This window comes from Candidatus Symbiopectobacterium sp. 'North America' (genome assembly GCF_015762685.1).
Classification (GTDB): domain Bacteria; phylum Pseudomonadota; class Gammaproteobacteria; order Enterobacterales; family Enterobacteriaceae; genus Symbiopectobacterium.
The window spans coordinates 57,672-115,342 of sequence record NZ_PEHF01000031.1; the positions used below are offsets into that span (position 1 = coordinate 57,672).

A 57,671-nucleotide genomic window follows, 5' to 3' on the forward strand; every position below is an offset into this window, starting at 1 on the left:
AACCCCTGCGGGTAAGGCTGGATGCGCGATTAATGTAGCGTTGGTTTTTTCTTCTCCGGTGCGGTCTGTACCGGGCGTGTATATTCACTGTGGCAGAGAATGGCGGAAACTCTGACGTATTCGATGATTTCTTCCAGCGATTGCGCCAGCTTTTCCTGATCTTCATCTTCATCTTCATCTTCGTCATAGCCGAGCTGGGCAATATTGCGCAAATCGTCGATGGCTTCTTTCAGTTCGCCCTGCGCCTTGTTCAGACGCGGCTGAACGACGCCCAGCCCGAGCAGAAAGTGATTGACCCATCCGGCCAGCGCGTCGGCACGATCAAACACGCTTACCGCCGTGTTGTCGTCATCCGGTAGCAGCAGTTGGAATTCAAATTCACTCTTTTCCAGAGCTTCTTTGGTGACCTGATACAGCGTTTGCAGCGGCTGAGAAACCAGGTGAGAGAACGCCAGACCATCGTTTGTCAGCTCGTGTAACAGCGTTTTCCAACTGTCATCGGTGTTGCCCCCGCACAGGATACCGCTGATAAGCCCGTGCATTTCCGCTGCCGTCACTGCAACTTGTTGCTGTGTCAGGAGCGCGTCTAGGGTTTCATAGCCGGGATACGTGGTTTCTATGGACATGTGCTTTGTTCATCGTTGGCGGGTTGGTATCGTGTTATGCTACCACCAAGCTCGGCTGCTATGCCAGAAAGGGCTTGTTTCTTCTATGTTGAGTTATTATAGTGGCGCCCGCGTGAAGGGGCTGTCGCCAGTCCGTGATATGAATTTTTTCTGCGGCGCAGAAAACGAAATGAGGCAGGAAAGGGGCATGTCTGCACAACCAGTAGATATTCAAATCTTTGGCCGTTCGTTAAGAGTCAATTGTCCGCCGGAACAACAGGAAGCGTTGAATCAGGCTGCGGAAGATCTTAACCAGCGATTGCAGGATCTCAAAGTGCGCACACGCGTGACCAACACGGAACAATTGGTGTTTATCGCTGCACTTAACGTGTGCCATGAATTGGCGCAAGAACGCTTGAAGACGCGTGATTATGCGGCAAATATGGAGCAGCGCATCCGCATGTTGCAGCAGACCATCGAGCAGGCATTGCTGGAGCAAGGGCGCATAACCGAGCGTCAGGGCACGCCTTTCGAGTGAGTCGAAAGGGGCTAGCGCCTTGCCCCGCGTTTTGGTTTTTTAAATTGATTTTTGTTAGTTGCCCGATGTTTTTCGCTATAAAGCGTGATAGAGTTATTCACGAGTAAAAAATAAAATTTCTCTGAGGTGTTTGTCTGCGGGTCAGTCCCCTGAGCCGATATTTAAAACCAACAGAATGTAACGCTCCGCAGCCGGTGAGCATGCTCGGTTCGTCCGAGAAGCCTTAAGGTTGCGACCGTATGTTCACCTTGAACCAAGGGTTCAAGGGTTACCACCTGCGGCGGCATCTCGGAGATCCCTTCTCTCCCTTCTCTCCTTTCTTTTCCCTGTTATTGCCTATGACTTCTGCGTCCATGCACGTTTCGCCACAGCAACAGCGTCAGGCCATGAGGGATTGCGTGCGTCAGTTGCGCCGAGCGCTCACGCAGGAACAACAAACCCGGTTTGCCCAGCAGATTGCCGAACGTGCGTTGGAACAACCCGAAGTGCAGCAGGCACAGCGTATTGCGCTGTTTTTGTCGTTTGACGGTGAGCTGGATACCCAGCCGTTGATTGCCCGTCTGTGGCAGCAGGGAAAGGCGGTGTATCTGCCGGTACTGCACTCGTTTTCGCCGGGGCATTTGCTGTTTTTACACTACGACGCGCAGACACTGCTGGTGAAGAATCGCCTGAAGATCTTTGAACCCCGTCTGGATGTGCGCCGCGTGCTGCCGCTAATCCAACTCGATGTACTGTTTACGCCGTTAGTGGCGTTCGATGCGCAGGGACAACGCCTGGGCATGGGTGGTGGGTTTTATGACCGGACCTTACAGCGCTGGCAACAGCGAGGGCCATACCCGATTGGCTTGGCCCATGACTGCCAGCAGGTCGATGCCATCCCGAACGAAGCGTGGGACATCCCGTTGCCCGCCATTCTAACCCCCTCTCGCCGCTGGCAGTGGTAATCCGTCGTTGATTACAGCGTCAGCGTATCCGGCCCGCCAGAGGTACGGTGTGACAGCATTTGCTGTACCAGTTCCACGCAGCGCAGGAAGCGCGAATCATAATCTGATTCGGTCACGTGTACGTAAGGGACGTTATTCTTCACCAGCATGGTTTTGAGCAGCGTTTGGAACGCGCTGCGTGCGGTACTGCTACCCAGGCTACGTAAACCATCCGCGACCCACGGCGTATTGTTTTCCAGCAGGATCACCAGATCAAACCGGTATTCGTCAATCAACGCCTGGACAAAGGGGTGTTCGCGCCCTTCATACTGCTTGCAGAATGCCTGGGTGGTGATGAAATCGGTATCGATAAAGGCCACTTTATTGGCGTATTTTACCGCAAAATCAATATATTGAGCTTGCCCTAACGCGATTTTATCGTAGTCAGAATATTGCAGCGCCATCTCGTCGCCACCCAGATGGGAAAAGACATAATCCCGGCCAAACTCCCAGGCGCTGGTGGTGTTGAAGATATTGGCGAGCTTGTTGACCAGCGTCGATTTACCGCTGGATTCGCCGCCGAGAATGGCAACGGTACGCACGAAAAAAGGCTTCACTTCGGTGGGAATATAATCCCAATAGCGGAACGGATCGTGACGGATCTGTGCGCCGATGATGTTCATAAATGAGCGTTCCGGGTCAACCAATATCGCGTCGATGCCTAACTGTTCCCGATACTGCGGGGCATCTTTGGCTTCGCTGGTATAGACAAAGTTGGGTTCAATTGCCTTCTCTTGCATAAAGGCCTTGATACCGCGACTCCATACATCCCAGCCGTGCGGGTAAGGCTCCATGCCTTCTTCGTTAAAGGCATGAATGCGGATATTCTTCTGATATTTAAAAGTTTGTAGCAGCCAACGCAGACGATCGCTGACGGTGGGTTGCTGCGACATGGCGCTGTGCTCAAACAGCAGGCGGTCGCGTGATTCGTCGTAACCCAGGATCACATGCAATTCATCAACCTGACTACAGGCGCGCTGGATCAGGTAGATATGACCGGTATGCAGAGGATAAAACTTGCCGAACACCACCCCGATGGTTTTGTTGTGGCGGGGAAATTCCAGTTCCAGAAAACGGTGTAGCGCTTCCAGCTTTTGAGCGCTGGGGTTTTTGATCTTGGCATTCAGCAATTGGCTGAGATAGCCCTTGGTCATGCCGGTTGCGTCGGCAACCTGCTGAAGGGTACACCCTTTCTTGCGGATGGCGGGTTTCAGGTAATCAAAAGATGACATTGTCAGGCACTCTTGGTTTAGCATGCTAAACCAAGATACCACAAGCATTCTCAAACTGCGCGCATGTTCCCGCAGGTTAGACGTTAAAGATCGTCGAGGATCTCCAGCGCGTCAGTCAGCTTTTTCACGCCAAACACCTGCATGTTGGCGGACGGGCGTTTTGGCGCATTGGCATGGGGGACGATGGCTCGCTTGAAGCCGTGCTTGGCCGCTTCGGAAATACGTTCCTGACCGCTGGGCACTGGTCTTATCTCGCCTGATAGCCCCACTTCGCCGAACACCACCAGATCCTGCGGCAACGGCCTGTCGCGCAGGCTGGAGACCAACGATAGCAGCAGTGCCAGATCGGCGCTGGTTTCGGTGACTTTTACACCACCAACCACGTTCACGAACACATCCTGATCCGCCATTTGCAGTCCGCCGTGGCGGTGTAACACGGCGAGCAGGAGCGCCAGTCGGTTCTGTTCCAGACCGACGGCGACGCGGCGAGGGTTGGCCATCATCGAGTGATCGACCAGCGCCTGAATCTCCACCAGCAGCGGACGTGTGCCCTCCCACACCACCATAACGGAGCTGCCGGACATCACTTCATCACCCCGGCTGAGAAAAATGGCGGAGGGGTTGCTGACTTCGCGCAATCCCAGCTCAGTCATGGCGAACACCCCCAATTCGTTGACGGCACCGAAACGGTTTTTGTGGCTGCGCAGGGTGCGAAAACGGGAATCTGCATCACCGTCGAGCAACACGGAGCAATCAATGCAGTGCTCCAGCACCTTGGGACCAGCCAATGAACCATCTTTGGTGACGTGGCCCACCATCACGATAGCGACACCGCGCGTTTTGGCAAACCGGGTGAGATAGGCGGCGGTTTCCCGCACCTGTGCCACGCTGCCGGGTGAGGATTGGATATCGGCCAGATGCATCACCTGGATCGAGTCGATCACCATCAGCCTGGGCTGCTCCTGTTCAGCAATCAGGCAGATTTGCTCGATGCTGGTTTCGGACAGCATGCTGAGATGCTGGGTGGGCAGGCCCAAGCGGTGCGCACGCATCGCCACCTGCTGTAGCGACTCTTCCCCGGTGACGTACAGGGTTTTCATCTGTTCAGAGAGCTTGCACAAGGTTTGCAGGAGCAGGGTACTTTTTCCCGCGCCGGGGTTGCCCCCGATCAGAATGGCGCTGCCGGGCACCATGCCGCCGCCCAATACGCGATCGAACTCGCTAAAGCCGGTGGAAAAACGCGGTAGCGCTTCCAGGCTGATATCAGACAGCTTTTGTACCCGGCTGATTCCTTCATGGTCGCCCGCATAGCCGGTACGGCGATCGGTGCGAGACGTCGCGGCGGCGGCCAGCCGCACTTCGGTAATGGTGTTCCAGGCGTTACAGGCGCTGCATTGGCCCTGCCAGCGTGGGTAATCGGCACCACATTCGTTGCAAACGAAGGCGCGTTTAACGGCTTTTGCCACGGTTCACCTCACTGCTATTAGCGTTTTTCGTGCCGCAGGCTGCCGCTCAGTACGCACATGACGCCGGTTAAATCGGCGTGACGGATGCTGACGGGCGCCTGCTCATTCACTTTGGGTTTGGCATGATAGGCGATTCCGAGTCCGGATGCCTTGATCATCACCAGATCGTTGGCCCCGTCACCGATGGCAATGGTCTGCTCTTCGGGGATCTCCAACTTTTCCGCCAGTTGGCGCAGGATTTTGGCTTTGTATTTGGCATCAACGATTGGGCCTATCACTTCGCCGGTCAGTTTACCGTCGCGCAGACGCATTTCGTTAGCCACGGCTGCCACCAGGCCGAGTTTCTCTTTCAGATGATCGGCGAAATAGGTGAAGCCGCCGGACGCAATGGCGACGTGCCAGCCCGCAGTCTGCAACTGCTCTACCATGTAGGTCAGTCCCGGCATCAGCGGCAGATTTTTACGCACTTTTTGCAGGATATCAGCATCGGCTCCCTTCAGGGTGCCCACGCGCTCGCGCAGACTGGCGGAGAAATCCAGCTCACCGCGCATCGCCCGTTCGGTGATCGCCGCCACCTTCTCTCCGGTGCCGGCCAGTTTGGCGATTTCATCAATACACTCAATATGGATGGCGGTGGAATCCATGTCCATCACCAGTAAACCGGGCGCACGCAGGGTCGGGGTGTTGCACATCAGGGCCACATCCATCCCCAGTTCATGAGCCAGTTTGGTGGCGCGCTGCGTGAGCGAACCGGCCAAACGCACTACCTGATAATCTTCCACATTCCAGGTGCTGACGATCACCATCGCCGCACCGAGCTTGCGCTGGTAACGCGAAAGCAAGTTTTTATCCAGTACGTCGCCGTACAGCAGCCAGCCGGTGTCCCCCGCGCGGTAGTCGAGTGGCATCACTTCATCACCGCTGAGTGATAACGGCAGTCCCGGCCAACAGTTAATCTCGTTAGGGAGATCGCGGTAGGTCTGACTATTCGGCATGGGGCATCCTCTTCTGGCAAAAATAGCGCGTACTGACGCGGGTAAACATAACAGAACATCACTCAGAAAACAGGGCAACAAGCTATCCTATCGCTATCGCTTCTGGCAACATGAAAGTATGCAAATCGCTCAGGGATTCTCATTGTCCACACCCGGTTAAAATTCCGCTTACACCGCACCGCTATTGTGCTGATCTGCCTGGCGCTGCTGGTCGCATTGATGCAGGGGGCGTCCTATTTAAGCCTGAGTCATCAAATGGCGCGTTCCGAGCAAGTTTAAGACATTGCGCGCACGCTGGCGCGGCAGGTGGCGTTCAGCCTCACTCCGCTGATGGAAAGCAACGATGATAACAGCCAGAAAATCAGCACGATGCTGGCGCAGTTAACGCAAAATAGCCGCATTCTTGACGCGGCACTCTATCAGCAGGACGGTTCATTGATTGCCCGTACTGGAGAAGAAGTTGTGGTGCGCGATCGTCTGGCGCTGGATGGCAAGCGGATGGGGAGCTATTTCAACCACCAGATTGTGCAGCCTATCAACGGCAAGGATGGCCCGATCGGGTTTCTGCGCATGACGCTCGATACTCACGTGTTGGCGACCGAAGCCAAGCAGGTCGATAACACCACCAATATCTTACGCCTGATGATTCTGCTGGCGTTAGCGATCGGCATTATTCTGGCCCGCACGCTGTTGCAGCACCGCCGCAGCCGCTGGCAGCAGTCACCCTATCTGCTCACCGCCAACACGCCGGTGAAGGAAGATGACGAGAATACCTCATCGCCTGTGCCGGAAGAGAAAACGGACAAACCTGAGTCATAGCTATAGATCAGTAACGGTGGCGCGCGTTATGGCGTGCTGCCGTGCCACTTCCCGCCTTTTGGTTCCCCTTCCTGCCTTATTGGTATAATACATTTCTCATTAATTGCGTGTTTATCGTATACGTTACATTTATTTTTGTGATTTCAATCACGTAGGTGCAGTAGTCATTTTCCCTCATAAAAAAATTTTAATCTTCATCACAGTTTTGGCGCATTACGGGCGCTTAATTGGTATGACATATTTTTTTTGGTCATGTATGTAGAAAAGAAATGTCTGACTAATTTTGTTTTTTATTCAATGTTGACGGGGAAAATATGAATTTTATTATTGAGGCGCTGCCCATTATATGGGTGGCTCTGGGCGTCGTTTTGCTGTTAATTTTAAATATGAAATTTAAAATTAACGGGATGTTGGCACTGCTGCTCGCGGCGATGTTTGTCGGTGTGTGTGAATGGTTACCACTTGAGGCAATTGGTAAATCGATTGAAAACGGCGTCGGCAGTACGCTGGGGCATTTGGCATTAATTATTCTGTTTGGTGCCATTCTGGGTAAATTGATGGTGGATTCCGGTGCGGCGCAGCGGGTTTCATCAACGCTACTGAAAAGATTCGGGCCGCAGAAAGTCCAATGGGCTATTTTGGTTATCGGATTGATTTTCGGTCTGGCCATGTTCTATGAAGTGGCCTTCCTGATTTTAGCACCTTTGGTTATCAGTATTGCCCGAGAAGCAAAAATCCCTTTCCTGAAATTGGGTATCACCATGGTTGCCGCCGCAACCACGGCGCACAGCCTGTTTCCACCTCAGCTTGGCCCCACGGCGCTGGTGACCGCATTCCATGCGGATATGGGGATGGTTTATATTTACGGGATTATCGTTGCCGTTCCTACCGTAATTTGCTCGGGCATCCTGTTGCCTAAACTGCTGGGGAATTTGGATCGTCCTATTCCTGAGTTACTGGAATCGCAAAAGGTATTTTCTGATGATGAGATGCCAAGCTTTGCGATCAGCCTGTTTGCCTTTGACGTTAATCGCGGCAGAAGTATGTCCGACGTCATGAAATCCTATACCGTCGCCATTGAAAAAGTGGCGATGGTGGTGTTTATCATTGGTGCGGGTGGCGCGTTTAAACAAATTATCATGGACACCGGCGTCGGTGATTATATTGCGGATATGATGCGCCATTCATCGGTATCACCGCTGATCATGGCCTGGTTTATCACTGTGCTGCTGCGTCTTGCTACCGGTGCCGGCACCGTCTCCGCCATCACGGCGGCAGGGATTGTCGGCCCGATGATCACCATCTTTAACGTCAACCGGGCGCTGATGGTGCTCGCCACCGCTTCTGGGAGTAACACCCTGACTCACGTTAACGATGCCGCGTTCTGGTTGTTTAAAGAGTATTTTGGGTTGTCGATTAAAGATACTTTCAAAACCTGGGGGCTGTTGGAGCTGGCCAACTCAGTGGTGGGATTACTGATCGTACTGCTGCTTTCGCTGGTGGTGTAACCCGTTACCGCCCACCTCCTTTATTCCCGACCACCTCCGTCATTCCCGCGAAGGCGGGAATCCCTTACAGGCAGAACGCGTTCCTTCTGTACAAGATCCCCGGCCTTCGCCGAGGATGACAGATAGGATTGCCAGAGGTCCCCAGTTTGCGCCGAGGATGACTAAGGTGATGGGAATGATGGCGGTCGGGTATCACTTAACGTTTGCGCGCCACCATAAACAGGCGCGGGAACGCCAGCAAGCGTTTGCCGTCGGCGTGTGGCGGGTAGGCCGTTTCCAACTGTTGGTGATAGCTATCAAGGAAGGCGGCCTGTTCGGCATCGTCAAGCGGCGCAAGGAAAGGGCGCAGGCCGGTGGCGTGCAGCCAATCGACAATCGCCTGGGCGTCGTCCATCGGGTGATAGTAGGTGGTGCGCCACAGATCGACGTCGCAACCGGCATCCGACAGAAGATCGTAATAGGCGCTGCTGGTGAGCAGGCGCTGGCGTACACTGGGGTATCGCCAATCTTATCGCGCCAGCTTCCTTGTTCAGCCACCGCGCGCATCAGTCGGTGGCTGGGTTCGTCCAAATTATTCGGCATCTGTACTGCCAGCATGCCCCCTTGCGCCAACTGCCGTGCCAGGCGCGGAAACAATTGTGTGTGCTCCGGCACCCATTGTAACGAGGCGTTGGCATAAATCACATCCTGCGGCTGTGCGGGCTGCCGAGGTATCGACGCCTGTCACCGTCGCGTGCGGCCACGCTTGCGCTAACAGTTCAGTACTGTTGCCTGGTCCGCAGCCCAGATCGCTGACGGTGTTGGGATTCGGATGTGCAATGCGGGCAACCAACTCCTGTGCCGGGCGGGTGCGTTCGTTGGCATAGCGTAAATAGAGTGCGGGGTTCCAATCTTTCATCGTTGCTCCTGATGGGTAGCAGACGGGGCTGGGTGAAAACAGCATGCCAGATTTCTTTCTCTGGTGCTTGTGGGGATACGTTGCCTTTTATTTCCAGCGTATTGCGCGAATATGCGCCGATTGATTGTGTCTCTCCCACAAATCAGGGAAAATACCCGACTAATACGTTTTTTTCCCACTTTGCCTGACGCGAACATCCTGATGCCGATGCTCTCGCCGGGTGGTTAACATAAGAAACCTGAAAATCATGTCTCCAAGTGAATACGCCCGCGAAGTTGCGAAACGCAGAACGTTCGCCATTATCTCTCACCCCGATGCCGGTAAAACCACCATTACCGAGAAGGTATTGCTGTTCGGACAGGCCATTCAGACCGCCGGAACGGTGAAGGGGCGCGGCTCGAGCCAGCACGCTAAGTCAGACTGGATGGAGATGGAAAAGCAGCGTGGTATCTCCATCACCACTTCTGTGATGCAGTTTCCGTATCGGGAGGCGCTGGTCAATCTGCTGGATACCCCGGGGCACGAAGACTTCTCTGAAGATACCTACCGCACATTGACGGCAGTGGACTGCTGCCTGATAGTGATCGATGCGGCAAAAGGGGTAGAAGATCGTACCCGCAAACTGATGGAGGTGACGCGTCTTCGTGATACGCCAGTCCTTACGTTCATGAACAAGCTTGACCGTGATATCCGCGATCCGATGGAGGTGCTGGATGAGGTCGAGAATGAGCTGAAGATCGACTGTGCGCCGATCACCTGGCCGATCGGCTGCGGCAAGCTGTTCAAGGGAGTTTACCATCTGTACAAGGATGAAACCTATCTCTATCAGAGCGGTAAGGGCCACACGATTCAGGAAGTGCGTATCGTCAAAGGATTGAATAACCCGGATCTGGATAAGGCCGTCGGTGAAGATCTGGCGGCAAAGCTGCGTGAAGAGCTGGAACTGTTGCAGGGTGCTTCTCATGAGTTTGAGCTGGAGGCTTTCCTGTCTGGTGCTTTGACGCCGGTGTTCTTTGGTACCGCGCTGGGCAACTTCGGTGTCGATCATATGCTGGATGGACTGGTTGCCTGGGCTCCTGCACCGATGCCGCGCAATACCGACACCCGTACCGTTACCGCGCAGGAAGAAAAATTCACCGGTTTCGTGTTCAAGATTCAGGCGAACATGGACCCGAAACACCGCGACCGCGTCGCCTTTATGCGCGTGGTGTCCGGCAAGTATGAAAAGAGCATGAAGCTGCGTCAGGTGCGTACCGGCAAGGATGTGGTCATTTCCGATGCGCTGACCTTTATGGCGGGTGACCGTTCCCATGTGGAAGAGGCATTCCCCGGCGATATCATCGGGTTACACAACCACGGCACCATCCAGATTGGTGATACCTTTACCCAAGGTGAAGAGATGAAATTCACCGGTATCCCGAACTTTGCGCCGGAACTGTTCCGCCGTATCCGCCTACGCGATCCGTTAAAGCAGAAGCAACTGCTCAAAGGGTTGGTGCAACTCTCGGAAGAGGGCGCGGTGCAGGTGTTCCGTCCGCTGGCTAACAACGATTTGATTGTTGGGGCCGTCGGGGTGTTGCAGTTTGATGTGGTGGTGGCGCGCCTGAAGTCAGAGTACAACGTTGAAGCCATCTATGAATCGGTTAACGTTTCCACTGCACATTGGGTGGAGTGTGCCGATGCAAAGAAATTTGAAGAGTTTAAGCGCAAGAACGAATTGCATCTGGCGCTCGATGGCGGTGACAACCTGGCTTATGTGGCTCCGACCATGGTGAATCTGAATTTGACGCAGGAACGCTACCCAGACGTCACCTTCTTCAAAACCCGCGAGCACTGATTTTCGGCGACTGCGGCTTCGTCGGTTAAAAAACCGGCGTTTAAAAGGATTCGGGCACATTGTCCGGCTTTTTAAACGCTGATTTATTTTATGTTTATTTATCAAATAGTTAATCTGATTTTATTTGATTTCCTCTCACCCTTTTTCCCCACGGACAAATCCGAAATGCCACCGGAAAGGGACTTTTCCTCCCTATTCCGCTAGGAATCGTCGTTCCATGCACTATAGTTAATATCGCGTTAACAATTAGTGAGTTTCACTGCTGGTGATAAATCAAGTAGTGCGTTATATCGACTACGGGATATTTGGTAACGTTAAACGCTTGTTTTTTGCTGCGTTGCATTGAGTGCCAACACCAGCGTGATTGATGTCCGCGTGGACCCTAGCAAAAGGAAATAATCGATGAAAAACATCCTTAACGCAAAAACGATGATGGCTGTTGTACTGGGTACTCTGCTGACGGCGGGGAACGCACTGGCAGAAGATACGCTGGGGCAGAAAGTGCAGCAGGCGGCGACAACGACGGGCGCAAAAATTGACAGTTCTCTCCAGAAAGCCTCTGGGTATATGGATGACAGCACCATTACCGCCAAGATGAAGAGCGCTCTGATGGATGACAAAGCCATCGAGAGCGGGGACATCTCCGTCTCCACCACCAAAGGCGTGGTTACGTTGACCGGTTTTGTTCCTAGTCAGGCGGTGGCAGCACAAGCCGTCGCGGTGGCGACCAAGACCGAAAGCGTGCAGTCGGTGAGTGACAAACTACAAATCAAGGATAACGCCACCCAGTCATTGGGTTCTTATACCGATGATGCGGTCATCACCAGCAGCATCAAGGCCAAGCTGCTGGCTGATAAAATCGTGCCGTCGCGCCACGTGAAAGTGGAAACCCAGGAAGGGGTGGTGCAACTGAGCGGTAACGTGAAAAACACCGCGCAGTCAGCGCGTGCAGAGAGTATCGCCAAGGCGGTATCCGGTGTGAAAAGCGTTAAAAACGATTTGACCGTCACCCATTAACGGGCCTGCGCCCTTTAATGCTCACGTATTCGGCGGAGGGTAATCTCCGCCATCCTCAAGCCAATTAGCACTTGGTGTCGTAAGAATAAAACACAGGTGGAAACGCAGCGGTATGCGTAATTAACCTCAGGACGAGCGCCACTCATCCTCATTAAGGTAAGGAGAGCGTATGTTTCGTTGGGGCATTATTTTTCTGGTGATTGCGCTGATTGCCGCGGCGCTGGGATTCGGTGGACTGGCAGGGACCGCAGCGGGTGCGGCCAAAATTGTCTTTATTGTCGGGATCATCCTGTTTCTGGTCAGTCTGTTCGCGGGACGTAAGCGACCCTAGCTATCTGCACCCACAATCGCCATTTATCTGAAATTTTAGTCTGCGCACGGGGTGTTAACGAAAATCGATCTGAACCATAATAAGATTGTCATCGTCACCCCGCATACTGTTTGCGATGCTTGCTGAACGTTGGTGTGATTACGGTGTGGTTTGTTCGGGAGGTTCGTGATGAATAGCGATATCATGGTAGGTCGATGGAAGCAGTTGAGAGGGAACTTCTGGGCGCTGTGGGCCGAGTGGTTTGACAGCGATTGTGCCTGGCTGGAAAGTAACAATGATTATCTTGCTGGCATCTTGCAGGAAGATTACGGCCTGCAAGAGGGCGATGAACTGTCTGATGCTACTGTGCAGGCGGAAAAAGGTTCGGCAACGCTGCACTGATTTAACTATGTACTGAATTTACGTCGCGCTTGTTTAACGTTGCGCTAAGGCCGCGTTATACTAAGGCACGGATCATTTCCTCAGGCCGTTTTCCTTTATAGATACCCATTGTCACTTTGATTTTCCGCCGTTGAGCGAAAATGAAGTGGCAAGCATTGCGCTCGCCGCAACGGCAGGAGTAACGCATATCCTGGTACCTGCGGTTGAGTCCCGTTATTTTGCGCGCATCATTGCTCTTTCTCACACTCACTCAGCGCTCTTTGCTGCGCTTGGCCTGCATCCACTCTATGTTGCTCATCATCAGGATAGCGATGTGGATCTGCTTGAACAGCAACTACGTCAACGAGATGACAGGCTGATCGCGGTAGGAGAAATCGGGCTGGATCTGTATATGGCCGAGCCCCGTTTCGAATGCCAATGCGAACTTTTGCAAGCGCAGCTGGCGTTGGCGAAGCGCTACGACTTGCCAGTGATGCTGGACTTCAGACGTACTCACGACCGTTTGGCGCAACTGTTGCGCCGTATCGATGTGCCGCGCAAAGGCGTGGTGCACGGATTTGCCGGCAGCGAGCAACAGGCGCTGGCCTTTATCAAATTGGGTTACTGCATTGGTGTCGGTGGCACCATCACCTATCCACGCGCCAATAAAACCCGTCAGGCGATTTCTCACCTTCCTCTCTATAGCCTGTTGCTGGAAACCGATGCGCCCGATATGCCGCTCAATGGTTTTCAGGGACAACCCAATCGCCCGGAGCGCGCGGCCAATGTGTTTCACACCCTGTGTGAGCTGCGTTCGGAGCCGCCTGAGGTGATAGCGGACGCGCTGTATCGCAACACCTGTCGCCTGTTTACCTTACCCGGCATTCACGCCAACGGCGGGGTTTCAAACACCATTTCTCAAAGCGAGAAATAGCAACGCCTTATCGCTACTCTCGTTAATAGTGCAAAAAATCGACGCTCTGTACCGTTATCGATCTTCTTCCCTGCTCTGCTACATCGCGCGATTGCTCGCAAACACGCTGCGCTCAAGGCCAATGGATAGCGATTTATTATTGCTCAATGCGCAACAACGGCAGCAGCGCGGCGGTTTCTCGTTTTGAGAAAGCAACTGTCTTAAATCAGTAACAAGCTGGTAATCCGGTTGGCGTCACTCTTGCAAAAACACCCTGAACCAGGATGAACGATGATCCTTGTATTCCTCCTTTTATTCATGGTGTGGAGAGTAACATGACGCGTTTACTTGCAAGACGGCTACAACAATATGTGTTCACGGCAGTGCTGATGGGAATGGCCGCCCAAAGTTACGCCGGGAAAGCCAATGATACGTTGGTCTATGCCTCTGACAGTGAGATAGAAAATGTCAGTCCCTATCACAATACCATGCGGGAAGGGGTGATTTTAGCCCATCTGGAGTGGAGCAACCTGGTTTACCGCGATCCGAAAACCGGTGAATACAAACCGGAACTGGCTACCGATTGGCAGTGGGAATCTCCGACTGCATTACTGATGCATTTACGCCAAGGGGTCAAATTTCACAATGGCGATAATTTCACGGCGGATGACGTCGTCTATACCTTCGAACGGACCGAATACAGACTCGGTGGTGCCGCAAAGCGTCAACTGGATTGCGCGTACCGAAAAGGTGGATGACTATACGGTCCGCCTGCATTTAGCCAAGCCTTTCCCGGCAGCGTTGGAGTATCTGTCCGGCCCGACACCTATCTTTCCGGCGAAGTATTTCCAGAGCGTGAAGCTGGCGGGCTTTAGCCGTGCGCCGATCGGCACTGGCCCGTATAAGGTGGTGCAGGTGATCCCCGGCCAGGTGGTCACCATGGAGAAAAACCCCGATTACTTCAAAGAAAGCCCCCTTGGTCAGTCCAAGATCGGCAAGCTGAATTTCGTGGTGATCCGCGACCCGGAAACCCGTCTGGCACAGTTGATGACCGGGCAGATGGATTGGATTTGGCGCGTGCCTTCCGATCAGACTGAGGCGTTGTCTTTCATGCCGAACCTCGCCGTGAAAAGCGGTGAAACCATGCGCGTCGGCTTTGTGGCGATGAGCATTCACAGCGATTCGCCCCTTTCAGGATGTGCGCGTGCGCCAGGCGGTGAATTACGCCATCGATCGCCAAAGCATGGTGACCAATCTGGTGAAAGGCGGCAGTAAGCCGGTTTACAACGCTTGCTTCCGTGAGCAGGTGGCCTGCGATGCCAGCAAGGTGATCAATTACCCGTTTGATCCGCAAAAAGCCAAACAGCTGTTGGCGGAAGCGGGTTATCCCAACGGGTTTGATACGGATATCTGGGCCTACCGTGAGCGCGATTACGCAGAAGCGATTATCGGCTATCTGCGTCAGGTTGGCATTCGTGCTCGATTGCATTACGTGCAGTTTCCGGTGATGGCGGACGCGTTGATTTTCGGCAAAGCGCCAATGGCGTTCAATACCTGGGGCTCGTTCTCGATTAACGACGCCACCGCGTTCACCACGCCGTACTTTGGTGGCAAGGGGAATGACATCTGGAAGGATCCCGAGGTGACCAATACCTTGCTGAAGGCCGATGAAACCATCAATACCCAGGTGCCACCGCGTTGGGGCGTATCTCGTCTCAGTCCTATATTGCGCCGTTGTTCTCATACTCAACCCACTATGCCTTTACCTCCGATCTGAATTTTCAGGATTGGCCGGATGAACTGCCGCGCTTTGCCCTGTCCAGTTGGAAGTAATGCCTGCTAAGGGAGAAGCGCAGCTTCTCCCGCGTTGTGACCAAGAAGGAGCCGCATTATGGCGAAGTACGTTTTTCATCGGCTGCTGGTGGCGCTGGTGAGTTTCTCTCTGTTGCACCTTTCCGGCGATCTGGCAGCAGCGATTGCCGGACCTGAAGCCACGGCAGAGGTGATTGCGCAGATTCGCGTTCGATACGGGTTGGATCAGCCACTTGTCACGCAGTTTGGTCATTGGCTCTGGGCTGCGCTGCATCTAGATTTCGGGCGTTCTTTCTATTTTGAACACACCGTGATGGAGCTGGTCGGGCAGCGTATGCCGGTCACCCTGAAATTGGGGGCGGTTTCTTTGCTGCTGCCGCTGCTGGTGGCGATTCCGCTCGGCGTATTCGCGGCTGTGTTCCGTGATTCCTGGGTCGATCGCAGTGCCGTTATGACGGCGGTGCTCGGGCAGGCAATGCCCAATTTTTGGTTTGCGCTGCTGCTGATCCTGATTTTTGCCGTGGGGCTAAAGTGGCTGCCGGTCGCTGGCAACGCTACCTGGCAACACTTTGTTCTGCCCGCCATTGCGCTGGGCTACTACGCCATGCCCTCCCTGATGCGGCTTACCCGCTCCGGTATGCTGGACGTGTTGAACGCTGACTATATCCGCACCGCGCGCGCCAAGGGACTGAGTGGTTTTCACGTCATCGTCAAACACAGTTTGAGCAATGCCATTATTCCCGTGGTCGCGCTGGCGATGGTGGAACTGGGCTTTATGTTGGGCGGCTCGGTGGTGATTGAATCGGTGTTTGCATTGCAAGGCTTAGGGCAATTGGCGTGGGATTCCATCTCCCGCAATGACTTCCCGGTGGTGCAGGCCATCGTACTGATTATCGCGGTGTTCTATATCGTTCTCACCTTTCTGGCGGATGTGCTCAATGCGGCGCTCGATCCGCGCTTACGGGCGCGCTAGGAGTGAGCAACATGAAAGCATCTGAAAAGACATCCGCATTGTGGCTAGGACTTTTTTCGCGAGGTGGCACTGTGACAGTAACGCAAACTGAGGCTGGACAAAAGGGGTTATTACCGCAACCGGGCCCGTGGCAACGCGCTATGCGGCGCATCCTGGGCCATCACAGCATGACGCTGGGCGTGGTGATTCTGGGCATTGTGGTGGTGCTGGCACTGTTGGCACCGTGGATAAGTCCTCACGACCCTTATGCTCAGGATGTCAGCCGACGCCTGATCCCGCCGGTCTGGTATGAGAAGGGCAGTTGGGAGCATATCCTGGGCACCGATAAGCTGGGGCGCGACTACTTAAGTCGCCTGCTGTTTGGTGCGCGGGTCTCATTACTTATTGGGCTGGCTGCCGCCGCACTGGCGGGCATTATTGGCATCACACTGGGTGTGATCTCTGGTTACTTCGGCGGGCGTGTGGACGCGGTGGTGAGTTATCTGCTGACGGTACGCCTCTCGATGCCGGTGATTTTGGTGGCGCTGGAGATGGCATCGCTGGTGGCTGATGGCCTGCGTGATATCACCGCTGTAGACGGGCATAACTGAGGAGGTTGCCATGAGTCAGGATAGCTTGTTGGATGTCAAAGACCTGCGCGTCGATCTTCCCACGGTGCGGGGCACCTTGCACGCGGTGCGCGGTATTGATTTCTCGGTGCGTAAAGGCGAGATGCTGTGTCTGGTGGGCGAGTCTGGGTGCGGTAAATCCATGACGTCGCTGGCGCTGATGGGGCTACTGCCGCGTAAGGCGGTGCGCAGTGCGACGCACCTGCGCTTTAAAGGGCAAGATCTGCAAACGCTGAACAACAAACAGATGGCGGCGATCCGCGGCGATCAGATCGCCATGATCTTTCAAGAACCGATGACGTCGCTGAATCCCTCCTACACGCTGGGCGAACAGCTATGCGAGACGCTGCACGCGCACCGTAAGGTGACGCCAACCCAGGCAAGAGCGCGCGCTCTATTTAATGGAACGGGTCGGTATCCCGCAGGCTGGGGATCGTCTGCGGCAGTATCCGCATCAACTGTCGGGAGGATTGCGCCAACGTATCATGATTGCCATGGCGCTGATGTGTGAGCCGGAGCTGATCATCGCGGATGAGCCGACCACGGCGCTGGATGTGACCATTCAGGCGCAGATCCTGCGCATGTTGCGCGAATTGCAACAGGAACTGGGTACCGCGGTGATTTTCATCACCCACGATCTTGGCGTGGTTGCACTCATCGCCGATCGCGTGGCGGTGATGTATGCCGGCCAGATTGTTGAGACCGCGCCGGTGAAAGAACTGTTTGGGCACCCGCAACATCCCTATACCAAAGGGCTGATGTCATGCATCCCGATACGAGGAAAGACCGTTACGGGCCAATTGCTACAGGCGATCCCCGGCGTCGTGCCGAGTCTTATTGGTGCGCAGCAGGGGTGTGCGTTCCGCAATCGTTGCCCCAGCGCGCAGGCCTGTTGCAGTGAAAACCCGCCTTATGTTGCGGTGACGCCGCAGCAGCACGTGCGCTGTGTGCAGGCACAAGCCTGGGAGGATGTGGCATGAGCGAAACGGTAACAGCATTTGGCGCAGTACAACCTGCCCCCTACATTCCCGGCAATGACGATCTGGCGTTAGAGCTTTGCGCGCTAAGCCGCGAATTTCGCCTTAATCGCGGCATGTTTGTGCGGCCCGGTATCTTTACCGCCGTCAATAACGTCTCTTTACGCGTGCGGCGCGGCGAAACCCTTGGGCTGGTGGGCGAATCCGGCTGCGGTAAAAGTACGCTGGCAAAGATGCTGCTGGGGCTGTTGCCACCAACCTCGGGCAACGTCCTGATTGAAGGGCGTGAAATCGATGCGGGCGATCGCAAAGCGCTGGCGACCCGCATTCAACCGATTTTTCAGGACCCTTACTCCTCACTGAACCCACGTCGCACGGTGGCCGATATCGTTGAAGTCGCGCTGCGTCTGCATAACATCGGTACCCCGGAAACCCGCAAACAGCGGGTGCAGGAGATGTTGGACTAGGTCGGGATGCCAACCCGAACCCACGGGCAGTATCCCGGCCAGCTTTCCGGCGGTCAGCGGCAGCGCGTCGCCATCGCTCGCGCGCTGATCATGCGCCCAGCAATTCTTATCTGCGATGAGCCAACCTCGGCTCTGGATGTGTCGGTTCAGGCGCAAATCCTCAATCTGTTGATGACGCTCAAGCAGGAACTCGGTCTGACTTATCTGTTTATCAGCCATAACCTGGCGGTGGTGGAGCATCTGGTGGATCACGTCGCCGTGATGCGCAAAGTCGTCATTGTCGAGCAGGGGACGCGCGAGCAGATTTTCGAAACGCCGAGACCCCCCTACACCCAGGCACTGCTCGCGTCGGTGTTGACGCCGGAGCCGGGGCTCGGTATTCCCGAGATTTCCTCTTATTACAGTGGATTATGACCCGAAAACGGCAAAATGAAGAAGGATGCAGGCAGATGACGCGTGAAGAATTGATGCAAGCGGCGAGCGACTATATGGAATCGGGTGCGTTTTTGGAAACGCTGGCGCGACGGGTAAGCTACCCAACGGAAAGCCTGGTCGCAGAGCGAGCGCCCCAGATAATGGCCTACCTGACGGAAGAGATGGTTCCTTCGCTTCAGGCATTAGGCTTTGAGTGCCGCATTGTGGATAACCCGGTCGCGGGAAAATGGCCTTTTCTGCTGGCGCGCCGTATTGAACTCGAAGCGCCCTTTACGTTATTGACGTATGGCCATGGTGATGTGGTGTTGGGCGATGAAGCTAACTGGTTGGAAGGGGTCGATCCCTGGAAAGTCACGCCGGATGGCGATTGCTGGTATGGACGCGGTACGGCGGATAATAAGGGCCAGCACACCATCAATCTGGCTGCCTTGATGCTGGTGCTGAAAGCGAAGCAAGGGCGGCTCGGCTACAACCTGAAGCTCATTCTGGAAATGGGGGAGGAAACCGGCTCCCCCGGGCTGGAAGCACTGTGTGCACGCTACAGTGACTGGTTGGCGGCGGATTTGTTTATCGCTTCTGACGGCCCGCGCATGGTGGCCGAGCGCCCGACGCTGTTTCTGGGCTCGCGCGGGGTGTTTAACGTTGAGCTTCAGGTCAAGCTGCGTGAAAGCGCGCACCACTCTGGTAACTGGGGCGGACTGTTGGCAAACCCCGGCATTCGTCTGGCCCATGCGTTAAGCAGCATTGTGGATGCGCGTGGACGCATTCTGGTGCCGGGATTACGCCCGGCAGTATTGCCTGAGCAGGTGCGTTATCTGCTACGCGATATCGCTTTGGGGGCGGGGCCCAACGATCCGGCCATCGATCCTGACTGAAACGAGCCGGGCCTGACGGCGGCAGAGAAGCTCTACAGTTGGAATACCTTTGACGTGCTGGCCTTTACCACCGGCAATCCTGATAAACCGGCCCATGCCATTCCGCCAGTGGCGCGGGTGCACTGCCATATGCGTTACGTACCCGGCAGCGATGTGGATAATTTTCCGCGTTATTTGCGTGAACATCTGGATGCGCACGGGTTTGAAGATGTCACGATGGTTACTCCCGATCACTGCTTTACCGCGACGCGCCTCGATCCCAGCGATCCCTGGGTAGCGTGGGGCGAAGCCTCTATTGCCCGCAGTACCGGGAAAAAAGCCGCCATCCTGCCTAACTTCTGCGGCGGCCTGCCAAATGCCTGTTTTTCTGAAACCTTAGGACTGCCGACGCTGTGGGTACCGCACTCTTACCCGGCCTGTAGCCAACACGCGCCTAATGAGCACTTGCTGCAATCGGTCGCGCAGGAGGCGTTGCAACTGATGGCCGGTATCGGTATGTTGTGGGATCTGGCAGAGCAGGGGGCGGCAGTGTGTCGCCAGCGAGAGCAGCACGCGGCTACCGCCATCGTTGCTTGATCCTGTCGCCAACAGGATCTTTCGCCTCAGTACTCGCGCGTACCGATTTTCCGGTGCGCGCGTTGTCGTTTTTCAGCGCAAGGGGGAGCCATGCACAATACCGAAATCCGTTACTTTATGGCCGTGGTGAGTACCGGTTCGCTGAGCGCCGCCAGCCAGCAACTTTTTGTAGCGGTTTCCGCGATTAGCCGCCATATCCAACGGTTGGAAAAACGTCTGGGCATGCCGCTGTTTGAGCGCAGCGCGCGCGGTATGGTGCTCAATGATGCCGGGCAAATTCTGGCAAACCATGTCAGACGCAGCATGGCGGATATGAAGCTGGCGATCGCTGAACTGGAAGGCCTCAAGTCTCGGCAGCAAACCCCGATTCGCGTGGTGTGTACCGATGGCCTGGCGTTGAATCTGGTGCCGCTGCTGCTGGCGCGTTTTCGCCAGTTACACCCTGAAGTTAATTTCCACCTGATTGTTAGCAGCGGCCAGCAGGTGCCGGAGTGGGTGCGGCACGGTGAAGGGGATGTGGCGATTAAGTTTAGCCTGGCAGCGGAGCCGGGGGGTGACGTCATCGCCTCGTTTCCCGCACCGGTTACCGCATTTATGCATCGAGATCACCCGCTGGCGACGCGCGATTTCGCCTTGTCCGATCTGAATGCCTATCCGTTGGTGTTGCCGGATCAAACTGCCACCATCCGGCAACTGTTCGATCTGTGCTGCCGAATGAATAGCGTGTTTATCGAACCGGTGTTTACCAGCAACCAATTTTCTGCGGTATTTGGCTATCTGCGTAACGATCGCCATGCGATCGGTATCTGTAGCCATTTTTCGGTGATGGGGCACATGCTCCACGACGAGCTTCATATCCGCTGCGTTAACGTCGAACCCTTAGGGCAACGCATGCTGCAAATTCAGGCCGAGATCGGGCGCCCTCGAACTGCGCTGCTGGCACGTTTTTTTCAGTTTCTCAAGCAAACGCTGACGGAAATGGACAGCCAATTGCGGCAGCGCTATGGGATGCCTGAACATTAAAAATTCTTGTTAATTTTATTTCTTTATTTTTTCTTTTTGTGATTTTTTTTATTCTTTATAATGTTTTTTGGTGTTGTTTGTGGTCGAAAATTGGATTAATAACGCAATTTAAATTCATCTTTAATTTGTTAGTCTTTTTTTACGGCGTGAGGATATTTCCGAAGAAATAGCCATCTCCCGTTTCCCTAATGCCACTTTATTTTAGAGCTTGATGATGAATCTGGAGAAATTTCCCCGCTATCCGCTGACCTTCGATCCCTCTCCCATCACGCCATTGAAGCGATTGAGCGAACATCTGGGCGGTGATGTCGAACTTTATGCCAAGCGCGAAGACTGCAACAGCGGTCTGGCGTTTGGTGGCAATAAAACCCGCAAGCTGGAATACCTGATCCCAGAAGCGTTGGAGCAAGGGTGCGACACGCTGGTCTCGATTGGTGGTATTCAGTCAAACCAAACGCGTCAGGTTACTGCCGTGGCGGCGCACCTCGGCATGAAATGCGTGCTGGTTCAAGAGAACTGGGTGAATTATGCGGATGCCGTTTACGATCGGGTCGGCAATATCGAGCTCTCGCGCATTATGGGGGCGGATGTACGCCTTGATGCCGCTGGATTCGACATCGGCATTCGTCAAAGCTGGCAGCAAGCGATGGAAGAAGCGGCCCAAAACGGCGGAAAATCGTTCCCGATCCCGGCTGGTTGCTCTGAGCATCCATTGGGTGGGTTAGGCTTTGTCGGCTTTGCTGAAGAAGTGCGTCAGCAGGAAAAAGAGCTGGGCTTTACTTTCGATTATATCGTGGTCTGTTCCGTCACCGGCAGCACCCAGGCAGGGATGGTGGTTGGCTTTGCCGCCGATGGATGCTCTCGTCGCGTTATCGGCATCGATGCTTCTGCCAAACCAGAACAAACCAAGGCGCAGATTCTGCGTATTGCGCAAAACACGGCGAACCTGGTGGAACTGGGTCGCGAGATCACTGAAGAAGACGTGGTGCTGGATACCCGCTACGGTGGACCGGAGTATGGTTTACCCAATGAAGGTACGCTGGAAGCGATTCGTCTGTGCGCCTGCACTGAAGGGGTATTGACCGATTCGGTTTATGAAGGAAAATCCATGCACGGTATGATCGACATGGTGCGTCGCGGAGAGTTTCCTAAAGGTTTCAAAGTGCTGTATGCCCATTTGGGTGGTGCCCCGGCACTGAGCGCTTACAGCTATATTTTCCGTAATGGCTGATAGTGCTTTATCGATAGCTGGCCCGTTCGGGCCAGCGTTATCAAAAAGGTAACTGCGTGGTTGAGAGCACCTGGCGTAATCCCATAAAGGAACGTATCTGCCGTACTCCGGGCAGAAATAACAACTGCTCAGCATGTAACTTATTAAAACTTTGATTATCTTTGGTGCGGAGCATCATCATGTAATCGAATTCCCCCGTCACCACATGACATTCCATGCATCCACTGATGTTTTGTGCCGCCAGTTCAAAATCAGCAAACGACTGGGGCGTCGAACGGTCCAACACCACGCCGATAATCACCACCATGCCTGCATTCAACGCTTCCGGGTTGAGTAGGGCGACCGTGCCTTTTATCAGTCCTGCCTGCTTTAAACGCTCTACCCGCCGTAGGCAGGCTGGCGCACTGAGATTGACTTTTTCTGCCAGCGCCACGTTGGAAAGCGAAGCATCCTTTTGCAGCAGTTGCAGGATGGTGTAATCGAACTTATCGAGGTCAGCGGACTTTTCTTCTGCGGTGGTTGGCGATAATGTTTTTGTTTTCATTATGTTGCCTTTTATTCGTCACGTATAATATAGAATGCATAACATAAAATTGCGTGTTGTCCCCGATATCGTTCAGCTAAAACCATCGATTATCATCAGTGTTGTTGAAAATGAACGATATACCCTCGCCTCAAACAATATTATTAACACATCGTATTCCCCAATAAACATAAGAAAAAACGATGTGCCTAGCGCCCTAGGGCGGATGCTCAATAAGGTGTGGAAAAAGAGCGTGATAGAAATTCCAGATGTGGAGGGGAAAGCATGTCAGAAAGTGTTCAAATGTGACAAAAAATGCGTATTTATCGGGTGGTCGCCTTATAATCCGCCTTTGACATTTTTCGGGCAGTCTGGTCCGAGATGAATAGTCTATCCTTGATTTTCAACAACGCATAAAAAGGAACTTCTTATGCAACTCATTATGAGTCTTATTGGCATGGCTGTGTTGGTGCTGGTCGCCGTTTTGCTTTCCAGCAACCGCAAAGCTATTCGTCTGCGCACAGTGTTGGGTGCTTTCCTGCTCCAGATTGGTATTAGTGCATTGGTACTTTATGTTCCCCTTGGCAGCAAACTACTGGCAGGGATGACTGAAGGGGTTGCCCTGATTATTGGTTACGGCATTGAAGGCGTATCGTTTATTTTTGGTGGCCTGGCTTCCGATAAAATGTATGAGCTGTTTGGCGGCGGTGGCTTTGTGTTCGCACTGCGGGTGCTGCCGATCATTGTCTTTTTCTCCTCGTTGATTGCCGTGTTGTATTACATCGGGGTGATGCAATGGGTTATTCGCCTGCTAGGCGGAGCGTTGCAAAAGCTGCTAAAAACGTCACGCACCGAATCGCTCTCAGCGACGGCAAATATCTTCGTCGGGCAGACTGAGGCACCGCTGGTAGTGCGTCCCTATATTGCCACCATGACGCGTTCGCAGCTGTTTGCAGTAATGTGCGGCGGGCTGGCGTCTATTGCTGGAGCGGTAATGGCAGGCTATGCGCAGATGGGGGTGCCGTTGGAGTATCTGATTGCCGCCTCCTTTATGGCCGCGCCGGGAGGATTGCTGTTTGCCAAACTGATCGTGCCGGAAACAGAAAAAACACACGATCATGAAACCCACTCCGGTTTTGTGAGCGCTGATGATCAACCGGCCAACGTGATTGATGCTGCGGCCAGTGGCGCGGCTTCAGGGTTGCAACTGGCGCTGAATGTGGGTGCGATGCTGCTGGCGTTTGTGGCGCTGATTGCCTTACTTAATGGCATCTTGGGGGGGAATTGGCGGATGGTTTGATTATCCACAGCTCTCTATGGAACTGATTTTGGGCTGGTTGTTCGCGCCGGTGGCTTTCCTGATCGGGATACCGTGGCAGGAATCGACGGTGGCAGGGGCCTTTATCGGCCAAAAACTGATTCTCAATGAGTTTGTTGCTTATCTGAATTTTAGTCAGCATCTCAAAGCGGATGATGCCGTGGCAGCCCTGGGATTACAGGTGCTCTCAGATCAATCGAAAGCCATTATTTCGTTTGCCTTGTGCGGCTTTGCCAATCTGTCATCGATTGCGATTTTGATTGGTGGGCTCGGCAGCATGGCCCCAAACCGTCGTCAGGATATCGCGCGTTTTGGGTTGAAAGCGGTCGCGGCAGGAACGCTTTCAAACCTGATGAGTCCGACCATTGCTGGTTTCTTTCTGGCGCTTTAAAGCCTGACCCGCAGCAGGGGAGAGTGTACGTTAATGACCATATCGGCGTTTATCGGCAATATTGAATGGATGACGCTGCCTTTGCCCAATAGCGAGGCTGTGTATCCTGATTCTGCGCCTATTGTGCTTCAACCCAGAGGCTTACCACGATACGCTTTATCATCGTATTGATGTGCCTTTGTCTGCGGAACTAGCGCGCTCGGTGCCCAAGCGCCGCGCGGAATTTCTCGCGGAGCGTTATTTGGCGCGCCATGTGCTGGAAAAACTCGGTATAAACCAGTTTACCTTGCTGAGCGGCCAAGACCGCTCGCCGGTATGGCCTGAAAATCTCTGTGGCTCTTTGAGCCACAATAAAGACAGCGTGCTGTGCGCGATTCACCGCCGTAGTGACGTATTCAGCGGCGTGGGGGTGGATGTGGAAACGCTGATGAGTGACGATCGGGCGGCTTCGCTCTGGCCTGGTATCGTGGGTGATGAGGAGTGCCAATGGCTGCAAGGGGTGGATATGCCGTTTTGCCAGGCGCTGACGTTGAGCTTTTCTGCCAAGGAAAGCTTGTTTAAAGCTATCTATCCTTCGGTTCAGCATTATTTCGATTTTTTAGATGCGCAAATTACCGTGCTCAATCAGGCCCAACAGGTTTTCGAACTGCAATTGCAAACCACGCTAACTCCTGAATTTCCCACTGGCCGGAGCTTCAAGGGGGTATACTGGATGATGGCTGACAAAGTTACCACCTTCCTCTGTCTTGAGCCCTCGAAGGCTGTCTGACGAAAACTGTGATACGTAGGCGCGTATTCAAAGGAAATGGTAGTCGCCTGTTATTCTCGTGGGGATTGGCGTATCGGCATATTCAAGTGATATCTATCCCAGATATTTTTTTAACGCCATCACTTTGGTTTGCCGAAAATTCAGAAGTACATTGGTCAGTGATGACTTGGTCCGTACCATCTCTCCAAAACTGTAGAGATCAACGCTGTTCAATTGATCTGTCGCCTTACCTTTAAATTTTGCAATCTGATGATGAAAAATCAGAGGCTTTCATCATTGGTACGGAAGTGATCGATTTTTGTATATTCAGCGGTGAATGTAGTAATGTTGTCATAATCAACCTAAGGATTACTGAACGTTTATCCTAAACGTTGATTAATCTAATGCATTGAGTGGGTATTTAATTTTAAAAAATACGAATTTAAATTCGTAAAGAAAAATTCTTATAACTTAAGTGTAAAATTAATATTTCCTTCTTTTTGTTGTCACCATCAATGGTTTGTTTTTCAACAAATATGACCTTCTTAAAAATTTTTGCATCGCGACAATCAACCACATTCCCAGCGACCCTATTCTAGAAAATGTAGATTGGAAACTATTCGGGAAGGGTGCTTTGTGTTTTTTTGTTATACTCAAATGTTATATCGCCAAGATGCTTTGTTAAAGAAATAGACTTCTTGTCATTAAAATAAAAAATGAGGTTAGGTATTGTTGACGAAAACTCAAAAAAAATAGCCCGTGCTCATAAAATCAATTTTAGTCAATAGATATGTTGCATTTTCTTTGAATGATTTAACTTTAGAATGAAGATTGTCTACTAATAGTTGTAGTTCCGCACTATTTAGTTGTGATGCATTATCTTTAATTATTGCGATTTCTTGTTCGAGACTTTCTTTGTTCCGTTTGCTTTCTTGTTTTTCTTGCATATCATTTCTAAATTTGTTAAGCGGCGAATGTCATGGTTTTTTTCTATTTCCATATCCATTTCATTGAGCGATTCGATGACGTCAGATAATGTTTTTTCAGTATTATCAAAAAGATTTTTACCGCCCGTATATTGACGGGATTTATTTATATAAGCTTGTCGGCTCACTATGTTTTTACTGTTCGACTCTTCAACGATAGGAAAGGGTAAATAATAATCATTATTATTTATTTCTGTTGATACTATTGGCATGATTTTGTTTTCACGAACTAGCTTTGCATGTGGTGACAATGCCTGTAATTCAATTTTTTTGCTGTTTCTTTCATTCGAATCAGGAGTGATATTGGTTTCATTCGTAAATTTTATTGAAAGTATATCGCTAGATAACATAATTCCGGCAGTGCTTCTCGGTGATACAATGTAATTACCTGGTTCATAACCCGTGCCCATTTGCAGCCTGAGTTCAAGTGCTCTTGCCTCAATGGATAATTTTTTGGTATATTCGTTTTTTTGTTAATTGATATGTTGTTTTCTCTTTCCTCGAGAAAATGAATCAACTCACTTTTATTACTGGTTTTTTCGATAAAATTTGAAAGCTCATTTTTGTCTAGTTTCAACGTCAGATTTCTAATTTTATCCATTTGCGAAAATCAAATAATATTTGACTCTATAGGTAAAATGGTAAAGTAGTCAATGTCGGGTGTTTTCAGTAACGTTTTTTCAAGACCTTGTCCCATGCCGGCTAAGAGCGCGAGGAGTGCTGTTAATCTATTATCAAAAGAGCATGATATTTCGTTATCATCCATTTTTGCAAAACTGACATAATGTTTTTTTGACAGTGCTCCAACAAAACCAACAAAATAGCCTGGTGCAAGTGGGGCACCGCCTTTGGCTATACCACCAAAAAAAGATATATCATTAGATTTTATGAGAGACAGTTGATCGCCATTTTTGAGACTGTTTAATATATTCGGTATTGCTACGGTCATGTCTTTATTACTTACTACGCTGTCAGGTAGTTTTTCAATGAGTGACGTATAATTATTACCCATATTCATGATATTGCTAGAAATCTTTCCTATTTTTTCGGATGACCTGCACTGCATTGAAAATTTTTTTATCGTTGATGCCGTTGCGCGTATTCCTGGGTCTATAGCATTTGTCATTGCACCAAATGATTTTTGGTAATGTTTATCATGCCAATGGCATTTCGATTTTTGTAAGTTTATTCGGAAATTATCAATCGAGTTACTGAATAAAGGAATCCATTTACTACTAAAATTGCCCCAGCGTGTTGAGCTAAATGGCTGGCCTGAATCATAATATTCATGAGGATCGGAACTTAATGCAGAATAGAGATTTTGTGGCGGTTTGTGGGAGAAATGCTTTGCGCTAATTTTGGGTAGTTCTATTCTGTTTGGATTAAGGTAGATTATTCTCTTTTTTTTATTATGAAGGGTTTCCAGTTGAAGCATGTCCCTTGTTTTTTTAACCGAAAGTATATTGTAACCTTTGAGTGATTTTAATTTAACGAGAGCATCATATTCTCTGTAATTTACTGTGTTATTTTCTTTTTTGAATTCAGATAAATATAATGCATTGTTTTTGAACGTAAATGTTAATGTAATCCCATCTTTCCTCTCAAATTTCATTTCTTCAGGTATCCATTCTTCTTGTTCTGTTAAACGTAACGTGATGTTTGCGTTTGATTCTGATAAAGAGTATGTTTTACTATTCTTTTCTATATCAATAGTGTATTGCTTAGATGTGTCTTTTATTCTTCCTATCAATTTTCCGTCTTCACTTGTGTGCAATGCGTCAAATAAGTAATCATTATTATTTGTTATGTCGTGAGCACTGTAGCAGCAGTATTTTCTTGTTTTAATGTATTTGTTGTATAAACCAGATATCAACCCTTTAGGCAGGCTATTAATAAAAATAAGTCTGCCGTCCGCATCCAGCGTAATCCCCATATCCAAAACAAATTCTGTTTCGCAACTACCCAAATAAACATAGTCTTTGGCATTAATGGATGAGGTGTCTTTTATCATTGCCGGCACTAATTTTATATCGAGATTGACCTCTCTGGTTTAATCGTAATGCATTGATTTATAATATTATTTTAATTGGTTAATGCGCCGAAAATCTAGTGCAGAGTTACGAACACATGAAATATCAGAATGTGATGTAGTGAAAGTATTTGATCTTTTTCTCATTCCTTCACAAAAGTTATTGTTGACTTGGTCTGATAAGTTGTATTTTATCTCTGCAATCAATATGAGCGCCTCTACCGATTAAATAAGTGATTTTGATATAAAACATAATGTAATCGATAGGAGGATGGTTTATTTTTCAAGTATCGATTGTTTTTTGTATATTTTCATTTTTTGTAATAACGACATGGCATTGGAAAAGAAATTACATAACGATATTTAGCATAATCAGTCAGGATTATTTCTAATGGGAACTATAAGAAGTGAAGATGTCAGTCTCGCTATAAATGACGTCATTTACTTATGAGGTATTTCGTAAGTCCATTTTTTGAAGTCGATAGAAATAGTGTTGGGCTTGACTTGCTGAATGCGAATAATGCTTTTAAATCCCAAAGGATTTAAGTGTAATAGCATGTACATGCTTATCCGTATATTAGTCAAGTCACAAGCTCGGTTTCTCTGCTGATCGACGTGAGGTAGAAAGTGGAAATTCAGCGTATTGACGGTAGTGTAATAAATCGTAGGTGGTAATCGAAGGGGAACGGGCTTTGGCTGAGCGGATCTTGCTATCAGTTAACATGGGCGGGTCACTCCGTTCGTCGAACTGAATGACCCGTAATTTGACCCACTTTTTTCCGGATACATAGGGATAAGTAAGAATGCATCGAGAAAGATTTTTACGCCACTCTGCTTACATTACAGACACATAGGGATTTATAGGAACGTACAGGGAGGCATAAAAAAGGAGAAGTGGTGCCCGGACTCGGAATCGAACCAAGGACACGGGGATTTTCAATCCCTTGCTCTACCGACTGAGCTATCCGGGGAAAGGGGCGCATTAAACCGTATTGGCCGCTTGCCGTCAACGGGTTTGTGCAGGAAAAGCATCAAAACCACGTTGATTGCCGACTTTTCAGTCAGGATGACGCATTTCTCAGCGTTGCGGCCCCGGTTCTATCAGGTCAGTGCACCGTTTTTGCGGCATAGTGCAAAACGCAATACATCCTCCGCCAGACGGCGGGCGGTTGCAATGTCATCTGCGTGGTGTTTTACCATCAATCGACTCAGGCAACCTTCGAGGATCAATTCCATCTGCTGAGCGACCATTTCAGGATCGTCCGTTTCCAACTGCGCCAGCAGTTCTCGCGTGTAGTGGAGCGATGCCTGTTTTTGACGCTCTGCAATCTGATGGATGGGGTGATGGATATCAGGATAGAAACTGCATGCGGCAATAAACAAGCAGCCGGGATAGCGTTGGTTTTGCAACGCTTCATGCAATACCTGATAGCGTGCCAGCAGCTTTTCCTCAACGGAGAACGCTTCATCCAGTAACAGCTGGCGTCGCCAGGTATCCACCTGCTGACTATGATGCCGCAGGCAATCATAGAGGAGTGCTTCACGATCTGGCCAGAAGGCGGTCATGGCTTCGGCGGTGATGCTGTGCTTCTCAGCCAGGGTGTCTAACGTTAAGGCGGCAACGCCCTGTTGTTCCAGTAAGATCAGCGCGTTCTCAAGTACCTCGTCCCGCTGTAGTTGCATCATATCCCCCTTGATTCAGACTGGGGCCGCCACCGTCGCAGTGGCCTATTGCCCCAGTTTTTGCAAATGAGCCCGGAACGCCTCTGCATTCATAAAACCCGTAATGCGTGAGTCGGGAATCTCCCGGCCATTACTGTCAAAAAAGAGTATGGTTGGTAACCCCATAACCTGAAATTTTTTTAGCAATGCATTTTGCTGCTCGTTGTTGGCGGTCACATCCGCCTGAAGAAGTTGAAACCTGGCCAGCTCCTGTTTGACGTCCGTATCGCTGAAGGTGTACTTCTCAAACTCTTTGCAGGCTACACACCAGTCTGCATACAAATCCAGCATGGCAGGGCGCTGGCTGCTCGCCAGAGATTGGTTTACTTGCTCCAGATTATGCACCGGTGTAAAGAGTGAGCGGTGCTGGCTTGGCTTGATGACGGCATTAGCCACTCTTGCAGTGGACGAGCGGCGGTCACGGCACCAATCAAAAGCAGCAGTTGTATCAAACTCATACCGCGCCAATGGCTGCGCAAACCTAGCATGATCAGCCAACTCAGGAAGGAAATCACCAGCAGGCTCCACAGGCGTGCTCCCCAGATATCGCCTACAACGCGTTCCAGCAGAAAAATTGGCAAGGCCAGAATGACAAACCCAAAAGTGGTTTTGATGTGCTGCATCCAGGGGCCACTGCGGGGTAAAAAGCGATTGCCAAACAGGGTTACTGCGATAAGCGGCAAGCCCATGCCGAGCGCGTAGAGGTAAAGAATGCCGCCACCGGCGACGCTATTACCGCTTTGCGCAATATAGAGCAGGATGGCGCTGAGAGGGGCGGTGGTGCAAGGCGAGCAAATCAGCCCAGCCAATGCCCCCATGCAAAAGACTCCGCCAAGAGAGCCACTTTGTTGCCGATTGCTCCACTGTGCCAGACGGGTTTGTATGGCGGAGGGCATCTGTAGGTTATAGAGGCCAAACATCGACAGCCCGAGGGCGATAAACAGCAGTGACAAGCCGATCAACACAGCCGGATGCTGTAGCGCCGCCTGAAAGAGCAGCCCTGCTGCCGCGATGATTATGCCGAGCAGCGTGTAGGTCAGCGCCATGCCTTGCACATAGGTGAACGCCAGCAGCAGGGTACGGCGCGCGGATAATTGCTGTTTCCGGCCAAGAATCAGCCCGGAAATCAGTGGGTACATCGGGAGTACGCAGGGGGTGAAGGCAACACCGATACCGATTAACAACGCCCAAAGTGGAGAAAATGGCAACTGTGTTGGTGCTACAGGTACTGTGACGGTTGGCGCTGTATTGCTGGGCGTTGGCTGGCGGCCTGCGGTCACTGCACTTAATGGAATTTCCCGCGTCTCAGGTGGGTAGCAAAAACCCACATCGGCACAGCCCTGATAGGTAACACGCACTGTTGCACCCACTGTGCTCTGCGTAATAGGGACGGTTACTGTGAGGCTATCGCGAAAGATTGCCACTTCGCCAAAAAAATCGTCTTTGTGCGGCAGGCCGGTGGGTATGGATATGTCGCCGAGTACGGCTTGTTCGGGAGTAAGACTGATTTTGTCGCGATAGAGGTAATAGCCCGGTTGGATTTGCCAGCGTAGCGTCAGCGTCTCTTGCTGTTGCTGAAAATCGAAAGCAAATGCGCGATCTACCGTCAGAAAGCGGTTGTTTTGTACCGGAGATGACGGCGAAAACAGGGATGCGCCTGCCAGTTGAGGGCAGATCAGCGTGCTTAACAGTAGGATCAGCGTAAGGATGCGGTTAGCCATGTCAGGTAATCTTTGTCGCCATCCGTGATCGGAACCACCAGCAGTTCTGGCGTTTGATAAGGGTGTTGTTGTTTCAGGCGTTGCAGCAGCGCAAGTTGGTGCAAGGTATCGCTCTTGATCACCAGTTGCACTTCCTGTTGCTGCTCCAGCTTACCTTCCCAGACATAGAAAGAGTGCGCGCCAGGCAGTACTGTGACACAGGCTGCCAGCCCGGTATTGAGCACATCCGTCGCCAACTGTTGTGCTATGGGTTCGTCAGGTGCAGTACAAAGGACAACGATGGCGGTGCAGCTTGCAGGATTTTCCATGGTCACCCCAGTGAAAGAGGAACTGGGGGGGACTATACCCTGCTTTGGGGGCTGATGGGAATGGATGCCGGGCGGCGATGCGCCGCCCGGGGTGAATACCGGAGGGACGTTACAGCACCAGATTCCCCAGAATAAAGCCAAAGATGACGGATAGCGTAATCGCCAGAACGCCAGGCACCAGGAACGCGTGGTTGAAGATGTACTTGCCGATGCGGGTTGAACCGGTGTCATCCATTTCCACGGCGGCGAGCAGCGTAGGATAGGTGGGCAACACGAACAGCGCTGACACCGCGGCAAAAGACGACACGGCAGTGACTGGCGTTACGCCCAACAATAACGCCGCAGGCATCAGCGCTTTGGCTGTCGCCGCCTGTGAGTAGAGCAGTGTCGAGGCAAAAAACAAAATTACCACCAGCATCCACGGGTAATTCTGCAACAATGCGCCTGCCGTGCCCTGAATTTCACCGATGTGGGCTTTTACAAACGTATCGCCTAACCAAGCCACGCCCATTACGCAAATACAGGCGCTCATGCCGGATTTGAAGGTGCTGGCCGAGAGGATTTTGGCGGTATCCAGCTTACAGGTGATGCAGATCAGGGTGGCGACTGTCAGCATAAACACCACAATGGCTTCATTACGGGACAGTATGGGTTTGGCAATCAGCCCGACGGTGTCGCTGATGGCGGTGGCGTAAAGCATCACCGCGACAATACCCACTAAAAACAGCAGCACAGAGCGCCTGGCCCCCGTTTTTATCTCCAGCTGACTGACGCCGCGCAGCACGGTTTCACCCTTTGCCAACCGTGCTTGGTAAATCTCATCGTCTTTCAATTCCTTGCCCAGAAAATTGGTCACCACGGCGGTAAGCAACACCGCGCACAAGGTCGTAGGGATACAGATCCCGAGCAGCAGCAGATAGCTGACGCCTTTCGGTTCAAGAATGCTGGCAACGAAAACCACGGCAGCGGAAATCGGTGAGGCAGTGATGGCGATTTGCTACGCCACAACGGCAATCGATAATTGGCGAGAGGGGCGAATCCCTTGTTCTTTAGCCACTTCTGCAATTACCGGCAGCATCGAGAACGCGGTGTGCCCCGTTCCCGCCAACAGCGTCATAAAATAGGTGACGACTGGGGCCAAAAAGGTGACATATTTAGGCTGACGCCGTAGCAGTTTTTCTGCCAGACTCACCAGATAATCCATCCCTCCCGCGACCTGCATGCCGCGATGGCGGCGATGGCGGCGATGGCGGCGATCACCGCCATGATGATTTGAATCACGTCGAAGGGAATGGCCCCGGGTTTGATTTGAAATACCAGTTTCAGAACCAAGACGCCAAGACCGCCCGCAAAACCGATACCGATCCCACCGAGCCGTGCACCGAGGTAGATAGCCAACAAAACGATAACCAATTCAAAGGCAAACATAGTAATGCTCCTTTTTAGATAAGAAATTCTTATGGTTATGAGCAAACCTGAGGCCATAAAAAAAGCACGCCCGCAAAATGCCGACGTGCCTGTCAGGAGTAACGCTAGCGCGCCCGATGGTGAGACGCGCTGGGTTAACCGATCGAACGCTTAAGACGCGTCGTTGTCATCCGTGTAACGTTTGGCCTTGTAGGCCGGGTGCATCAGGTTTTGTATCGAGAAAATGTCATCCAGTTCGCTTTCGGTCAGCAGACCGCGCTCCAGCACCACTTCACGCACGCTCTTGCCGGTTTCGGCGCAAATCTTGTCGACAATGTCGCCATTGTGGTGGCCAATAAACGGGTTGAGGTAGGTGACAATGCCGATGTAGTTGAACACGTAGGCTTCGCATACCGCTTTGTTGGCGGCAATGCCGTTAACGCATTTTTCCAGCAGGTTGTGGCAGGCGTTGGTAAGAATATGGATTGATTCAAACATCGCCTGACCGATAACCGGCTCCATCACGTTAAGCTGCAACTGACCCGCTTCAGACGCCATGGTGACGCAGGTGTCGTTGCCGATCACCTTGAAGCACACCTGATTGACCTTGGCTGGCATGATGGACGAGCCTGCCTGCAATTCCGGCAGGTTGATTTCATTGAGGCCAGCGCGCGGGCCAGAAGAGAGCAGGCGCAGGTCGTTACAGATTTTCGACTCTTCACTGCCAGACGTTTCAGCGCACCGTGTACCATCACGTAAGCGCCGCAGTCGGAGGTGGCTTCGATCAAATCCTCGGCCGGCACGCACGGCAGTCCGCTCACTTCTGCCAGGCGTTGTACCGCCAACTGTTGGTAACCGTCCGGTGTGTTTAATCGTGTGCCGATGGCCGTCGCGCCCAGATTCACTTCCAGCAGCAACTCGCCGGTACGCAGCAGGTTTTTGTTCTCTTCGTTAAGCAGCACAGAGAAAGCGTGGAATTCCTGACCCAACGTCATCGGCACCGCATCCTGTAACTGGGTACGCTCCATCTTCAGGATGGTTTCAAATTCTTTGGCCTTGCGCTCGAAGCCATCCGCCAACTGGGTGATAGCCTCTACCAGCGTCAGGATGGCGCTGTACACCGCAATACGAAAGCCGGTGGGGTAGGCATCGTTGGTGGACTGGCATTTGTTCAGATGATCGTTAGGGTTGAGGTACTGGTATTCACCTTTGTTATGGCCCATCAGCTCCAGGCCAATATTGGCCAGCACTTCGTTGGTGTTCATGTTCACCGAGGTGCCCGCGCCGCCCTGATACACATCAACCGGGAACTGATCCATGCATTTGCCGTTGTTCAACACTTCATCGCAGGCACGAATAATGGTATCGGCAATTGGGCGGGGAATGGTTTTCAGCTCGCGGTTTGCCAGGGCAGCGGCTTTTTTGACCATCACCATGCCACGCACGAATTCTGGGATATCGCTGATTTTGTGGTTGCTGATGTAAAAATTTTCAATTGCCCGCAGGGTATGAATGCCATAGTAGGCATCGGCGGGAACTTCACGGGTACCTAACAGGTCTTCTTCAATAAGGATGTTGTCTGACATGAGAGCCTTCTCTTGAATCCTGCAACTTGATGAGAACGCGTTTTGCTAACCACCTTGGTGTTAACAAAAAAGCGTGTTAACAAATAATCGTGCCAATAAATGCGAGTTATTATCACGATGGTGTTACCACAAAATGTATCACCACAGGCAACAGTCGCAGAACGATTGACCATAACTGCCTCCGCTGGGGTGATGATATATTGTATAGAATCCCAAAAGCGTAGTTTCGATCACTCAATGAAGATGTGTAATTAATAAAGTAAATAAATTGTGATAGTCGTCACTGGTGATTATTGCGCAATGAAATTTCTGCCTACAGGTTGAAAATGCTCGCTTGCGCTACCACTTCATTAAATTATAAGGGTTAATGTTGGATCTCTGGTGATATGTCTTCATGATGGCCGGATGCACAACAGATGACGGCAGGCTGTGAGTCATGCAGGCATCGATCGTATTAGTCCTTTTATAACAATCAGTTAAATAAATCAGGAGAATCCAGTGCGCTGGTTACCGCTATTCCTACTCTTTCTTTTTGCCTACATTGAAATTTCGCTGTTCATCCGCGTTGCGGAAGTACTGGGCGTCGCGGTGACGTTGCTGCTGGTAGTGTTCACCTCGTGTATTGGCGTTTCTCTGGTGCGTAATCAGGGCGTGAAAACGTTTATTCAGATGCAGCAGAAAATCGCGGCGGGAGAGAGCCCTGCGGCGGAAATGGTCAAAAGCGTATCGCTGGTATTGGCGGGCTTTTTGCTGCTACTGCCCGGTTTTTTCACTGACTTCCTTGGATTGCTGCTGTTGTTGCCCCCGGTGCAAAAGCGGTTGACGGTCAAACTGATGCCTCATCTGCACATTTGGCGCGGCGCTGGCACCACATCGTCCGGCAGTAACGGCAATACCTTTGACAGTGAGTTTTACCGCAAAGATGACGATCGCAAAAATCTCGAGCACAAAGACGATCAAGACAAATGATACTGATTGAGAAAAAGATATTAACTGAATGTTTTATATGTATTTTTTATTTCATCTCATCAAAATTTCATCACTATCGCAAAAAAAATCCTTTTTCTCCCTTGAAGGGAAGCGAATCGTCCCCATTTAGAAATTCACAAGGCGGGTATGAGAATGTACCCGGCGTTAATCCCAAACTGATATGAACTTTCTCAAAGGAGAGCTATCAATGAAAATTCGTCCATTGCATGACCGCGTGATCGTCAAGCGTAAAGAAGTAGAGTCCAAATCTGTTGGCGGTATTGTTCTGACCGGTTCTGCTGCGGCTAAATCTACCCGTGGTGAAGTACTGGCAGTGGGCCATGGCCGCATTCTGGAAAACGGCGACGTAAAACCCCTGGATGTGAAAGTTGGCGATATCGTCATTTTCAATGATGGCTATGGCGTGAAAGCCGAGAAGATCGACAACGAAGAAGTCCTGATCATGTCTGAAAGCGACATCCTGGCGATTGTTGAAGCGTAATCATCTGAATCGAACGAATTTAAGGAAAATAAACCATGGCAGCTAAAGACGTAAAATTCGGAAATGACGCGCGCGTAAAAATGCTGCGCGGTGTGAACGTTCTTGCTAACGCAGTAAAAGTGACTTTAGGCCCGAAAGGCCGCAACGTCGTTCTGGATAAATCTTTTGATTCTCCGATCATTACCAAAGACGGCGTGTCCGTAGCGCGTGAAATCGAGCTGGAAGACAAGTTCGAAAACATGGGCGCTCAGATGGTGAAAGAAGTGGCCTCCAAAGCGAACGACGCAGCGGGCGACGGCACCACCACGGCAACCGTACTGGCACAGGCTATCGTAAACGAAGGTCTGAAGGCCGTTGCCGCAGGCATGAACCCGATGGATCTGAAACGCGGTATCGATAAAGCAGTTATCGCTGCGGTTGAAGAACTGAAAAAACTGTCCGTTCCTTGCGCTGACACCAAAGCCATTGCTCAGGTCGGTACCATCTCTGCCAACTCTGATGAGACAGTGGGTAAACTGATCGCTGAAGCCATGGAGAAAGTGGGCAAAGAAGGTGTTATCACCGTAGAAGAAGGCTCCGGCTTACAAGATGAACTGGCCGTTGTGGAAGGGATGCAGTTCGATCGCGGCTATCTCTCCCCGTATTTCATCAACAAACCGGAAACCGGTTCTGTTGAGCTGGAAAGCCCGTTAATCCTGCTCGCTGACAAAAAGATCTCCAACATCCGTGAAATGCTGCCGGTACTGGAAGCTGTTGCCAAAGCAGGCAAACCGCTGCTGATCATCGCAGAAGATGTTGAAGGCGAAGCGCTGGCGACGCTGGTGGTGAACACCATGCGCGGTATCGTTAAAGTTGCCGCTGTGAAAGCACCGGGCTTTGGCGATCGTCGTAAAGCCATGCTGCAAGATATCGCTACCCTGACTGCGGGTACCGTTATCTCTGAAGAGATCGGTCTGGAACTGGAAAAAGCCACTCTGGAAGATCTGGGTCAGGCAAAACGCGTTGTGATCAACAAAGACACCACCATCATCATCAACGGTATGGGTGATGAAGTGGTTATTCAAGGTCGTGTTGGTCAGATTCGTCAGCAGATCGAAGACGCAACGTCTGATTACGATCGCGAAAAACTGCAAGAGCGCGTTGCCAAACTGGCAGGCGGCGTTGCAGTTATCAAGGTCGGCGCAGCCACCGAAATGGAAATGAAAGAGAAGAAAGCACGCGTTGAAGATGCGCTGCATGCGACCCGTGCTGCCGTTGAAGAAGGCGTGGTTGCCGGTGGTGGCGTAGCGCTGATTCGTGTAGCCAATGCCATCCGCAATCTGCAAGCTGAAAACGAAGATCAGAACGTGGGTATTCGTGTTGCGCTACGCGCGATGGAAGCTCCGCTGCGTCAAATCGTGGAAAACGCCGGTGAAGAACCTTCCGTTGTGGCGAACAACGTGAAAGCGGGCGAAGGTAACTACGGTTACAACGCCGCAACCGAAGTTTACGGCAACATGATCGACATGGGTATTTTGGATCCGACCAAAGTAACCCGTTCTGCACTGCAATATGCAGCATCCATTGCTGGCTTGATGATCACCACCGAATGTATGGTGACCGAGTTGCCGAAAGAAGATAAAGGCGACTTAGATGCTGCTGGCGGTATGGGTGGCATGGGTGGTATGGGCGGTATGATGTAATCAACGCCGGGCACTCGCGCGTCGCGCTGAGGCCCGGATGAGTGACATAAACACGCTTCTACGCTCAACATGAACACTATCTTGTATATCATCAGATAGTGTTTTTTTATGTCCCGTTTTTGCCTTTTTTCTGTGCAAGCAGCGATCAAATTTTGCCAACGCGCTGTCAAAGATTAAAAAAATGTTATCATATTGCGCACCAAACGGTGGCAGGGTGTGCCGAGGCGTGATGTTTGTGCGCTACAATACGTGCCGCGTTATGTATTCAAACCCGGCGAGCAAGACTGACACCACGGGCGTGAGTGATGAGAGCGCAACATATCGAAAACGGTATCTCTGCCATCGTCATGCTCCGCCAGCCACCATTGGAGTAGGGATATGCCCGATGCAGCGCTAACACGGCTGCGTAACATAGCATGGTTGCACGCGACCAATTGGTTAAAAGAAACGCCGATGACGTTGCCATCCCCTGTCGATACCTGGCTGAAAGAAACTGGTTTGATAACGCAGCGGCTGGAACGACATTGCACACAGTTGACGGTGGTACCGTACTATAATAGTTACATTGCGACTGAGATGCTGGGTGATGAACAGCGCGAGTTACCAGACAGCGCGCGTTATTGGTTGCGAGAGGTGATAATCTACGGTGATGGACAGCCCTGGGTGGCCGCCAGAACCTTGATTCCGCCTTCAGCCCTTGACACCTCTGTGTCGGCGTTGACAACGCTTGGTGATACACCGCTCGGGCGCTATCTGTTTAAACAGGATTCCCTGCAACGCGATTACATTCACATTGGGCGCTGTGAAAACCTGTGGGCTCGGCGATCCCGTTTGCGTTTGTTAAATCAGCCAATACTGCTGACAGAATTGTTTTTGCCCTCGTCGCCTGCATATCATTTTCCAGGCGTTGAACGGGGTAACCGTTAAGGAGAAATGACGTTGGAAAGAAGTATGACAGCGAGAAAATGGGGCCCTTATTGTCGGGTAATGCGAATTGATAAGCCGATTGGTTCCCTGCTGTTGCTCTGGCCAACCCTCTGGGCATTATGGCTGGCGGGCGGTGGCGTGCCGAGCCCGTGGACGCTGTTGGTCTTCGTTGCGGGCGTATTTCTGATGCGCGCTGCAGGCTGTGTTATCAATGATTACGCTGACCGCCATTTTGATGGGCATGTAAAACGCACCGCGTCTCGTCCCTTGCCCAGCGGCTTGGTGAGCGAGCAATCGGCAAAAGTGCTGTTTGTTATTCTGGTGCTGATGGCGTTTGCTCTGGTGCTGACATTGAATCGCATGACCATTTGGCTCTCAGTGGCAGCCTTGGCATTGGCATGGATATACCCCTTCATGAAACGCGTCAGCCACCTGCCACAGTTTGTGTTGGGCGCGGCGTTCGGCTGGTCGATCCCCATGGCGTATGCCGCAGTCAGCGAATCCCTGCCCGCAAGCGCCTGGATCATGTTTTTAGCCTACATCTGCTGGACCGTCGCCTACGACACACAATATGCCATGATCGATCGCGATGATGACCTCAAGATTGGCATCAAATCCACCGCCATTCTGTTCGGGCGTTTTGATACCTTGATTATCGGCTTGTTGCAGGCGAGCATGCTGGCACTGATGGTGGTACTAGGCATGCAAATGAAACTGGGGGCGGCATTTTACCTAACGGTACTGATGGCGGCTGGTCTGCTCGGCTATCAGCAATGGCTGACCGCCGGGCGTGAGCGTGATGCCTGTTTCCGTGCGTTCCACAACAATAACTTTGTGGGGATGGTGTTGTTTGCCGGGATTGTGCTGGGGCTGTGATGGTCCCCGGCATCACACATGGCGTGTGATGCCGGAGTAAAGCGGCAATAAACCGCGCAGTCGCGCAACACTACGCTTGCGCTACTTCCTGCTTTTCTTCTTCCGATTCTGCGCTGGCCGGTGTGCTGGCACTTTCAATCGTCAACCGAACGTCCGGTGTGATCAAATCGCTAAGAATGCGGTAGAGTTCCAAGGTATTGCGCGTATCCACGCTGCTGCTGTCGCTGATGTAACCTTCTTGGCACAGCGTGGCAACCAGCGTTGAGAACACGGCCTTATCGAAGAACTCAGGCGCGTTGATGCCATGCAGCACGGACAGGCGCTGCGCCATATTGCGGCTCTCTTTTTCCAACGTACCGCGGTTCATTTCCGGGTTAGCACCTAGTAATGACAACGTAATCGCGTAGCGTTGCAGGGTTTCCCGCACGCCGGCAGCCAGCAGTTGGAGTGTACGAATTCGCAGCGGGTTCAACACCAGCACATCTTGCTTGATGACAATCAGTTCTTGACGCACCAGTTCTGCTGTCAACGTTTCAATGACGGCAGGCAGTCCCTCTTTACTGTAATGCAAGAACAGTTCGGCTTGAATTAACGGGTAAATCAATGACATCTGCCGTGTTAACTCATCCGGCGTGATCCTTCCTCGGTGCATGACAATGCTGGCGATCATCGATGGCAGTACCAGCAAATGCTGGATGTTATTGCGGTAATAGGTCATCAACACAGCCTGTTCACGCGGCAGAATGATGATCTCGCCAATATTGTCTTGCTCGACCTCGAATTTGTTCATTGCCAGCGCGTGTTCCAGCAGTTCCGGCGCAGTCTTTTTTGGCGCAGTGACATCTTTGCTGTAAGGCACGTTGCGTAGCAATTGCAAATAGCAGTCCAGTTGCTCATGCATTTGCTCACGGGTTAGCGCGCGCTGACGTGACGCCAGAAGAGCCGTGGAACACAGGTTCATGGCGTTGGCGGCGGCGGCATTGTTAATACGCACCATGATGATATCGGCAATATCCTGCATGGTAGGCGTGAGCCAGGTAGGACGCTGCGCTTCAATCGGATCGATAGCTTCGCGCCACTGCGGTACATGGTGGTTGAGGTAAGGCGTCAGCGACAGCGGCTCGCCAAAATTCACATAGCCTTGCCCCAGATTGCGCAGTTTGCGTAACCCGCGCACCATCTGCATGAAGCCTTCTTTCTCTTTGGTGGCACCGCGCAGTTCTTTCGCATAGGTGCCCACTTCCATCACATGCTCATACCCCACATAAATCGGCACCAGCGTGATGCGGCGGGTACCGCCGCGCAGCATCTCCTGAAGGGTCATGGCCAGCGTGCCTGTCTTGGGCTCCAGCAAACGACCCGTGCGCGAACGCCCCCCTTCCATAAAGTACTCAACGGAGTAGCCGCGAGAGAACAGCTCGCCGAGATATTCACGGAAGATGGTGGAGTAGAGCTTGTTGCCCTTGAAGGTACGGCGAATAAAGAAAGCACCCAGACGGCGGAAAATTGGGCCTGCGGGCCAGAAATTCAGGTTGATACCGGCTGCGATATGGGGAGGAACCAGACCTTGATGATACAGCACATAGGAAAGCAGCAGGTAGTCCATGTGACTACGGTGGCAAGGCACGTAAACCAGTTCATGGCCATCCTGCGCCAACTGGCGTACGCGTTCGGCATTATGTACGTTGATGCCTTGATACAGGCGGTTCCAGGTCCAGCTCAGAATGCGATCGGAAAGCCGCACGGCCTCATAAGAGAAGTCCGCTGCGATCTCTTCCATCAGAGCGATGGCATTTTGCTGCGCTTTTTCATGGGAGATTTTCTTGCTGCGCGCCTCATCTTCAACGGCTTTCTTGATGGCCTTGGAGTCCAGTAGCTTATGGAATAACTCCTGACGTACTGGCAAACGCGGGCCAACGGCAGCCAGACGCTGACGGGCAAAGTGCATGCGGGCGACACGCGCCAGTTTGTGCGCTATGGTTTTGTCAGTGCCGTGTTCGGTTGCCATATGGCGCAGCGACACGATGCTGGAGAAGCGCACAAAGCTGTCGCGTCCCAGCCAGAGCACCGCAAAGAATTTCTCAATGCCGTTCAACAGACGCAGATGCGGCGTCGCGCCGTGCTGTCCTTCTCGACCCGGAGAGCGGCCAAACATGACAGAAACGGGCACCATCTGTACATCGAGATAGGGATTGTTGCGGTGCAGATCCAGATAATCGTGGAACAGTTTGACGGATTTCTGCTTGGGCGTGTAATAGCGAAACACGCGCGGGCCATCGTTAATAAACACATGGCTGGGCAGTGATACACCGTCAATTTCAGTGGGTTCCTGCGGATCGGGCAGTTCTAACGCTTGGCATTTTGTGCGCAGCGTCAGTAAATCCGCCTGTGAGTTATAGGGCAGCACATAAAGGATGGGGCGAGACGGATCCAGCCCTAACTCCGCCACGGGATCGTTAGGAATTATCTTGCTTTTCACTAACAATTTAAGTGGGAAATTCAGTAATTTATAGTAAATTTTACGCCAGCCGGACATAACAACCAGAAGCCTCTTGAGTAGCAATGCGCCGCAAGGATACCATAAAGTACACGGGAAATCTGTGGTGTGAGACAACGGTGTTACGGGAAAATTGCAAAAAATCTCTGATAAACGGGTGAAAAAACATGAATAAGGCTACCGGGGTAACTCGGATTATCAAAGCAACCGGGTACTCTCTCAAAGGGCTGAAACAGGCATGGCAGCACGAAGCCGCATTTCGGCAAGAACTGATGCTGCTGGTCGTAGCGGTGCTGGTCGCGTGTTGGCTCCCCGTGTCACTGTTAGAGCGGCTATTGCTGATTGGTGTGGTGGTGGTAGTGCTGATGGAGTTAGTCAACAGCGCGATTGAGGCGGTTGTCGATCGCGTGGGGACGGAGCACCATGAACTCTCCGGGCGCGCCAAGGATATCGGATCGGCAGCCGTGTTTATGGCTTTGGTCTTTGCCGCCGTTGTCTGGGTGAGCATTCTCTGGCCCCTCGTGCTGGGGTGATTTCAGCATGATTTTGGGGCAAAGCTCATAAAAACACGGGTATTTGCCTCTCTGTCATTCCCAAGCCGCGATGACCTGTATATACTCACAGATAAACTGTATAAACAACCAGGGGGCGGGATGAAAGCATTAACAACCAGACAGCAGCAGGTCTATGATCTGATTCGCGATCATATTACGCAGTCCGGCATGCCGCCAACGCGTGCCGAGATTGCCCAGCAACTGGGTTTCCGTTCACCGAACGCGGCGGAGGAGCATCTGAAGGCGCTGGCGCGTAAAGGCGTGATTGAAATTGTCTCCGGCGCATCACGCGGTATCCGTCTGCTGATGGAAGATGAAAATGCTGGCCTGCCGCTGATTGGGCGTGTTGCTGCGGGTGAACCGCTGCTGGCACAAGAGCACATCGAGTGCCACTATCAGGTCGATCCGGCCATGTTCAAACCGCATGCAGACTTTCTGCTGCGCGTCATCGGTATGTCGATGAAAGACATCGGGATACTGGATGGTGACTTGCTTGCCGTGCATAAAACGCAAGAGGTGCGTAACGGCCAGCTGGTGGTGGCCCGCATTGAAGATGAAGTGACGGTTAAGCGCTTGAAGCGTCAAGGTAATACCGTAAAACTTCTGGCGGAAAATGAGGCTTTTTCTCCCATCGTGGTTGATTTGCGTGAGCAGAGCTTCAGTATTGAAGGGCTGGCCGTCGGTGTTATCCGCAACGGTGAGTGGAGCTAAACGCCGTTAGCCGACAGGGCGTTTCTTTCAGGTAAAGCCTTGTCGGTGACGTGATGCCCTCTCAGCTCAACGACCGGGTTTCGAATTCTTGATGGGCACAGTATGGTCGTGGTGACAGTGCCCATGTTCACGGCAATCAGCCACTTCCTGACAGGATTCGCACAGGCCGTGTGTCTCGACCACGCTGTGACGCAGCGATCGCAAATAAACAGCGCTGAAGTATGGCTATGCTCTTCAATGTGGTGACACATGACATAGCGGTTGGTCGATTCCACACGATGGATAAACCCTTGCTCCAGCAGAAAATCCAGTGCGCGATATACGGTAGGCGGTTTGGCTTGCGGTTCTGAGGCGCGCAGCAGATCCAACAGATCGTAAGCACTGACGCGCCGTGTTGCTGGGCCATCAGCCGAAGCACTTCGAGTCTCTGTGGCGTAAGGCGCACGTTGCGCTGTTGGCAAATACTTTCCGCCTGGGCAAGGAGTTTGTCTTGGTCGCTTGAATCCATTGGCCTGATCCTACCGCATGATGATGAACATGTTGTTCATCTTACCATGTAAGGTGCGGATCGCGCTGTGATAATCCATCAGTAGGTCGAATGCGCCTCAGGCCACCAGATCGATAAGCAGCGCGCGCAGCGGGGCTTTGGCGCGGATAGTCAGCTGTTTTTCCTGCTGAATGAAGGCGCCGTCTCCACACTGTAACATCGTTGCGTTCTCTTGCGGCGTCATGGCTTCCATCGCACCGTGAATCACCTGAAAATAGGCGCGGTTGCCGTTGAGCGTCAACGTGTGTTGTTCACCTTCGTCCAATTGCAGATGGTGTACCCAAACTTGTTGGCGAAGTTGCAGGCTGCCGTTTTCACCTTCCGGTGAGGCGAGCAGTTTGACTTTTGCATCGCATAGTGCAAGGCGTTGCAGAGCACTGTTTTCCCGTGACGGGCAGGCATTGAACCACAGTTGCAAACGTGTCAGCGGCGTTGTATCGCTAATGCTGTACTCGCTGTAGCTTACCGCAGGCTGTGCGGCCAATAACAGAACGTCGCCCGCCTTTGCGCGGATATGGCCCCCATTGCTGTCGCGATATTCCGCTTCACCTTGCAGCAGAATATTTAAAATATCGACCTGCGGTTAGGTGCGTGGCTGAAACGTCGAGCCTGGCTTGAGGACTTCCTGATTCAATACGCGCAGTGAGGCAAAGCCTAACAGCTCAGGATCGAAATAATGGCCGAAGGAGAAGGTGTAGCGCGCTTGCAGCCAGCCGTAGTCAGCTTGACCGCACTATTCCGCTGTTCTGCATATGATCATGGTTCTGCACCTCAAAAATTACACTAAACAAATAGTAATTGTATGGACGTTGGATTGTTAGCTAGTTAATCTGGTGGGTATATTCAAAATTCCTGAATGAGTGAATAAATGGCAAAAGAACGGGCATTAACGCTGGAAGCGCTGCGAGTGATGGACGCCATCGATCGCCTTGGCAGCTTTGCGGCGGCGGCTGATGAGCTGGGGCGCGTGCCGTCGGCGCTGAGCTATACCATGCAAAAGCTGGAAGAAGAACTCGACGTCGTGCTTTTTGATCGCTCAGGTCACCGCACTAAATTTACCAACGTGGAGCGCATGTTGCTCGAACGGGGAAGAATCCTGCTTGAAGCCGCCGATAAACTGACCACCGATGCGGAAGCGCTGGCGCGCGGCTGGGAAACCCATATCACTATCGTCGTTGAAGCGCTGATCCCTACTGAGAAACTGTTTCCCCTGCTGGATAAGCTGGCGCTGAAAGCCAATACCCAGGTGTCATTGCTGACCGAGGTGCTTGCCGGTGCCTGGGAGCGTTTAGAGCAGGAGCGGGCCGATATCGTGATTGCCCCTGATATGCACTTTCGCGCCTCTTCCGAAGTGAATACGCGCAAGCTATACACCATGAACAACGTTTACGTCGCCAGCCCGGATCACCCTATTCATCAGGAACCTGAGCCGCTGTCGGATGTGACGCGCATTAAATATCGCGGGATTGCCGTGGCGGATACCGCGTGTGAACGCCCGGTATTGGCCGTGCAACTGTTGGATAAGCAGCAGCGTTTAACGGTGAGTTCTATTGATAATAAACGCCGCGCGCTGTTGGCGGGATTGGGCGTTGCCACTATGCCTTATCCCATGGTCGCCAGGGATATTGCCGAAGGGCGCTTGCGGGTTGTCAGCCCGGAATATTCTATGGAGAGCCAGATTATCATGGCTTGGCGTCGTGACAGCATGGGTAAGGCAAAATCCTGGTTCTTGCGCGAATTGCCCAAAGCGCTGAACCAGGCTTGATGTGATGCTCGCGACTATCTTTTACTGATAATCCGTCCGCTGATTAAACCTGTCGCGCCCGTGCGGCGCGCTCAGGTCGTTTTCTGGCCCGATGGAAATAATGCCGTGCGGATTGATTGTACCGTGGCTGCGGTAGTAGTGATGGCGGATATGCGGAATGTTCACGGTATCTGCAATACCAGAGATTTGGTAAATATCTCGCAGGAAACCGAACAGATTCGGGTAGTCTGCCAGCCGACGCTTGTCACACTTGAAATGGGTATGATAAACCGGATCGAAATGTAGTAACGTGGTCCACAGACGAATATCCTCTTCAGTCAATGTGTTGCCTGTCAGGTAGCGCTGCTGTGCCAGACGGACTTCCAGCGAATCCAATGCCTCGAATACGCCATTGACCGCCTCATCATAGGCACTTTGTGAGGTCGCAAATCCCGCCTTGTATACCCCGTTATTGATGGTAGGGTAAATCCATTCGTTCAACGCATCAATCTGCATGCGCAGCGCCTCCGGGTAGTAATCGCCGGGCGTTGCACCAATGCCATCAAAAGCCGAATTGAACATGCGGATAATATCGGCGGATTCATTACTGACGATGGTATGGCGCGTTTTATCCCACAACGCGTCCGCTGTAATCGGCGTTGGCATGCAGATAGAGCTGATAGAGAAATTCATGCTGATAGAGCGAGTCACCGGTGGTGTCAGGAAAATCGATGCCAAAAGTCCAGCCATGATCCAGCATCAATTGATGCACCACGGATACACCGATGTGTTCCTGTAACCCTTTAAGCTGACGCATGATCAAGGTGCGGTGCGCCATCCGGGGTTATCCAGTGGCGAAACTGTGCAGTGGTACGTTTGAAGTGACCGCCTGTCTTGCTGGTGTCATACCAGGTATCGTGCCATACGCCATCGACTAGTTGTCCCATGGGTCCTCCATCATCAATGTAAAAACCAGGGCGCAGAGTACTGCGCCGCTGGTGCGAGAGGTTATGCCTGGTGTTGGCATCAAACTACGGTGTTACCACTTTTTATTCAAAATACGGTCGATGCTGAAAGCGCCTGGGCCCGTTACTGCCAGCAGCAGATAGCCGCCTGCAATGGTCAGGTTTTTCAGGAACATCAACTGGTTTACACCTTCGGCAAAGTTAGTGTGAAACAGCAGGGCGGTCAGCAGCGTGAATCCAGCGGTGAAAAGGGCTACCGTGCGAGTCAGAAGACCAAACAGCACCGCCAGGCCACCGCCCAGCTCCAGCAGAATGGTCAGCGGCAGCAGAAACGTCGGAACGCCCATGGCCTGCATGTATTGCGCGGTGCCCGCATAGGCATCACCCAGTTTGCCGTAACCTGCCACGATGGACAGGATTGGCATAAAGATGCGAGCGATAAGCAGCGCTGTATTTTCTAAATTTTTCATCATTTGTCTCTAAGGAAAAGGGGGCTGGCAACAAGTCTGTATGCCGCGCTACAGCAGGATATCTCTGGGGATATCATCTGCACATCCGGTATGGAGCAAATACTATGGGGGAAACGGTTTGGATTCCAGCGAGTTAAATTGTCTGTTTTTTTCAGAAAATCTGAATATGTGCGTGTGGCCCGAGATGTTTAGCGGGGCAACAGCGTTTTGCGCAGCAGCTTGAGTGTTGCCAGCAAGCCAATGCCGCGTCTGGCACAGCGAATCAGCCGGTTTGGGTGGCGTACGCCATACAGCACGGCAGCGCCAGAAGCGAGAAGCCAGTAGCGACGCCAGGCGATGATGCGCAGCCAGTCACCATCGTAGGGCGCTGTTTTTTCCAGCCACACTCGTCTTTCATAAATCACATCAATACTCTGCTGTTCTATTTGGCGTAACAGTCGGGCTTTTTCTTCCTGACGCTGCTGACGATTCATTTTTCCTCCTCTTCCAGCAACGCTCTGTCAGTGCGAAGCTCTTTACGCGTAGCTTTGAGCAGCGTGGCGGTGATCCAGGCCAATGCTAACAAACGGTATTCTGGCTCCAGACCCCAAATAATCAGTGCAATCAGGTTCATCAGGCCGAATGCAGAGAAAATAAGAGTGAGCCCGGTGAGCAGCAGCAGTTGGAACAGATGATTCTTTTCTTCTTCTAACTCAATGACAACCAGACGCAGGCGCGTTTCCACAATGCCGACAAGCAGCGTCAGGATACGCTGCGCTGAAGCAATAGCCCCGCTAGCGGGGCCCTGTCGTTGTTTTTCGGTCATAAAAGGTTACTGAACTCCCGTCAATCAGCGGCGTGCGAGCAGAATGCCCAGCACAACCCCTACCGCAGCACCGATACCCACGCCGGTCCACGGGTTATGCCGAACATAGTCATCCGCGTAATCCGCTGCTTCTTTGGTCTGGTTAACGATACGTTCGCCGGTTTCACTCAATCGTGAGCATGTGTCCTTCAATGCGCTTTCCGCTTTGCTGCGTAATTTTTCCAATTCCGCTTTGGATTTATCGCTTGAGGAGTTCAAGACTTCTTCCAGGGTATCCGCCAGTGATTTCAACTCGTTGAGCAACAATTCAGATTGTTGATCTTTAGTCATGATTAACTCCTTTTCGATAAATAAGGAGTATTAACTATAGCTCAACTTTTACGATTGGAATGGCGGAGTGGGACGAGATAATTCTGATAAGCTGCTGTAAGCGCTGGGTAATCCCATAGAATGCGCCCAACCCGGGTTGGTGAACATGGGCTGGGTGCGATCAAGACAAGCGAAATCTGATGGGTTATTGCCCACCGGCAGCGGCGATCTCCTGCTGGGCTGCATGCAACTCTTTCTGGGCTTCGGCGAGTTTGTCCTGACGTTTTTGAATCTTGTCCGCATCAGCGCCGGATTGTTGGCTTTCACGTAATTCCGCTTTTCTCTCCGCGACTTTGGCTTGTTTCTCCGCCAGATTTTGCTGGCGTTTAACGCGCAGGTCATCATCCTGACAGTACGTTTGCACATTACGCAGCGCCGTTTCCAGGCCTTGAATCTGGCCTGCGTTACGGTGCTGACGAACCTGCGCCAACTGCTGTTCGATATCATAGGCTTTGGCTGCACAGGTGCCTACTGGCGGCACTTTTGCGTCAGCGGCGTAGGCATTGATAGCGGCGAATTCCAGACTTGCGATAATAACTCCACGTAAAACGGCTACTTTTTTCATATCATCCTCACCCAAGTGTTGCGTTCTTTTGCGTCAGCTTTTACCGCCAGAAAGGAACGGGTTTAGGCGGCTGCTTAGTGATGATTTTTGCCTGCGGAAACGAGGACCGAAGTGCTTCACGCGCGGCAAAAGTTTGCTCCGATGACGCCAGTCTGACGATCAGGCTGTCCGGCGCAGGGGTAATGCTTTTGATGGCGATACCACGCTCATTAAGACGCTGGTAAACGTAAAAACCATCAGGGAGCGGCGCCCCCTGACGGTGAGGAAAAATGTGCAGCAGCGTTTCATCCTGTTGACGGCTCGGTGACTGGGTCAGCAGGATAATCGGCAGCATCACCAGAATCATCATGCGCCAGATAGCTTTCAGATAACGCCAACCGAATAACACGTTAGTTCCCTTTTTCTACATTGTCGGCGCGTTTCTTACGCCACAACACTAACAGTGAACCGAACAGACCGACGAACAATAACACCAGTGGCAACATCATCAGGCAAAACATCAACTCGTCTTCATACTTCATGAAAACCTGCGTCTTGCCTATCGCGAACCCGAGCGAAACCAGAATCAACACCCACAGCAGTCCGCTCATCCAGTTGAAAAACTGAAAGCGGGTATTGTCCAGCCCTGAAAGCCCGGCAATGGTAGGCAGCAGCGTGCGAACAAAGGCGAGAAATCGGCCAATCAGCAGCGCAGACAATCCATGACGATGGAACAACAGATGCGCACGCTGGTGATAGTGTGCGGGGAGATGAGAGAGCCAGCCTTGTAGTACTCGGGTATTCCCCAGCCAGTTACCTTGAATATAGCTCACCCAGCAACCAAGGCTGGCGGCGGTGGTAAGCAGTGCGATAGTGAATGCATAATTCATCGTGCCTTTGGCAACCAGCACGCCGACCAATACCAGCAGACTGTCTCCGGGCAGAAAGGCCGCGGGTAACAGACCATTTTCCAAAAACAGGATCATGAACAGAATAAAATAGAGCGTCCAAACTACTTTGGGGTCAGCGAGAATATCGAAATTTTGGTGCCAAAGCGCATTAACAAGTTCTTTAATTAATTCCATTCGGTATTCCTAACACAACAGCGTGCTACGTGGCCCATCGGCGATGAAATACACCGACTGCAAGGGTCATTATGTACACCGGCTCGCCATGGTGAGCGCTGTTAGAGTAGAACATACCGATGTTCACTATCTCATCCCCTTAATCCATTTTGCCCGACGAGCCTGCATTGTTGCGTTTTGGCGGCAGTAACGCGGGAAATACCGGATTAAGCGTTAAAAAGAGCTTCTAACTGTAACAAAAGCCTAAAGGTTGAGATAGGGAATTATCGCAGGAAAATGTGAGATTTATCGCTGCTGTTTGACAGAAAAGGTTTTTTTGCTGCCGATTTTACATTTTTTGACACAAACAGGTGTTTTCAGACGTTTTGGCCTCTGTTAAGTGACAGAGGCGGCAGGTTTTTTTGTTCGGGTGGTCAGGATTTGTGCACGGTGATTGGCTCAAGATGCATGACGGGATTTTCGGCAAACATATAGCGGTCAACGTTGAATTCAAAGTCATCGGCGGTGGCGCGAAACAGCATTTGCTTGGTGTTTTCCAGATGCTGCCACATCGCTAGCTTGGCGGCGTAGGGATCTTTGCGAATCAGCGCTTTAAGGATTTGATCGTGCTCTTCGCACCAGCTTTAAAAACGCCTGATAACCGGGGTTATCAGGCGTCAAAGCAGGTCTAGCTGTGAGACAGGCAGTGATTAATGCTGCTGTGCCGTCTCAAGCACTGCGGCTTGTTCTATCTCTACCGCTGGGCGGTTTTGCAGAATAACCCAGATCAGGATGGCACCCAGCACATCAAAGACTGCCAGCACCGCGAACAGCGGACCGAAGCCAATGGTGTCTGCCAATGCGCCAACCACCAGAGCGAACAGGGTGCTCGCCAGCCAGCCAGCGCCGCCGGTCAATCCGTTGGCGATAGCCACTTCGTTACGACCAAACACATCAGAAGAGAGCGTGATCAGCGCGCCGGACAGTGACTGGTGCGCAAATCCACCTACGCACAGCAGCGCGATGGCAACATAAGGGCTGGTGAACAGGCCGATAACCCCAGGGCCAATCATCAACACCGCACCCAGAGTCACCACCATTTTGCGCGAAACGATCAGGTTCACTTTGAAGTATTTCTGGAACAGCATGGGCATGTAACCACCCAATACGCAGCCCAGGTCAGCAAACAGCATTGGCAGCCAGGCGAACATGGCAATTTCTTTCAGGTTAAAGCAATAGACCTTGAACATGAACAGCGGAATCCAGGCGTTGATGGTGCCCCATGCCAGTTCAGCCAGGAAACGCGGTAACGCGATGCCCCAGAACTGACGGTTGCGCACGATCTGCCAGGCGGACATTTTCTTAACGTTATCAGCCTGATGCTGAGATTCCTGACCGCTCAGAATGTAATCGCGCTCTTCATCAGTCAGTTTTTTCTGGTCTTTCGGGTGTTTGTAAAATTCCAGCCAGCACAGAGCCCACACCATGCTCAAGGCACCGGTGATGATAAAGGCCATTTCCCAACTGTGCATTACGATGGCCCAAACTACCAACGGCGGCGCGATCATGGCGCCGATTGAGGAACCGACGTTGAAGTAACCTACGGCAACGGAACGCTCCTTGGCGGGGAACCATTCACTGCTCGCCTTCAGGCCCGCAGGGATCATGGCAGCTTCGGCCATGCCGACCAGACCACGTGAAATGGCCAGACCTTGCCAGCTGTTTGCCATTGCGGTACTGGCACAGAAAATGGCCCACAGGATAGCGAACATGGCGTAGCCGACTTTGGTGCCCAGCAGGTCCAGCACGTAACCGGCGATGGGCTGCATAACGGTATAGCAGGCGGAATAGGCAGCAATGATGTAGGAGTATTGCTGTGTCGTGATATGTAACTGATCTTGCAACGTCGGGGCGGCAACGGCGATAGCATTACGTGTCAGGTAACCGAGCACGGTGCCAATGGTCACCAGCCCGATCATGTACCAACGTAGCCCTTTGATTTTACGAATTTGTGTTTTCTCTCCGAGTCAAAAATATAACACCGTGCCATTAGCTGTGCTAACAACCGGTGTTGTGTTTAGCCAACAAGGTTGGCTAGCGCACCTCTCAGAAGGGCGCAATCGCAGGGTTCAGTTGCGGAGTAAGTTTGTGGCGTCATATGCGCTTACTTTTAGGAAGGCGGCAAGGCGCATCGATAAGGACGCCTTGCTCGCCTTTTACTCTCTTGAAACCTGCTTTTGATTTGGACCAGGATTTTTTCTCTTGGGAATAGAGATTGAATCCCGGTTCAAGACGGCGCTACAATAATTTGTCATACAACTTTAAAAGTTGAGTGACATCACAAAACCATTATATTTATGCGGAATTGCTAAAATTTGTTCGATATCGGCCTGTGTTGAGAGCTTTCTGCGCGGTGTCCTGACCAATTTGGCAGGCATGTGAATTTTTGCGATCATGACCTCACTAATGATATGAGATATCCAGCATAATTGGTGTGATATCTTTCAACAAAGGCCAATGTTGTGCCTGAGCGCACGGTGAGGAAGAAAAGTATGCCCCAGTTTCTTAGCGAAGATTTTCTGTTAGACAGCGAATTTGCTCGTCGTTTGTATAATGACTATGTAGCTGATCAGCCTATTTTTGATTACCATTAACACTTGCCGCCTGAACAGATTGCAGAAAACTACCGCTTTAAAAACCTGTATGACATCTGGTTAAAGGGTGATCACTACAAATGGCGTGCCATGCGTACTAACAGCGTGCCGGAGCGTCTTTGTACCGGTGATGCCAGCGACTGGGAGAAATTCTCCGCCTGGGCAGAAACCGTACCGCACACTATCGGTAACCAGTTGTACCACTGGACGCATCTAGAACTGCGCCGCCCGTTTGGTGTAACAGGTACGCTACTAGCACCGGGTACGGCGAAAGATATCTGGGATTGTTGCAACGCCCTGCTGGAGCGTGATGAATTTACCGCGCGCGGCACCATGCAGCAGATGAACGTGAAAATGGTCGGTACCACCGACCACCCGATTGACGATGTGCGTCATCACAAAGCCATCGCCGCTGATGGTAGCTTCAACGTCAAAGTGCTGCCGAGCTGGCGTCCGGATAAGGCTTTCAACATCGAGCTGGCCACCTTTAATGATTACATGGCGAAACAGGGTGAAGTGTCTGATACCGATATTCGTCGTTTCAGCGATTTGCAGGCCGCACTGACCAAGCGTCTGGATCACTTTGCCGCGCACGGCTGTAAAGTTTCTGACCACGCGCTGGACGTGGTGCTGTTTGCCGAAGCGGATGAAGCGAGGCTGGATGGCATTCTGTCTCGTCGTTTGGGCGGTGCCGCGCTGAGCGATCTGGAAGTGGCGCAGTTCAAAACTGCCGTACTGGTATGGCTGGGTGCGGAATATGCACGTCGCGGTTGGGTACAGCAGTACCATATTGGTGCGCTGCGTAACAACAACCTGCGCCAGTTTAAATTGCTGGGGCCAGACGTCGGTTTCGACTCCATCAATGACCGTCCGCTGGCACAAGAGTTGTCTCGTCTGCTGAGCAAGCAGAATGAAGAAAACCTGCTGCCGAAAACCATTCTGTACTACCTGAACCCGCGCGATAACGAAGTGCTGGGCACCATGATCGGTAACTTCCAAGGTGAAGGCATGCAGCGTCAAATGACACAGCTGGCGCAACTGGGCCTGCTGAGCCGCTTTGTGGGCATGTTGACCGACAGCCGCAGCTTCCTGTCTTACACTCGCCATGAGTATTTCCGTCGTATCCTGTGCCAGATGATCGGCCGCTGGGTAGAAGACGGCGAAGCGCCGGCAGACATCAATCTGTTGGGCGACATGGTGAAAAACATTTGTTTCGATAACGCTAAAAACTATTTCGCCATCGAATTATAAGACCGTGGGCGCGCGCAGGTGCGCGCGCCTTGACATTGTATCGTGGGCAAGGTGACAGGGCGGTAACAACCTGACCCCGATCGCACTTCCTGTCCTGAGGTAGCTTCTTAATGCAAACATTGAATCGTCGTGACTTCCCTGGTCGTCAACATCCTGATCGTATTATCCAATTCGGTGAGGGTAACTTTCTGCACGCGTTCGTTGACTGGCAGTTAGATTTGCTAAACGAACATACCGATCTGGATGCGGGTGTGGTGATCGTTCGTCCGATTGATACCGATTTTCCGCCTTCATTAGACACTCAGGATGGGCTGTACACCACGATCATTCTCGGTTTGAATGAGCAGGGCGAAGCAGTGCGTGAGCCGCGCCTGATCCGTTCTGGTAACCGTGAAATCAACATTTACCGTCAGTTTGACGAGTATCTGGCACTGGCACACGATGCCAACATTCGTTTCGTGTTCTCCAACACCACCGAAGCGGGCATCAGCTATCACGCCGACGATCGTTTGACGGATACCCCGCCGCGGTCAGCTATCCGGCTAAACTGACGCGCCTGCTGTTCGAGCGCTTTAACCACTTCAACGGTGCCGCCGACAAAGGCTGGGTGCTGTTGCCGTGTGAACTTATCGATTATAACGGCGTTGCACTGAAAGAACTGGTGCTGCGCTATGCCGCGCAGTGGGAGCTGCCGCAGGCCTTTGTTACCTGGATCAACGAAAACAAGACCTTCTGCTCCACGCTGGTTGACCGTATTGTGACGGGCTATCCGCGTGCCGAAGTGGAAGCGCTGCAACAGGAAATGGGCTACCAGGATACCTTATGGGATACCGCCGAGTACCTCTACCTGTTTGTGATTCAGGGGCCGCAATGGCTGGCTCAGGAACTGCGTCTTGACAAGCTGGACCTGAATATCCGCATCGTTGACGATATCAAACCGTACAAAGAGAGCAAAGTGGCGATTTTGAACGGTGCGCACACCGCGCTGGTGCCGGTTGACTTCCTGGCCGGTCTGGATACCGTGGGCGAATCCATGAATGACGCGCAAATCAGCAGCTTTGTGGAAAAAACCATTGCCGAAGAGATCGTTCCGGTGCTGGATTTGCCGCACGATGAGCTGACCTCTTTTGCCCAAGCGGTGCTGAGCCGTTTCCGTAACCCTTTTATTCAGCACCAGCTGTTATCCATTGCCCTGAACGGCATGACGAAATTCCGCACCCGCATTCTGCTGCAACTGCTGGCCTACCGTGAGCAGAAAGGGGCATTGCCGGCGCGTCTGACCTTTGCACTGGCGGCGCTGATCGCGTTCTATCGCGGCGATCGCGACGGTGAAGCCTATCCGTTGCAAGATGATGCGCACTGGCTGGAGCGCTTAGCACCTTGTGGCACGGCATCAACGATCGCACCACTTCGCTGCAAGCGCTGGTTACCACCGTGCTGAGCGATGCGGATCACTGGGAACAGGATCTGACTCAGGTGCCGGGATTGGTAGAACAGGTTACGCAGCAACTGCAAGCGATCGTCGATCGCGGCATGAGAGCGGCAGTAGAAGGGTATTGTTAATGGCTGAAGATTTATCGATGCAGAGCATCATCAAAATCCATGCGCTGGACAATGTGGCCGTTGCGTTGCGTGATGTTGCGCAAGGTGAAGCGGTAACCGCGGGTGGCGTCACGGTGACGCTGCCGCAGCCAGTGGCGCGCGGGCACAAATTTGCGCTTTATGACATCGCGCCGGGCGAGATGATCGTGAAGTACGGCTTGCCGATCGGCCATGCGTTAGTGGCGATTGCCTTCCTGGTGGGGATTACCGTATTTTTTCACCGTGACGATCGCAAATTTAAACTACAACTTTCCCTCTACAGCGTCATCATCGGTATCCATTTCTTTTTGATGGGGGCAAATGCCGCTGGCGCCAGTGCACTGCTGAATGCCGGGCGCACGGTGATTGCTACGCGCACCCACAATCTTGTTGTGATGTTTGCCTTTATTATCCTGACGCTGGTGCTCGGGCTTTCGGGTCTTAAACATGCGGTTGAGCTGCTGCCGATCATTGGTGCGCTGATCAGCACCAGTGGGTTGACGACACGCTGCGTCATTTGGTGCGCTACACTGTGCTGGGTAATACATAACGTATGGCTTGGTTCAATCGGCGGTTCGCTGATTGAAGGCACATTTTTGATTCTGAATGGCTACAACATCATTCGTTTTCGGCGCATGCAGAAACGTGGGCTGGACCCGTTCCGGGCTGAAACGCAATCTCGCTAATGTAGGTTTGCTCCGTTTTCCCTCACCTTCAGACAGAAGATGAGGGAAACGCGAGTGTGTTACAGCAGGTTCAGCCGCTCTTTCTCTTCCAGCTTGGCATCTTCCGCATTACACACTGCCGCCGTAAAGATGACGTCCGTCGAGGAGTTGACGGCGGTTTCCAGCGAGTTCTGAATTACCCCGATGATAAAGCTGACCGCGACCACTTGCATGGCAACGTCGTTGGCGATGCCAAACATGCTGCACGCCAGTGGGATTAACAGCAACGATCCCCCTGCAACGCCTGATGCACCACAGGCACAAATGGCGGCGACTACGCTGAGCAGCAGCGCGGTAGGCATATCAACGTGAATACCCAGCGTATGTGCGGCTGCCAGCGTCAGGATGGTGATGGTCACCGCCGCACCCGCCATATTGATGGTGGCTCCCAGCGGGATGGCGACGGAATAGGTGTCTTCGTCCAGATTCAGCTTACGACACAGCTCCATATTCACCGGGATGTTGGCGGCAGAGCTGCGGGTAAAAAAGGCGGTAATGCCGCTTTCACGCAGGCAGGTCAGCACCAGCGGATACGGGTTGCGGCGAATTTTCCATAATACAATCAGCGGATTGACGATAAACATCACGATCAGCATGCCGCCGACCAGCACGGTTAACAGATGAGCGTAACCCCACAGTGCGTCAAAGCCGGTTTCTGCCAGCGTAGAGGATACCAGGCCAAAAATCCCGAGCGGCGCAAAACGAATCACGGTTCGCACCAGCAGCGTCACCGCATCCGAGGCATCGTTGATAAAGGCTTTGGTGGACGGTGACGCGTGACGAAACGCGATACCAAGGCCGACGGCCCATACCAGGATGCCGATGTAGTTAGCGTTGATCAGCGCATGAATCGGGTTGGCGACCACGCTCATCAGTAACCCTTTCAGCACCTCAACAATACCCGTTGGCGGCACGATATCGGCAGATTGTGCGCTCAGGGTCAGCGCGGTGGGGAATAAAAAGCCCAACACCACCGCGATCAGCGCGGCGGAAAAGGTGCCGATAGCGTAGAGGAT

At 52.1% G+C, this 57,671-nt stretch carries 44 protein-coding genes, 1 other RNA gene and 15 pseudogenes (1 of these 60 only partly in view); 33 read left to right on the top strand and 27 right to left on the bottom strand.

The window, feature by feature from the left end:
• Positions 1 to 29: 29 nt before the first annotated feature.
• Positions 30 to 626 carry a YecA family protein gene (locus CS369_RS07190; RefSeq protein WP_196906563.1) on the bottom strand — a complete coding sequence of 199 codons (597 nt, stop codon included), beginning with the start codon at positions 624 to 626 and terminating at the stop codon, positions 30 to 32.
• 187 nt (positions 627 to 813) lie between these two features.
• Here CS369_RS07190 and zapA point away from each other — a divergent pair, with 187 nt between their 5' ends.
• From zapA to CS369_RS07205, 3 genes are all read left to right on the top strand, one after another.
• Entirely contained in the window at positions 814 to 1,143 is a 330-nt protein-coding gene (zapA, locus tag CS369_RS07195) for a cell division protein ZapA (protein ID WP_196906564.1), read from the top strand.
• 115 nt (positions 1,144 to 1,258) lie between these two features.
• A non-coding RNA gene (gene ssrS, locus CS369_RS07200) (6S RNA) lies at positions 1,259 to 1,442 on the top strand.
• 39 nt (positions 1,443 to 1,481) lie between these two features.
• A complete protein-coding gene (locus tag CS369_RS07205; RefSeq protein WP_244664852.1) occupies positions 1,482 to 2,087 on the top strand; it encodes a 5-formyltetrahydrofolate cyclo-ligase in 606 nt (201 codons plus the stop codon).
• Positions 2,088 to 2,098: 11 nt separating this feature from the next.
• On the opposite strand, the gene nadR is transcribed toward CS369_RS07205, so the two are convergent.
• The 3 genes from nadR to serB form a co-directional block, all read right to left on the bottom strand.
• The gene (nadR, locus tag CS369_RS07210; protein ID WP_196906565.1) at positions 2,099 to 3,358 is read right to left on the bottom strand and encodes a multifunctional transcriptional regulator/nicotinamide-nucleotide adenylyltransferase/ribosylnicotinamide kinase NadR; all 1,260 of its coding nucleotides are present in this window, start codon (positions 3,356 to 3,358) and stop codon (positions 2,099 to 2,101) included.
• 83 nt (positions 3,359 to 3,441) lie between these two features.
• Positions 3,442 to 4,824 (bottom strand): DNA repair protein RadA, encoded by a 1,383-nt coding sequence (gene radA / locus CS369_RS07215; RefSeq protein ID WP_196906566.1) that lies wholly within the window; start codon positions 4,822 to 4,824, stop codon positions 3,442 to 3,444.
• Between the two features lie 17 nt (positions 4,825 to 4,841).
• Positions 4,842 to 5,819, bottom strand: a complete 978-nt coding sequence (gene serB, locus CS369_RS07220) for a phosphoserine phosphatase (RefSeq protein WP_196906567.1) — start codon at positions 5,817 to 5,819, stop codon at positions 4,842 to 4,844.
• A 141-nt stretch (positions 5,820 to 5,960) separates the two neighbouring features.
• Here serB and CS369_RS07225 point away from each other — a divergent pair.
• A pseudogene (locus tag CS369_RS07225) lies at positions 5,961 to 6,638 on the top strand (YtjB family periplasmic protein).
• A 326-nt stretch (positions 6,639 to 6,964) separates the two neighbouring features.
• Positions 6,965 to 8,146, top strand: coding sequence for an SLC13 family permease (locus CS369_RS07230; protein WP_196906605.1), 1,182 nt, complete (start codon positions 6,965 to 6,967; stop codon positions 8,144 to 8,146).
• Between the two features lie 196 nt (positions 8,147 to 8,342).
• Here the strand turns inward: CS369_RS07230 and CS369_RS07235 are convergent.
• Positions 8,343 to 9,044, bottom strand: a pseudogene (locus tag CS369_RS07235) (methyltransferase domain-containing protein).
• A 247-nt stretch (positions 9,045 to 9,291) separates the two neighbouring features.
• Here CS369_RS07235 and prfC point away from each other — a divergent pair.
• From prfC to CS369_RS07300, 15 genes and pseudogenes are all read left to right on the top strand, one after another.
• Positions 9,292 to 10,881 (top strand): peptide chain release factor 3, encoded by a 1,590-nt coding sequence (prfC, locus tag CS369_RS07240; RefSeq protein WP_196906568.1) that lies wholly within the window; start codon positions 9,292 to 9,294, stop codon positions 10,879 to 10,881.
• A gap of 402 nt (positions 10,882 to 11,283) precedes the next feature.
• Positions 11,284 to 11,898 (top strand): molecular chaperone OsmY, encoded by a 615-nt coding sequence (gene osmY / locus CS369_RS07245; RefSeq protein ID WP_196906569.1) that lies wholly within the window; start codon positions 11,284 to 11,286, stop codon positions 11,896 to 11,898.
• A 169-nt stretch (positions 11,899 to 12,067) separates the two neighbouring features.
• A complete protein-coding gene (locus CS369_RS07250) occupies positions 12,068 to 12,229 on the top strand; it encodes a DUF1328 domain-containing protein (RefSeq protein ID WP_196906570.1) in 162 nt (53 codons plus the stop codon).
• A gap of 168 nt (positions 12,230 to 12,397) precedes the next feature.
• Positions 12,398 to 12,610, top strand: a complete 213-nt coding sequence (locus tag CS369_RS07255) for a stress-response protein (RefSeq protein ID WP_196906571.1) — start codon at positions 12,398 to 12,400, stop codon at positions 12,608 to 12,610.
• Positions 12,611 to 12,707: 97 nt separating this feature from the next.
• Complete coding sequence (locus tag CS369_RS07260; protein ID WP_196906606.1) at positions 12,708 to 13,523, top strand: TatD family hydrolase; 816 nt, start codon at positions 12,708 to 12,710, stop codon at positions 13,521 to 13,523.
• A 314-nt stretch (positions 13,524 to 13,837) separates the two neighbouring features.
• Complete coding sequence (locus CS369_RS24530; RefSeq protein ID WP_280514741.1) at positions 13,838 to 14,260, top strand: ABC transporter substrate-binding protein; 423 nt, start codon at positions 13,838 to 13,840, stop codon at positions 14,258 to 14,260.
• Positions 14,211 to 14,777, top strand: a complete 567-nt coding sequence (locus CS369_RS24535) for an ABC transporter substrate-binding protein (RefSeq protein ID WP_280514742.1) — start codon at positions 14,211 to 14,213, stop codon at positions 14,775 to 14,777. The genes CS369_RS24530 and CS369_RS24535 overlap by 50 nt, the downstream gene beginning before the upstream one ends.
• Positions 14,707 to 15,279 carry an ABC transporter substrate-binding protein gene (locus CS369_RS24540; RefSeq protein ID WP_280514743.1) on the top strand — a complete coding sequence of 191 codons (573 nt, stop codon included), beginning with the start codon at positions 14,707 to 14,709 and terminating at the stop codon, positions 15,277 to 15,279. Before CS369_RS24535 ends, CS369_RS24540 begins: the two co-directional genes overlap by 71 nt.
• Before the next feature lie 114 nt (positions 15,280 to 15,393).
• Positions 15,394 to 16,287: an ABC transporter permease gene (locus CS369_RS07270; protein WP_196906572.1), complete on the top strand. Its 894-nt coding sequence runs from the start codon at positions 15,394 to 15,396 to the stop codon at positions 16,285 to 16,287.
• A gap of 71 nt (positions 16,288 to 16,358) precedes the next feature.
• Complete coding sequence (locus CS369_RS07275) at positions 16,359 to 16,877, top strand: ABC transporter permease (RefSeq protein WP_244664854.1); 519 nt, start codon at positions 16,359 to 16,361, stop codon at positions 16,875 to 16,877.
• 10 nt (positions 16,878 to 16,887) lie between these two features.
• A pseudogene (locus CS369_RS07280) lies at positions 16,888 to 17,875 on the top strand (ABC transporter ATP-binding protein).
• Positions 17,872 to 18,753, top strand: a pseudogene (locus tag CS369_RS07285) (ATP-binding cassette domain-containing protein). The pseudogenes CS369_RS07280 and CS369_RS07285 overlap by 4 nt, the downstream one beginning before the upstream one ends.
• Before the next feature lie 35 nt (positions 18,754 to 18,788).
• Positions 18,789 to 20,225 (top strand): annotated as a pseudogene (locus CS369_RS07290) (M20 family metallopeptidase).
• 90 nt (positions 20,226 to 20,315) lie between these two features.
• On the top strand, positions 20,316 to 21,248 hold the full coding sequence (locus tag CS369_RS07295; RefSeq protein WP_196906573.1) for a LysR family transcriptional regulator: 933 nt from the start codon (positions 20,316 to 20,318) through the stop codon (positions 21,246 to 21,248).
• Between the two features lie 214 nt (positions 21,249 to 21,462).
• Complete coding sequence (locus CS369_RS07300) at positions 21,463 to 22,479, top strand: 1-aminocyclopropane-1-carboxylate deaminase (protein WP_196906607.1); 1,017 nt, start codon at positions 21,463 to 21,465, stop codon at positions 22,477 to 22,479.
• A 40-nt stretch (positions 22,480 to 22,519) separates the two neighbouring features.
• Here CS369_RS07300 and CS369_RS07305 read toward each other — a convergent pair whose 3' ends face one another.
• Entirely contained in the window at positions 22,520 to 23,023 is a 504-nt protein-coding gene (locus CS369_RS07305; RefSeq protein ID WP_196906574.1) for an Lrp/AsnC family transcriptional regulator, read from the bottom strand.
• Between the two features lie 409 nt (positions 23,024 to 23,432).
• On the opposite strand from CS369_RS07305, the pseudogene CS369_RS07310 reads away from it, so the two are divergent.
• A pseudogene (locus tag CS369_RS07310) lies at positions 23,433 to 24,711 on the top strand (NupC/NupG family nucleoside CNT transporter).
• Between the two features lie 178 nt (positions 24,712 to 24,889).
• Positions 24,890 to 25,480 carry a 4'-phosphopantetheinyl transferase superfamily protein gene (locus CS369_RS07315; protein WP_307833675.1) on the top strand — a complete coding sequence of 197 codons (591 nt, stop codon included), beginning with the start codon at positions 24,890 to 24,892 and terminating at the stop codon, positions 25,478 to 25,480.
• An 865-nt stretch (positions 25,481 to 26,345) separates the two neighbouring features.
• Here the strand turns inward: CS369_RS07315 and CS369_RS07320 are convergent.
• The 7 genes and pseudogenes from CS369_RS07320 to aspA form a co-directional block, all read right to left on the bottom strand.
• Positions 26,346 to 26,855 carry a hypothetical protein gene (locus tag CS369_RS07320; RefSeq protein ID WP_196906575.1) on the bottom strand — a complete coding sequence of 170 codons (510 nt, stop codon included), beginning with the start codon at positions 26,853 to 26,855 and terminating at the stop codon, positions 26,346 to 26,348.
• Between the two features lie 200 nt (positions 26,856 to 27,055).
• Complete coding sequence (locus CS369_RS07325) at positions 27,056 to 28,456, bottom strand: hypothetical protein (RefSeq protein ID WP_196906576.1); 1,401 nt, start codon at positions 28,454 to 28,456, stop codon at positions 27,056 to 27,058.
• 1,119 nt (positions 28,457 to 29,575) lie between these two features.
• A complete protein-coding gene (locus CS369_RS07330; RefSeq protein WP_196906608.1) occupies positions 29,576 to 30,157 on the bottom strand; it encodes a transcriptional regulator in 582 nt (193 codons plus the stop codon).
• Between the two features lie 45 nt (positions 30,158 to 30,202).
• A pseudogene (locus CS369_RS07335) lies at positions 30,203 to 31,917 on the bottom strand (protein-disulfide reductase DsbD).
• Entirely contained in the window at positions 31,893 to 32,225 is a 333-nt protein-coding gene (cutA, locus tag CS369_RS07340; protein ID WP_196906577.1) for a divalent cation tolerance protein CutA, read from the bottom strand. The pseudogene CS369_RS07335 and the gene cutA overlap by 25 nt, the downstream one beginning before the upstream one ends.
• A gap of 109 nt (positions 32,226 to 32,334) precedes the next feature.
• Positions 32,335 to 33,653: pseudogene (locus CS369_RS07345) on the bottom strand (anaerobic C4-dicarboxylate transporter).
• 150 nt (positions 33,654 to 33,803) lie between these two features.
• Positions 33,804 to 35,218, bottom strand: a pseudogene (aspA, locus tag CS369_RS07350) (aspartate ammonia-lyase).
• Between the two features lie 498 nt (positions 35,219 to 35,716).
• On the opposite strand from aspA, the gene CS369_RS07355 reads away from it, so the two are divergent.
• The 5 genes from CS369_RS07355 (at position 35,717) to ubiA (ending at position 40,174) form a co-directional block, all read left to right on the top strand.
• On the top strand, positions 35,717 to 36,187 hold the full coding sequence (locus CS369_RS07355; RefSeq protein WP_196906578.1) for an FxsA family protein: 471 nt from the start codon (positions 35,717 to 35,719) through the stop codon (positions 36,185 to 36,187).
• A 208-nt stretch (positions 36,188 to 36,395) separates the two neighbouring features.
• Positions 36,396 to 36,689 (top strand): co-chaperone GroES, encoded by a 294-nt coding sequence (locus CS369_RS07360; RefSeq protein ID WP_196906579.1) that lies wholly within the window; start codon positions 36,396 to 36,398, stop codon positions 36,687 to 36,689.
• Between the two features lie 35 nt (positions 36,690 to 36,724).
• The gene (groL, locus tag CS369_RS07365) at positions 36,725 to 38,371 is read left to right on the top strand and encodes a chaperonin GroEL (protein WP_196906580.1); all 1,647 of its coding nucleotides are present in this window, start codon (positions 36,725 to 36,727) and stop codon (positions 38,369 to 38,371) included.
• 378 nt (positions 38,372 to 38,749) lie between these two features.
• A complete protein-coding gene (gene ubiC / locus CS369_RS07370) occupies positions 38,750 to 39,298 on the top strand; it encodes a chorismate lyase (protein ID WP_196906581.1) in 549 nt (182 codons plus the stop codon).
• Between the two features lie 24 nt (positions 39,299 to 39,322).
• Positions 39,323 to 40,174 (top strand): 4-hydroxybenzoate octaprenyltransferase, encoded by an 852-nt coding sequence (gene ubiA, locus CS369_RS07375; RefSeq protein WP_374191039.1) that lies wholly within the window; start codon positions 39,323 to 39,325, stop codon positions 40,172 to 40,174.
• A 70-nt stretch (positions 40,175 to 40,244) separates the two neighbouring features.
• Here ubiA and plsB read toward each other — a convergent pair whose 3' ends face one another.
• Positions 40,245 to 42,710, bottom strand: a complete 2,466-nt coding sequence (gene plsB / locus CS369_RS07380) for a glycerol-3-phosphate 1-O-acyltransferase PlsB (RefSeq protein ID WP_196906583.1) — start codon at positions 42,708 to 42,710, stop codon at positions 40,245 to 40,247.
• A gap of 128 nt (positions 42,711 to 42,838) precedes the next feature.
• Between plsB and CS369_RS07385 the strand changes: the two genes are divergently transcribed.
• Positions 42,839 to 43,204, top strand: a complete 366-nt coding sequence (locus CS369_RS07385) for a diacylglycerol kinase (protein ID WP_196906584.1) — start codon at positions 42,839 to 42,841, stop codon at positions 43,202 to 43,204.
• 120 nt (positions 43,205 to 43,324) lie between these two features.
• Positions 43,325 to 43,936: a transcriptional repressor LexA gene (gene lexA / locus CS369_RS07390; protein ID WP_196906585.1), complete on the top strand. Its 612-nt coding sequence runs from the start codon at positions 43,325 to 43,327 to the stop codon at positions 43,934 to 43,936.
• A 66-nt stretch (positions 43,937 to 44,002) separates the two neighbouring features.
• Here the strand turns inward: lexA and zur are convergent.
• Both zur and CS369_RS07400 read right to left on the bottom strand, forming a co-directional pair.
• Positions 44,003 to 44,444: pseudogene (zur, locus tag CS369_RS07395) on the bottom strand (zinc uptake transcriptional repressor Zur).
• 97 nt (positions 44,445 to 44,541) lie between these two features.
• A pseudogene (locus CS369_RS07400) lies at positions 44,542 to 45,192 on the bottom strand (pirin family protein).
• 159 nt (positions 45,193 to 45,351) lie between these two features.
• On the opposite strand from CS369_RS07400, the gene CS369_RS07405 reads away from it, so the two are divergent.
• On the top strand, positions 45,352 to 46,248 hold the full coding sequence (locus tag CS369_RS07405) for a LysR family transcriptional regulator (protein ID WP_196906586.1): 897 nt from the start codon (positions 45,352 to 45,354) through the stop codon (positions 46,246 to 46,248).
• A gap of 21 nt (positions 46,249 to 46,269) precedes the next feature.
• On the opposite strand, the pseudogene CS369_RS07410 reads toward CS369_RS07405, so the two are convergent.
• The 10 genes and pseudogenes from CS369_RS07410 to CS369_RS07455 form a co-directional block, all read right to left on the bottom strand.
• A pseudogene (locus CS369_RS07410) lies at positions 46,270 to 47,174 on the bottom strand (glutathione S-transferase family protein).
• A 92-nt stretch (positions 47,175 to 47,266) separates the two neighbouring features.
• A complete protein-coding gene (locus tag CS369_RS07415; protein WP_196906609.1) occupies positions 47,267 to 47,662 on the bottom strand; it encodes a DoxX family protein in 396 nt (131 codons plus the stop codon).
• Between the two features lie 188 nt (positions 47,663 to 47,850).
• A complete protein-coding gene (locus CS369_RS07420) occupies positions 47,851 to 48,135 on the bottom strand; it encodes a YqjK-like family protein (RefSeq protein ID WP_196906587.1) in 285 nt (94 codons plus the stop codon).
• Positions 48,132 to 48,467 carry a phage holin family protein gene (locus CS369_RS07425; protein ID WP_196906588.1) on the bottom strand — a complete coding sequence of 112 codons (336 nt, stop codon included), beginning with the start codon at positions 48,465 to 48,467 and terminating at the stop codon, positions 48,132 to 48,134. Before CS369_RS07425 ends, CS369_RS07420 begins: the two co-directional genes overlap by 4 nt.
• Before the next feature lie 24 nt (positions 48,468 to 48,491).
• Positions 48,492 to 48,797, bottom strand: coding sequence for a YqjD family protein (locus tag CS369_RS07430; RefSeq protein ID WP_196906589.1), 306 nt, complete (start codon positions 48,795 to 48,797; stop codon positions 48,492 to 48,494).
• A 184-nt stretch (positions 48,798 to 48,981) separates the two neighbouring features.
• A complete protein-coding gene (locus tag CS369_RS07435) occupies positions 48,982 to 49,401 on the bottom strand; it encodes a DUF1090 domain-containing protein (RefSeq protein ID WP_196906590.1) in 420 nt (139 codons plus the stop codon).
• A 40-nt stretch (positions 49,402 to 49,441) separates the two neighbouring features.
• On the bottom strand, positions 49,442 to 49,789 hold the full coding sequence (gene mzrA, locus CS369_RS07440) for an EnvZ/OmpR regulon moderator MzrA (RefSeq protein WP_280514744.1): 348 nt from the start codon (positions 49,787 to 49,789) through the stop codon (positions 49,442 to 49,444).
• 1 nt (position 49,790) lies between these two features.
• Positions 49,791 to 50,465, bottom strand: coding sequence for a DedA family protein (locus CS369_RS07445; protein WP_196906591.1), 675 nt, complete (start codon positions 50,463 to 50,465; stop codon positions 49,791 to 49,793).
• A 413-nt stretch (positions 50,466 to 50,878) separates the two neighbouring features.
• Positions 50,879 to 51,088 (bottom strand): annotated as a pseudogene (locus CS369_RS07450) (FCD domain-containing protein); the annotation flags it as partial.
• A gap of 66 nt (positions 51,089 to 51,154) precedes the next feature.
• Entirely contained in the window at positions 51,155 to 52,453 is a 1,299-nt protein-coding gene (locus CS369_RS07455) for an MFS transporter (RefSeq protein ID WP_196906611.1), read from the bottom strand.
• A gap of 543 nt (positions 52,454 to 52,996) precedes the next feature.
• On the opposite strand from CS369_RS07455, the pseudogene uxaC reads away from it, so the two are divergent.
• From uxaC to CS369_RS07470, 3 genes and pseudogenes are all read left to right on the top strand, one after another.
• Positions 52,997 to 54,349: pseudogene (gene uxaC / locus CS369_RS07460) on the top strand (glucuronate isomerase).
• Between the two features lie 110 nt (positions 54,350 to 54,459).
• A pseudogene (locus CS369_RS07465) lies at positions 54,460 to 55,912 on the top strand (tagaturonate reductase).
• Positions 55,913 to 55,929: 17 nt separating this feature from the next.
• Positions 55,930 to 56,616 carry a YgjV family protein gene (locus CS369_RS07470; RefSeq protein ID WP_196906612.1) on the top strand — a complete coding sequence of 229 codons (687 nt, stop codon included), beginning with the start codon at positions 55,930 to 55,932 and terminating at the stop codon, positions 56,614 to 56,616.
• Positions 56,617 to 56,675: 59 nt separating this feature from the next.
• On the opposite strand, the gene sstT is transcribed toward CS369_RS07470, so the two are convergent.
• Positions 56,676 to 57,671: the 3' portion of a serine/threonine transporter SstT gene (sstT, locus tag CS369_RS07475; RefSeq protein ID WP_196906592.1), read on the bottom strand. It continues 252 nt past the right edge of the window; only the last 996 of its 1,248 coding nucleotides appear in the window; the start codon falls outside the window, past its right edge; its stop codon occupies positions 56,676 to 56,678.

Bases quoted from the DNA above. Each gene is read 5' to 3' on its own strand.
- CS369_RS07190 (WP_196906563.1), bottom strand. From the start codon at position 626: ATGTCCATAGAAACCACGTATCCCGGCTATGAAACCCTAGACGCGCTC.
- zapA (WP_196906564.1), top strand. From the start codon at position 814: ATGTCTGCACAACCAGTAGATATTCAAATCTTTGGCCGTTCGTTAAGA.
- CS369_RS07205 (WP_244664852.1), top strand. From the start codon at position 1,482: ATGACTTCTGCGTCCATGCACGTTTCGCCACAGCAACAGCGTCAGGCC.
- nadR (WP_196906565.1), bottom strand. From the start codon at position 3,358: ATGTCATCTTTTGATTACCTGAAACCCGCCATCCGCAAGAAAGGGTGT.
- serB (WP_196906567.1), bottom strand. From the start codon at position 5,819: ATGCCGAATAGTCAGACCTACCGCGATCTCCCTAACGAGATTAACTGT.
- prfC (WP_196906568.1), top strand. From the start codon at position 9,292: ATGTCTCCAAGTGAATACGCCCGCGAAGTTGCGAAACGCAGAACGTTC.
- osmY (WP_196906569.1), top strand. From the start codon at position 11,284: ATGAAAAACATCCTTAACGCAAAAACGATGATGGCTGTTGTACTGGGT.
- CS369_RS07250 (WP_196906570.1), top strand. From the start codon at position 12,068: ATGTTTCGTTGGGGCATTATTTTTCTGGTGATTGCGCTGATTGCCGCG.
- CS369_RS07255 (WP_196906571.1), top strand. From the start codon at position 12,398: ATGAATAGCGATATCATGGTAGGTCGATGGAAGCAGTTGAGAGGGAAC.
- CS369_RS24530 (WP_280514741.1), top strand. From the start codon at position 13,838: ATGACGCGTTTACTTGCAAGACGGCTACAACAATATGTGTTCACGGCA.
- CS369_RS07270 (WP_196906572.1), top strand. From the start codon at position 15,394: ATGGCGAAGTACGTTTTTCATCGGCTGCTGGTGGCGCTGGTGAGTTTC.
- CS369_RS07295 (WP_196906573.1), top strand. From the start codon at position 20,316: ATGCACAATACCGAAATCCGTTACTTTATGGCCGTGGTGAGTACCGGT.
- CS369_RS07300 (WP_196906607.1), top strand. From the start codon at position 21,463: ATGAATCTGGAGAAATTTCCCCGCTATCCGCTGACCTTCGATCCCTCT.
- CS369_RS07305 (WP_196906574.1), bottom strand. From the start codon at position 23,023: ATGAAAACAAAAACATTATCGCCAACCACCGCAGAAGAAAAGTCCGCT.
- CS369_RS07320 (WP_196906575.1), bottom strand. From the start codon at position 26,855: ATGGGCACGGGTTATGAACCAGGTAATTACATTGTATCACCGAGAAGC.
- CS369_RS07325 (WP_196906576.1), bottom strand. From the start codon at position 28,456: ATGATAAAAGACACCTCATCCATTAATGCCAAAGACTATGTTTATTTG.
- CS369_RS07330 (WP_196906608.1), bottom strand. From the start codon at position 30,157: ATGCAACTACAGCGGGACGAGGTACTTGAGAACGCGCTGATCTTACTG.
- cutA (WP_196906577.1), bottom strand. From the start codon at position 32,225: ATGGAAAATCCTGCAAGCTGCACCGCCATCGTTGTCCTTTGTACTGCA.
- CS369_RS07360 (WP_196906579.1), top strand. From the start codon at position 36,396: ATGAAAATTCGTCCATTGCATGACCGCGTGATCGTCAAGCGTAAAGAA.
- groL (WP_196906580.1), top strand. From the start codon at position 36,725: ATGGCAGCTAAAGACGTAAAATTCGGAAATGACGCGCGCGTAAAAATG.
- ubiC (WP_196906581.1), top strand. From the start codon at position 38,750: ATGCCCGATGCAGCGCTAACACGGCTGCGTAACATAGCATGGTTGCAC.
- ubiA (WP_374191039.1), top strand. From the start codon at position 39,323: ATGACAGCGAGAAAATGGGGCCCTTATTGTCGGGTAATGCGAATTGAT.
- plsB (WP_196906583.1), bottom strand. From the start codon at position 42,710: ATGTCCGGCTGGCGTAAAATTTACTATAAATTACTGAATTTCCCACTT.
- CS369_RS07385 (WP_196906584.1), top strand. From the start codon at position 42,839: ATGAATAAGGCTACCGGGGTAACTCGGATTATCAAAGCAACCGGGTAC.
- lexA (WP_196906585.1), top strand. From the start codon at position 43,325: ATGAAAGCATTAACAACCAGACAGCAGCAGGTCTATGATCTGATTCGC.
- CS369_RS07405 (WP_196906586.1), top strand. From the start codon at position 45,352: ATGGCAAAAGAACGGGCATTAACGCTGGAAGCGCTGCGAGTGATGGAC.
- CS369_RS07415 (WP_196906609.1), bottom strand. From the start codon at position 47,662: ATGAAAAATTTAGAAAATACAGCGCTGCTTATCGCTCGCATCTTTATG.
- CS369_RS07420 (WP_196906587.1), bottom strand. From the start codon at position 48,135: ATGAATCGTCAGCAGCGTCAGGAAGAAAAAGCCCGACTGTTACGCCAA.
- CS369_RS07425 (WP_196906588.1), bottom strand. From the start codon at position 48,467: ATGACCGAAAAACAACGACAGGGCCCCGCTAGCGGGGCTATTGCTTCA.
- CS369_RS07430 (WP_196906589.1), bottom strand. From the start codon at position 48,797: ATGACTAAAGATCAACAATCTGAATTGTTGCTCAACGAGTTGAAATCA.
- CS369_RS07435 (WP_196906590.1), bottom strand. From the start codon at position 49,401: ATGAAAAAAGTAGCCGTTTTACGTGGAGTTATTATCGCAAGTCTGGAA.
- CS369_RS07445 (WP_196906591.1), bottom strand. From the start codon at position 50,465: ATGGAATTAATTAAAGAACTTGTTAATGCGCTTTGGCACCAAAATTTC.
- CS369_RS07470 (WP_196906612.1), top strand. From the start codon at position 55,930: ATGCAGAGCATCATCAAAATCCATGCGCTGGACAATGTGGCCGTTGCG.